The sequence below is a fragment of the Streptomyces sp. NPDC002754 genome (assembly GCF_053592315.1).
In genome coordinates, this window is sequence record NZ_JBSFVM010000005.1 from 225675 (window position 1) to 282170 (window position 56496).

A 56496-nucleotide genomic window follows, 5' to 3' on the forward strand; every position below is an offset into this window, starting at 1 on the left:
CAGGGCCCAGGGCAGAGCCCCGACCCTTCCACCCCCGCCGGCGATTGAGGCGCGGGGTCCGGGGCGGAGCCCCGTGGCGTGAGGGCGGGGCCGCCCCACGCCCCGGAGGGGCTCAGCCCAGGTCGATCTGGCCGTACAGCGGGAAGCCGGACAGGAGGTCCGTGGCCCGGTGTGCGACCTCGTCCGCGGCCTTCGGGTCGAGGACGTGACTCGCCTTCGACACCGCCCCGGACTTCGTGGTCCCCGGCTCGGAGGCCGTCAGCACCCGGTCCATGAGCGCCGCGATCTCATCCATCTCACCGGTACCGAGACCCCGCGTGGTCAACGCCGGCGTCCCGATCCGAATCCCGGACGTGTACCAGGCCCCGTTCGGGTCCGCCGGAATCGCATTGCGGTTGGTCACGATGCCGGAGTCGAGCAGCGCGGACTCGGCCTGCCGCCCCGTGAGGCCATAGGAGGACGCCACGTCGATGAGGTTGAGGTGGTTGTCCGTGCCGCCGGTGACGAGCGTCGCGCCCCGCCGCATCAGGCCCTCCGCCAGCGCCCGCGCGTTGTCCACGATGCGCTGCGCATAGTCCTGGAACGCCGGCTGCCGCGCCTCCGCAAGGGCAACCGCCTTCGCCGCCATGACGTGCGGCAACGGCCCGCCGAGCACCATCGGGCAGCCCCGGTCGACCTGGTCCTTCAGCGAGTCGTCGCACAGCACCATGCCGCCGCGCGGCCCCCGCAGGGACTTGTGCGTGGTCGTCGTGACGATCTGCGCGTGCGGCACCGGGTCGAAGTCGCCAGTGAGCACCTTGCCGGCGACGAGCCCCGCGAAGTGCGCCATGTCGACCATGAGCGTGGCGCCCACCTCGTCCGCGATCTCCCGCATGATCCGGAAGTTCACGAGCCGCGGGTACGCGGAGTACCCGGCGACGATGATCATCGGCTTGAACTCGCGGGCCTGCGCGCGCAGCGCCTCGTAGTCGACGAGCCCGGTCACGGGATCCGTCCCGTACGACCGCTGGTCGAACATCTTGCCGCTGATGTTCGGCCGGAACCCGTGCGTGAGGTGGCCGCCCGCGTCCAGCGACATCCCCAGCATCCGCTGGTTGCCGAAGGCCTGCCGCAGCTCGGCCCAGTCCGCCTCGCTGAGGTCGTTGATCTGCCGGACCCCGGTCTTCGCGAGGAACGGCGCCTCGACGCGGTCGGCAAGCACGGCCCAGAAGGCCACGAGGTTCGCGTCGATCCCGGAGTGCGGCTGCACATACGCATGCCGCGCCCCGAACAGCTCCCGCGCATGCTCGGCGGCGAGCGACTCGACGGTGTCGACGTTGCGGCAGCCGGCGTAGAAGCGGCGGCCGACGGTGCCCTCGGCGTACTTGTCGCTGAACCAGTTGCCCATGGTCAGCAGCGTCGCCGGGGACGCGTAGTTCTCCGAGGCGATCAGCTTGAGCATCTCGCGCTGGTCGGTGAGTTCCTGGCCGATGGCGTCGGCTACGCGCGGCTCCACGGCGCGCACGACGTCGAGGGCGGCGCGATAGGCGGTGGATTCGGGGGACAGCGGGGATTCGGTCATGGGGCAGCCTCCGGACACGGTCGGTTCACGGGTCGGCCCAGGCGCACGGCACTCACTGCTCGGGCCGCTCCCTGATGGTCGATCCCATCCCAGCGCGCCAGTCACGGCCCTGGCCTCACAGTACCCGGCGCGGCGCGCGGCGAGGTTTCCGCGTCCGCATCGCGAGCGACGATAGGAAGGGGCCACAAGCCCGTCCCACACCTCGTGCCATGAGCCGCGACGAACGGAGATCCCGTGACTTCTGTGACTCCACCCACCACCCCCGCAGGACTCGCCACGCAGGACTTCATCACCGCCTCCGAGGAGCACGGCGCGCACAACTACCACCCGCTCCCCGTGGTCGTCGCCACCGCCGAGGGCGCGTGGATGACGGACGTCGAGGGGCGGCGCTACCTCGACATGCTCGCCGGGTACTCGGCGCTCAACTTCGGGCACGGCAACCGCCGGCTCATCGACGCGGCGAAGGCCCAGCTGGAGCGGGTGACGCTGACGTCCCGCGCCTTCCACCACGACCGGTACGCCGAGTTCTGTACGCGCCTCGCCGAGCTGTGCGGAATGGAGATGGTACTGCCGATGAACACGGGCGCGGAGGCCGTCGAGACCGCCGTGAAGACCGCCCGGAAGTGGGGCTACCGGGTCAAGGGCGTGCCGGACGGGCAGGCCAGGATCGTGGTCGCGAGCGACAACTTCCACGGCCGGACGACGACCATCGTCAGCTTCTCCACCGACCAGGAGGCCCGCGCCGACTTCGGTCCGTACACGCCGGGCTTCGACATCGTCCCGTACGGGGACCTGGACGCGCTGCGCGCCGCGGTCACGGACGACACGGTGGCGGTGCTGCTCGAACCGATCCAGGGCGAGGCGGGCGTGCTCGTCCCGCCGCCCGGATACCTGGCAGGCGTACGGGAGTTGACCCGTGACCGGAACGTCCTCTTCATCGCCGACGAGATCCAGTCCGGCCTCGGCCGTACGGGGCGTACGTTCGCGTGCGAGCACGAGGGCGTGGTGCCGGACGTGTACGTGCTGGGCAAGGCGCTCGGCGGCGGCGTCGTGCCGGTGTCGGCGGTGGTGTCGAGCAAGGACGTGCTCGGGGTGTTCCGGCCCGGCGAGCACGGGTCGACGTTCGGCGGGAACCCGCTTGCCTGCGCCGTCGCCTTGGAGGTGATCGCGATGCTGCGTACCGGGGAGTTCCAGGAGCGGGCGGCGGAGCTGGGCGAGCATCTGCACGCCGAGCTGGGCCTGTTGACCGGGACGGGGAAGGTCACCGGGGTGCGCGGGCGCGGCCTGTGGGCGGGCGTCGACATCGACCCGTCGTACGGGACGGGCCGGGAGATCTCGGAGAAGCTGATGGACCGCGGGGTCCTGGTGAAGGACACCCACGGTTCCACCATCCGGATCGCCCCGCCGCTGGTGATCGGCAAGGACGATCTGGACTGGGGCCTCGATCAGCTGCGCGCCGTCCTCGGCGCGTAACTGTCGCTCACAGGATGACGTGGGGCAGGAAGCGGGCGTACTCGTCCGTGACAAGACCCGCCGATTCCCGGATGCCCAGGCCCGCCGCCTCGTCCTCGACGACCCACGCGCCGAGGACGACGCGGTTCCCGTCGAAGTCGGGCAGCGCCGCCAACTGCTGATAGCAGCACGGCTCTTCCGACGGCGACGGGATGGTCCCCGGCTCGTGGATCGTGACGCCCGCGCCCTCGCGGCCGAGCAGCGGCTTCGACACGTAGCCGGGGCCGGTCGGATCGGTCGCGAGTTCGCGCGGTCCGTCGAGGTAGGCGGGGAGCAGGTTCGGGTGGCCCGGGTACAGCTCCCACAACACCGCGAGCAGCGCCTTGTTGCTGAGCAGCATCTTCCAGGCGGGCTCGATCCACATCGTCGTACCCGTGCCGCCGCCGTTGTCGAGGCCGCCCAGGACGTGCGGGGCGAACGCGTCGGAGGTCAGCCATTCCCACGGATACAGCTTGAAGCAGCTGCGGATGTACCGGAGTTGGTTGTCGACGAAGCGCTCGGAGATGCTGTCCCAGCCGATCTCCTCCATGGAGATCCAGTCGGTGTCCAGGCCCGCCTGTTCGGCGGTCTCCTTCAGATAGCCGACGGTCATCAGGTCCTCGCCGAGTTCGTCGGCCGAGGAGTGCGCGAAGTAGAGCGGGCTGCCGGGCGGGAGCAGGGCGGCCTGCTTCTTCCAGGCGTCGACGAGCCGTTCGTGGAGCGAGTTCCACTGGTCGGCGCCGGGGAACCGCTCCTCCATCCAGAACCACTGAGGGCTGGCGGCCTCCACCAGGGAGGTGGGGGTGTCGGCGTTGTACTCGAGGAGTTTCGCGGGCCCTGTGCCGTCGTAGCGCAGGTCGAACCGGCCGTAGACGGACGGGAGTTCGGCGCGTCGCTCCCAGGCGTCGGCGACCGCGGCGGCGACGCCCGGGTCGGTGATCCCGAGGTCGGCGAAGCGGTCGTTGCGGACGATGTGCTCGGCCGCGGCGAGGCACATCCGGTGCAGTTCCTCGACGACCTCTTCGAGCGCCTCGACCTCGGGGAGGGAGAACTCGTAGTAGGCGCTCTCGTCCCAGTAGGGGCGCAGCGAGTCGTCGGGGTAGCGGGTGAGCGGGTAGATGAGCCCCTGCTCTTCGACGGTCTGCTGCCAGCGGGGGCGTGGCGTGATGGTGTGACGCTTCATCGGAATGTGTAACGCTTCCGGGGTCAGCCGCCGGAGCTTCCGCCCTTGCCGCCGCTGCCGAAGCCGCCGCGTGTGACACCACCGCCGGACGACTTGGTGAAGGAGCCGCCGCCGACGCGCGCGCCCTTCTTGGAGCCGCCGTAGTACCAACTGCCGTTCACCGACGACTTGGTGGACGAGGACTTGCAGTACTTGTCGGAGACGACCTTGTAGCCCTTGGACGCGTTGTAGCTGCCGCGGTCGATGCAGCGCTTGTCGACGTCGGACGAGCAGGCTGTGAGCGCGGCGGCCAGCAGGCCCACGCCGCCGAGCGCGACGGTGCCGGAGCGCAGCCGTCGTTGGGTGGTGTTGTCCGTCATGAAGTTTTCCCCCGTTGCAACCTGTTGCTATGCGTGTACGTACGTCGGGCGCCTGCCTAGGGCAGGACCCGGCACAGGGTATCCAACGCGCCGGGCCACGCGTGATCGGACGGGGTGCCGTAGCCGACGACCAGGGCATCCATGGGGGCCTCCGGCTCCGGTGCGTCCTTGTGGCGGAATTCGGCCAGGCCCGTGATGCCGAGGCGCTGCCAGGCGGCGGCCTGCACGACGGATCGTTCGGTGCCGGGCGGGAGTTGGAGCACGGCGTGCAGTCCGGCCGCGATGCCGGTGGCGCGCACGGTGGGCGCCCGTTCGGCGAGGGCGGCGACGAGTTGGTCGCGGCGGCGCCGGTAGCGGAGGCGCCCGGCGCGCACATGACGGTCGTACGCCCCCGATTCGATGAACTCGGCGAGGGTGAGCTGGTCGAGGACGCCGCAGGACCAGTCGGTGTGCCCCTTGGCCGCGACGACCTCGTCGACGAGCGGCGCAGGCAGCACCATCCAGCCGAGCCGCAGTCCGGGGGCGAGGGACTTGCTGACGGTGCCGAGGTGGACGACGCGGTCCGGGTCGAGGCCCTGGAGGGCGCCGACGGGCTGGCGGTCGTAGCGGAACTCGCCGTCGTAGTCGTCCTCCAGGATCAGCCCGCCGGTGCGGCGCGCCCAGTCGACGGCGGCGGCACGGCGGCGCGCGTGCAGGGCGACGCCGAGGGGGAACTGGTGGGCGGGGGTGAGCAGGACGGCTCCCTCACCACTCAACTCACCGATATCCGCGCCCAGTTCATCGAACGGCAACGGCCGGGTCCGCAGTCCGGGCCGGGTCAGATAGCTCCAATGGAGATCGAGCCCGTACGACTCGACGGCGACGTCGCGCACACCGCGCCGGTGCAGCACCTCGCCGAGCAGGATCATGCCCTGCACGAACCCGGCGCAGACGACGATCCGCTCCGGCGAGGCCTGCACGCCGCGGGCGCGGGCGAGATAGCCGGCGAGGGCGCCGCGCAGTTCGGGGCGGCCGCGCGGGTCGCCGTAGCCGAGGGCCTCGTTCGGGGCGGCGGTCAGGGCGCGGCGGGCGGCCTTCAGCCACTCGGTGCGGGGGAAGGAGGCGAGGTCGGGGCGGCCGGGCATGAGGTCGTAGCGGTGCCCGCGGAAGGGGACGCGGTTGGTGACGGGGGCCGGCGTCGGCGCCCGCCCCGGCCGCTCGGCCACCCGGGTGCCGGAGCCCTGCCGTGCGGTGAGCCAGCCCTCGGCGACGAGGTCGGCGTAGGCGTCGGCGACCGTGTTGCGGGCGAGGCCGAGGTCGGCGGCGAGGGTACGGGTGGCGGGCAGCCGGGTGCCGGGGGCGAGCCGCCCGCCACGGACGGCGTCACGGAGCGCGTCGGTGAGCCCGCGGCGTACGCCCCCGGAGGGGCTGGGTTCGAGATGCAGGTCAACGCCGCCGAGCGCCCGCCCGGAGACCGAATTGGCCCAAGATTCTTCCACGTAAATGGACCATACTCCTGGGCTACTTCCTTCGTAGGCTCGAAGCATGACGAACACGACGAACGCGAACACGAACGCGAACCCGGAATACGCCCACGAGCACACCCCCCGCCTCGACTGGGCCCGCCAGGCCCCCGAGGTCTTCAAGGCGATGATCAAGCTGGACGCGGCGGCCCGCGCGGGCCTCGACCCCAAGGTCGCCGAGCTGGTCAAGGTGCGCGCCTCGCAGATCAACCGCTGCGCGCTCTGCCTCGACATGCACACCAAGGACGCCCTCGCGGCGGGCGAGAGCGTTGAGCGGATCATCCAGCTCAGCGCGTGGGAGGAGTCGAAGCACTTCTACACGGAGAAGGAGATCGCGGCCCTGGAGCTCACGGAGGCGATCACGGTCCTCACCGACGGTTTCGTGCCGGACGAGGTGTACGAGCGGGCGGCGAAGGTCTACGAGGAGCAGGAACTGGCCCAGCTGATCGCGGCGATCACGGTCATCAACGCCTGGAACCGGTTCGGCGTCTCGACCCGCCAGTCGCCGGGCCACTACACGCCTGGCGACCACAAGTGACGGTTCGTACACGGCAGTTGGACGCCGGGGTCCGCTCGGCGATGCAGACACTGAGCGCCGCCGCCAAGAAGGGCCTCGACGACCCGCCCCTCACCGAACTGGTGTCGATCCGGGCGTCGCAGCTGAACCAGTGCGCGTTCTGCCTGGACATGCACGTGGACATCGCGCTGGAGAAGAACGGCGAGAGCCCCAAGCGCATCGCGCTCCTTAACGCATGGCGCGAGGCGGGCACCATCTTCGATGACCGGGAAAGGGCTGCACTCGCCCTCACCGACGCGATTACGCTCCTGACGGACGGCTACGTCCCGGACGAGGCGTACGAGAGGGCATCGAAGCACTTCACGGAACAGGAACTCGCGCACCTCATCGCCTCGATCGTGGTCATCAACAACTGGAACCGGCTGATGGTGAGCCGGCGTATCGAGCCTGGAGGCACCGCATGGTGAGTCCGCGTCCTGTCGATACCCTCCGCGCCCTGCACCACGACCGCTCCCCCGGCGACCCGCTCGTCCTCCCCGGCCCGTGGGACGCGGCGAGCGCCCGCGTCTTCGAGGAGGCCGGCTTCCCGGCGCTCGCGACCCCGAGCGCGGGAGTGGCAGCCTCCCTCGGCTACGAGGACGGGGCCACGCCCTCGGACGAGATGTTCGCGGCGGTCCGCCGGATCGTGCGCGCGGTGTCGGTGCCGGTGTCGGCGGACATCGAGGGCGGGTACGGCCTCGCGCCGAAGGAACTGGTGGAACGCCTCCTGGAAACCGGCGCGGTCGGCTGCAACCTGGAGGACTCGGGCCCCGACGGTGGGCTCAAGGACCCGCAGCAGCAGGCGGATTGGCTGTCGGAGGTCCACTCGCTGGCGGGCGACCGCATCGTCCTCAACGCCCGCATCGACACGTTCATCCGCGGCGCCGCGGACCCGATCGCCGAGGCGATCGACCGCGCCCGCCTCTACGTCGCCGCGGGCGCCGACTGCGTCTACCCGATCGGCGCCCCACCGGAGGCCGTCCCGGCCCTGCGCTCCGGCATCGCGGGCCCGATCAACGTGGGCGCCCCGCCCGGCGGCCCCTCACTCCGCGAATGGGGCGAACTGGGCGCGACCCGCATCACGTTCGGCCCGGGGTTGCAGCGGAGGGCGATGGCGGCGGTGCGGGAGATCGCGGAGGGCTTGCGCTGAGCGCGTTGTACGACATACCGGGTCCCGGCCTTGAGCGACGGCCGGGACCGGCCCTGTCAGGCGGCCGTCCCGCCCGCGTTGCGGATCAGCCGCTGGAGCACCTTCACCGTGGTGACGTAGTCCGCCTCGTCGATGCCCTCGTGGAGGACGGCTCCGATCGCGGGCGCGATACTGGCCATGTCGACACGGGCCTGTTCTCCCTCTGCGGTGAGCCACAGCCGGTTCTCCGCGTCCCGGGTCAGCCAGCCGCGCTCCAGGAGCACTTCGGCCTCCGCCGCCAGATCGTCCTCGGGCCGGATGTAGGAGGTCATGGCCTGACGCAGCTCAGTCAGGATCATCCCCTCTCCGTCGGGCGAGATGTCGTTCTTGGACAGGTTGCGCAGCAGCCAGAACTGGGGCTGGGTGTAGCCCTTTTCGGCCTGCCGGGCCCGGATGTACGCGATGAGCGCCTCGTAGGCGACACCGGTCCAGTACGCGGCGGGCTGGCCGGCGAGTTCGGCGTCGGAGAGCTGCTGGGTGGTCATGGAATACCCCCTCCTGGTGCTTCAGCGTGGAGACCGCACACCGTGCAGGTCACGTGAAGAACGTAGGACCTCAAGCGCGGTTGAGGGCAAGCGAGTGAGCCGGCGCACGAACTTGACGACGCGACAGCTCGCACCGCCCACGCTCCCCTGGCGGACGCGGGCCAACCAGATCCCGTCTGTGACGTCTAACGACGGCTCCGCCGTCGTCCTACGTCACAGTCTGCGAGGACCAGCCGCTACTCGGGGAGCGTGAGGGCCAGTTCGAACCAGACCGCCTTACCCACGCCCGCCTCCCGCCGCTCCGCGCCCCAATCGTCCGCCAGCGCCGATACCAGGGTCAGACCCCTGCCCGATTCCGCTTCCAGGGATGCCGTGCGTGGCGCGGGGAGGGTGGGGCTTGCGTCCGTGACCTGGAGCCGGAGGCGAGCCGGGTTCTCGGAGAGGATCGCGCGGGCCCAGATCTCGCGGCCGGGCGGATTGCTTGCGTGGCGGTACGCGTTCGTCATCAGTTCGCTCAGGAGGAGTTCCGCCGTCTCCGTCGTCTCGGACGGCAGACCCCAGGACCGGGCCTGTTCGCGGAAGAGGTGGCGGGCACGGCCGACGCTGCGGGCGCTGCGCGGGAAGCGCCACTCGATGTCCTGGGGGATTGCCGTGGGGCGGGGAGTTGCTTGCATGGGCTCACGCTCGCGGCCCGCACGTAACCTCGGGAGTAACCACTTGGGTACAGCGGGTAGTTGTACCCACCGTGGCCCCGGTGGAGGAGTGCGTACAGATGTCGAGCGAGTCGAACGCGTGGCGGTACTGCGGCAGCCAGATCAAGATGTGGCGCGCCGAGGCGGGCATCGACCGCGAGGTTCTCGCCAAGGAGGCCGGATACGGCTGCGAGTACGTCAAGTCGATGGAGAACGGGCGCCGTAAGCCGACGCTGAGGCTGCTCCAGATCGCCGATCAACTGTGCGGCGCGGGTGGGAAGATCGTCGCCGCGCAGGAGTACCTGAAGCCGGAGCCCCATCCGCAGCGCTCCCAGGAGTTCATGGCATTGGAGCGCGATGCCATCGCCATCAGTTCGTACGAGCCGCTGCTCGTGCCGGGGCTGCTCCAGGCTCCCGAGTACGCGAAGGCGCTGATCGGCGCCAGTTCGCCGCCGCTCGACGACGAGACCGTCGAGGAACGTGTCGCCGGGCGCCTCAAGCGGCAGGAGGCGCTGACCATGCGTACGGGCGTGATGTTCAGCTTCGTCGTGTTCGAGGCGGCACTACGGACGGAGGTGGGCGGGCGTGAGGTGATGGCGGCGCAGCTCCAACGCCTGCTTGGGGCGGGCGAGTTGCGTAACGTGATGGTTCAGGTGCTGCCGTTCGGGCGGGCGTATGGCGTCGCGCTCAACGGTGCCATCGCACTTCTGGAGACGGCCGACCATGAGCACTATGCGTATATGGAGGGGCAGAAGACCAGCACCCTGTACGCCGATGCGGACAGGGTCAGTGAGCTCACACGCACCCATGACATGATCCGCATGCACGCTCTCAGCCCCGAGGATTCGGCCGAGTTCATCAGAAAGGTGGCGCAGGAAACGTGAACGCCAACCTGACGTGGTTCAAGTCCAGTTACAGCGACGACCAGGGCGGCAACTGCCTCGAAGTCGCCCTGGAATGGCGGAAGTCCAGTTACAGCGACAGCGAAGGCGGCAACTGCCTCGAAGTCGCCACTCGGCCCGACCGCATCCACGTCCGTGACTCGAAGCTCGGGCCGCAAGGGCCCACCTTCACCGCCGCCGCGCCCGCCTGGAACGCCTTCCTGGCGGGCGCTCGTACCGCCTGAGCTTCGAGCTGCGAAACCCGAGACGCGCTTATAAGGAACGGGTGGACGGGTCTCAACCCACCCCCCACCCTTCCCGCCACGGCCGACGCACGTGACTTTCCGCGATCGGGTTGCGACGCAACGTGTGCACCCCATAACGTTCGCCGCAACAAACGACCCCGGTCGGGTGCTACCAACACCCGCCGGGGTCTGACCGACTCGATCGAACGGACCGATCTCGTGGCTAGCGAAAACTCTATCTCCGCCCTGCCCTCTCCCGCGCACCCCATGGCCAACCCGGGCTACGGAAAACGCGGAACCTCCGACCAGGGCCCCCTCCGGCGCGATTCCTTCGCCCATCTCCCCCTCCGCGCCCGCTACCTCGCCGGGTTCATCGACGCGCTCCCCGAGCACTCCGCCATGGACGTCAAAACGCTCGCGAAGGCCCAGCCCCTGTACGGCCAGGCAGCCGTCGGCTCCGCACTCAACGAACTGTCCGCCGCCGGACACCTGCGCCGCGTACGCCGCCTCTCCGACACCGGAACCGAAAGCGGCACCACCCGCTGGGTGTTCCACACCTACTGGTCCCGCACCGCACGCAGCGACGAATGGTGGGCACGATTCCTCGGCGGCGACGGGGACGTACCGGAGCCACAGACCGCCGAACCGCAACCGCCCACCCGCTCCGACGCCTACCACCGACTCGCCCAACTCGGCCTCAAAGACCCCCGGTTGACCCTCTCCGCAGCCGACTGCGCCGCCCTCGAATCCGCCGCCACCGAATGGCTGGCCCGCGAACCCGACCCACAACTCTTCACGCACGCCATGACCGGCGGCCTGCCCAACGCCGTCCACTCGCCCCGCGCCTTCGTCTCCCGCCGCCTCCGCGACAAGCTCCCACCGCACCGCATCCGGATCACCCCCACCGCTCCCCAGTCCACACACCGGGCGCTCATGGAGTGCACGGACTGCGGCCGACCGGGTCGGCCGGAGGCCTTGCCGGGCGGGCTGTGCCGGGGGTGCCGACTGTGACCGGCGACGTTCTACACCTGTTGCACAGATGTAGAACGGATCGGTACTCTTGGAGTATGGCGAGCACCATAGGGTTCAGGCCCACCGCAGAAGACGAGCGCATCATCAAGGCCGCCATGCACGAGGGCGACAGCACCAGCGACGTGATCCGGCGCGGCCTGCGTCTGCTTGAGCGCGAGGTGTGGCTGGCCGAGGCGCGCGCGGCAGCGGAGCGGCTGGCGGACGAGGATCTCTCGGCGGAACCGGACGCCTGGTGATCCGGGGCGCCGTCTATCGCGTGGATCTGGGCGACGCCAAGCGGGGGCACGAGCTACGGGGGCGCAGATTCGGGCTCGTACTGAGCCCGTCGTCCCTGCCGTGGAGCGTCGCCACGGTCATCCCCACGTCCACCAGCGCGCAGCCTTCGATCTTCCGTCCGGAACTGGAGATCGGCGGCACCCTGACGCGACTCCTGGTGGACCAGATACGTACGGTCGACACCCAGTTCCTGTACGGGGACCCCGTGCACTACCTGGACCGTGACGAGATGGCCGAAGTCGAGCACGCGGTCAGCCGTTACCTGGGGCTGTGACCGGAAAACACACCAGTGCACGGAGTGCGGAGGCGCCCACATGGCATTCAAGGAGGTCCTGGATGAGCGTGACCAACGTCGACGTGCCGCCTACGACCGGCTCGCCGAGCGTGGTGCGCGTGGCGGGCTCGATCGTCTGAGCGGTGACCGGGAAGCACGCAAGGCGGCACGGCGGCGCACCACGGCCTGACGGTTCTGCACCGCGACCACGACTCAGTCGCGCCGAGGCCCCGGCCGCGGGATGCGGGCGGGGCCTCGGCGCACGGACGGGAGGAGTGGCTACTTCTTCGGGAGCCAGTTCTTCCACGTCGAGTGGTGGGTGTCGACCCACTTCTTGGCCGCCGCCTCCGGCGTGAGCTTCTTGTCGGCGATGAGGAGGGAGACCTGGTTCTGGTCCTCCGTCGTCCACTTGAAGTTCTTCAGGAGCTGCGCCGCCTCGCCGCCGTTCTTGGCGAAGCCCGTGTTGAGGTACTTCTGGAGCGGCGTCGTCGGATAGGCGCAGGTGATCTTCTTCGGGTCGGCGTCGCAGCCCTCCTTGTACTTGGGCAGCTTCACCTCCGTCATCGGCACCTGCTGCGTCAGCCACTGCGGGGTGTACCAGTACGACAAGAACGGCTTCTTCTGCTTGGCGAACTGCTTCATCTGCGTGATCTGGGCGGCTTCCGAACCGGCGAAGACGACCTGGTAGTCCAGCTTCAGGTTCTTCACCAGCGCCGTGTCGTTCGTGACGTACGACGGGGAGCCGTCGATGAGTTGGCCCTTGCCGCCACTCTCCGCCGTCTTCAACTGGTCGGCGTACTTGTTGAGGTTCTTCCAGTTGGTGACGTCGGGGTGCTTCTTCGCGAAGTACGTCGGGACGAACCAGCCGATGTGTCCTGTGACACCGAGGCCGCCGGCCGGCTGGATCGTCTTCTTGTCCTTGACGTAGCGCTGCACCTGGTCGGGGTGGCCCCAGTCCTCCAGGATCGCGTCGACGCGGCCCTGGCTGAGGGCGTCCCAGGCGGGCACCTCGTCGACCTGGACCGTGTCGACCCGGTAGCCGAGCTCGTGCTCCAGGAGGTACTGGGCGACCGCCACGTTGGCCTGTGCGCCGACCCAGGACTGGACCGAGAGGGTCACCGTCTTGGCGCCCTGCGCGTTGGCGTACGGGGAGGCCTGCTTGGTCATGTCGGCCGCGCCGCAGCCCGTGGCCGTGAGGAGGACGACCGATCCCGCAACCGCCGTGAATGCCCTGCGAGTTCGCATGTCGATTCGCATGTCACGCCTCCTTTCCGGTGCTCGTACGGCGTCCCGTCGGCTGCGTCACCCGGTCCAGCATCAGGCCCAGGCAGACGATCGCGGCGCCCGCGACGAGGCCGGTGGCCAGGTCGCCCTGCGCGAGGCCGAACACCACGTCGTAGCCGAGCGCGCCACCGCCGACCAGGCCGCCGATGATGACGACGGCGAGGACCAGGACGACGCCCTGGTTGACGGCGAGCAGCAACGCCGGGCGGGCGAGCGGGAGTTGGACCTGCCGCAGCTGCTGCCACGTGGTCGCGCCCATCGAGCGGGACGCCTCCATCGCGGCCGGGTCCACCTGTCGCAGCCCCTGTGTCGTGATGCGTACGACGGCGGGGAGCGCGTAGACCACGGCCGCCGCGACGGCCGGGGCGCGGCCGACGCCGAAGAGGGCGACGACCGGGATCAGGTACACGAACTGCGGCATCGTCTGGAACACGTCCAGGACGGGGCGGAGCAGCCGTTCGATGCGCTCGCTGCGGGCCGCGCCGATGCCGACCGCGACGCCGAGGACCAGGGTGACCAGGACCGCGGCGATGACCTGCGACAGCGTGTCGAGGGACGGCTTCCACACTCCCAGCACGCCGATCGCGGCCATCGCGAGGACCGCGGTGAGCGCGGTGCGCCAGGTGCCGATCAGCCAGGCGAGCGCGGCGACGATCAGCAGCACCGACCACCAGGGCAGCCAGGTGAGGCCGTCGCGCACCGGGTTGAGGACCCCCGTGGTGAAGTGCGCGGCCCAGTCGGCGGTGCCGCCGATGTACGGGACGCCGGTGTAGAGGTGGTCGGTCATCCAGTCGACCGCTTCGTTGACCGACGTGGAGATGTTCACGACCCAGGAGTCGGGCCAGTCGAGGCGGTCCACGAAGCGGGCCACCAGGGCGACCACCACGGTGCCGAGCGCGACCACGCCCCACTTCCACGGGGCCGGCGCCGTGTCGTGCGAGCCCATCCGCGCCCCGGCCGCGGCCGTGACCCGGTCGAGGACGACGGCGAGCAGCACGATCGGGATGCCGGCCGCGAGCGCGGCGCCGACATCGACGGAGGCGAGCGCCTGGTAGACGCGGTCGCCGAGGCCGCCGGCTCCGATCACGGAGGCGATGACGGCCATGGACAGCGCCATCATGATGGTCTGGTTGAGGCCGAGGAGGAGCTCGTTGCGGGCCAGCGGGAGGCGGGCGGAGAGCAGCCGCTGGCGGGCCGTGGCGCCGAGCGAGGTGACCGCCTCCATCACGCCCGCGTCCGCGGAGCGCAGGCCGAGCGCGGTGAGGCGGGCCATCGGCGGGGCGGCGTAGACGACCGTGGCGAGTACGGCCGCCGGGACGCCCATGCCGAAGACGAGGACGACCGGGAGCAGGTACGCGTACGCCGGGAGCGCCTGCATGGTGTCGAGGACCGGACGCAGTCCCCGGTACATGGTGTCGCTCAGGCCCGCGGCGAGGCCCAGCAGGGCGCCGACGATCACCGAGGCGAGCACGGCGATCACCATGAGCGCGAGCGTCTGCATGGTGGGCACCCACATACCGAGGGCGCCGCATGCGAGGAACGCAATCACGGTGGACGCGGCGAGGCGCCAGCCGGCGACGCGCCAGGCGATGAGCCCGGCGCCCGCCGTCACTCCGGCCCAGCCCGCGGCCAGCAGCACCAGGTAGACGGCGCGTACGGAGATGACCACGGCGTTGCTGATGTAGCCGAAGAAGTACAGGAACAGCGGGTGGCTGTCCCGGTTGTCGATGATCCAGTCCGTGGCGTCGCCGAGGGGTTCGGCGAGGTCCACGGTCAGGGCGTGCGGCCAGGTCCCGTTGTGCCACTTGGCGATGGCCAGCGGAACGAGGATCGCCGCGGCGACAACAAGCAACACGATCTTGCCCAGGGGACGGTTACGCCAGAGGGCCCGCGGCCGCTCCCCCGCACCCTTGGCCGAAACGGCCGTTACGGCGGTAGCCATCAGTCGGTCTCCGTGCCCTCGGTCTTCCGGTCACCCGGGGCGGGGGCCTCCTCATCGGCACCCTCGTCCTTTTCAAGCCCCTGCGGCGATTGAGCAGGCCTTTCAAGCCCCGCCGGCGAATCGGGCTTTTCAAGCCCCTGCGGCGATTGAGCAGCGGGGTCCGGGGCGGAGCCCCGAGGCGTAGGACCGGTGCCGGGCTCAGGACTCACACCCGCCACCACCCCCAGCAGGCGCTCATGGTCGACGACGCCGACACACTCCCCGCCCTCCACCACCCGCACCGCAAACCCGCTGGAAGCCACCGCCTCGATCGCCTCCGAAACCGTCGCCCCCGCCCCGATCGACGGCCCCCGATCCGCCTCGTCCGCATCCGCGGGCCGCATGACCCTGCGTACGGTCATGACCTGCTCGCGCGGCACGTCACGGACGAACTCGCGGACGTAGTCGTCGGCGGGCGCGCCCACGATCTCCTCGGGCGTACCGAGCTGCACCACGCGACCGTCGCGCATCAACGCGATCCGGTCGCCGAGCCGCAGCGCCTCCTGGAGGTCGTGCGTGATGAAGACCATCGTGCGGCCCTCCTCGCGGTGCAGGCGCACGACCTCCTCCTGCATGTCCCGCCGGATCAACGGGTCGAGCGCGCTGAACGGTTCGTCGAAAAGAAGAACCTCCGGGTCGACGGCCAACGCCCTCGCCAGCCCGACACGCTGCTGCTGACCACCGGACAACTGCCCCGGACGCCGCGCCTCCAGCCCCTCCAGGCCCACCTTCGCGACGACCTCCATCGCCTTCGCGCGGCGCTCCGCACGCCCCATGCCCTGGATCTCCAGGCCGTACGCGACGTTGTCGAGGACCGTGCGGTGCGGGAGGAGCCCGAAGTGCTGGAAGACCATCGCCGCCGCGCGGTGCCGACGCAGTTCGCGCAGGCGGGACTTGTCCATGCCGCGGACGTCCTCGCCGTCGATCTCCAGCTGTCCCGACGTCGGCTCGATGAGCCGGGTCAGGCAGCGTACGAGGGTCGACTTGCCGGAGCCGGACAGGCCCATGACAACGAAGACCTCGCCCCGCTTCACGTCGAACGACACATCGCGCACGGCGGCCGTGCAGCCGGTCTTCGCCCGCAGCTCGGCGGCGCTCAGGTCCGCAAGCTCGGTCTGCTCCGGCACGCGGTCGGCCTTCGGTCCGAAGACCTTCCACAGATTACGTACGGCGAACACGGTCTCGGACCCGGAATCGGTCCGCTCACCGGCATCCACAGGAGACACAGTCGTACTCATCACGCATCACCACCCAGGAGTTCGGCGCATTTCTCCCCGACCATGAGCACCCCGATCATCGGGTTCACCGCGGGCATCGTCGGGAAGACGGACGCGTCGGCGATACGAATGGATTGCAGCCCGCGGACCTTCAACTGGGGGTCTACCACGGCGAGTTCATCGCCCGCAGCACCGATGCGGCAAGTTCCCGCGGGGTGGTAGACGGTGTGCGCGACCTTGCGCGCGTACTCGCTGAGCGCCTCGTCGTCCGTGACGTCGGGACCGGGGCAGACCTCGCGCTTGAGCCAGCCGGCCAGCGGCTCGGTCCTGGCGACCTCGCGGGCGATCTTGATGCCGTCGACGAGGGTCCTGCCGTCGTAGTCGTCCTCGTCCGTGAAGTAACGGAAGTCGAGGGCGGGCTTGACCTCGGGGTCCGCACTGGTCAGGTAGACGCGGCCGCGGCTCTTCGGCTTGGGGATGTTCGGCGTCATGGACACCCCGTGCTCCGGCTGCTCGTAGCCGAGGCGCTCCGGGTTGTCCGTGAACGGGATTTGGTAGAAGTGGAACATCAGGTCAGGACCGGAAGCGGCCGGGTCGCGCTGGATGAACAGGCCCGCGTCGGAGTCCATCGCGCTGTTCTCGGGGATCGGCCCGTTCGTCTCCCAGACGATGACCGACTCCGGGTGGTCGAGCAGGTTCTCGCCCACGCCCGGCAGATCGTGCAGGACCGGGATGCCGAGGGCCTCCAGGTCCGCCTTCGGGCCGATACCGGAGTGCATCAGCAGGCGCGGTGTGTCGACGGCGCCTGCGCACACGAGGACCTCGGTGCGCGCGGAGATGAGCTTCTCCACACCATCCTTGCCTCGCACGCGCACGCCGCGCGCCCGCAGCCCCTCGTCCGAGGCGTCGAACTCCAGCTTGTACGCCCAAGTCTCAAGGAGGAGCGTCAGGTTGGGGCGGTCGCCCGCCTCCATGTGCGGGTGCAGGTACGCCACGGACGCGCTGGAGCGCTTGTTGTTCTCGGGGTGGTACGAGAGGTCGAAGAAGCCGACGCCGTCCTTGAACGGGCCCTTGTTGAAGCCCTCGACGCGCGGCACACCGGTCGCCGCCTGAGCGGCCTCGACGAAGTCGCTCGCGATCGCGTTCCGGTCCTTCGCGTCGACCGGGACGATGTTGTTGCGCAGCTTGGCGAAGTACGGGTCCATCGCCTTGTGGTCCCAACCCTCGGCGCCCGCCGCCGCCCACTCGTCCCAGTCGCCGGGCAGCGGCTTGAACGAGATGAGCGTGTTGTGCGACGAGCAGCCGCCCAGCACCTTGGCGCGGCTGTGCAGGATGTGCGAGTTGCCGCGCGGCTGCTCGGTGGTGGTGTAGCCGTAGTCCAGGTCGCCGCCGAGCAGGCCGAGCCAGCGGCGCAGCGTCAGCACGTCGTCGCGGTCGATGTCGCTGGGGCCACCCTCGATGACGGCGACGGTGACATCCAGGTTCTCGGTGAGCCGTGAGGCAATCACCGACCCCGCGGTGCCACCACCGACGATGACGTAGTCGTAGGTGCTTTCAGACATTGCTCTGCTCAACTCCAAGTAATCCGGCTGCCTTTGCAGCCCGCTGGCAATTCCGGCCCAGCGGAAATTCCAGCCCCGCCGGCGTTTGAGGCGCGGGGTCCGGGGCAGAGCCCCGAGTCGTTCAGGAACGGGTGGGCGAGGTCAGCCCGCGAACCACCGGACGGGCTTGGGCGCCAGGTTCTGGTACACGTGCTTGCTCTCCCGGTACTCGGCGAGCCCGGCGGGGCCCAACTCGCGCCCCACACCGCTCTTCCCGAACCCGCCCCACTCGGCCTGCGGCAGGTAGGGGTGGAAGTCGTTGATCCAGACGGTGCCGTGGCGCAGGAGGCGGGCCATCCGGCGGGCCCGGCCCGCGTCGGTGGTCCACACGCCGCCCGCGAGGCCGTACTCGGTGTCGTTGGCGAGCGCCACGGCCTCGTCCTCGGTGCGGAACGTCTCGACGGTGAGGATCGGACCGAAGGTCTCCTCACGGATGACGCGCATCTCGCGGTGGCACTGGTCGAGGACGGTCGGCTCGTAGAAGTAGCCGGTGGCGGGCCGCGCCTCGGACGCCTCGGGGCGCTTGCCGCCGCAGCGCAGCACGGCACCCTCGGCGAGCGCGGAGGCGACGTAGTCCTCGGTCTTGGCGCGCTGCGGCTCGCTGACGAGCGGGCCGCACTCGACACCTTCCTCGGTGCCGCGGCCGAGGCGGATCTTCTCGGCGCGGCGGGTGAGTTCGGCGACGAAGCGCTCGCGTACGGACTCCTCGATGATGAGCCGGGAGCCGGCGGAGCAGACCTGGCCGCTGTGGATGAACGCGGCGTTGAGCGCCTGGTCGACGGCGGTGTCGAAGTCCTCGTCCGCCTCGCACGCGTCGGCGAAGACGACGTTCGGGTTCTTGCCGCCGAGTTCGAGGGCGACCTTCTTGACGGAGACGGCCGCGGCCTGCGCGACCTTGGTGCCGCTGATCAGGCCGCCGGTGAAGGAGACGAGGTCGACGTCGGGGTGGTCGGCGAACCGGGCGCCGACGGTGGCGCCGGGTCCCGTCACGATGTTGGCGACGCCCTGCGGCAACCCGGCCTCGACCAGCAGCTCGACAAGGACGACCGTCGTCAGCGGCGTGATCTCGCTCGGCTTGATGACGAAGGTGTTGCCCGCGGCGAGCGCCGGGGCGATCTTCCAACTCGCTTGCAGGAGCGGGTAGTTCCACGGCGTGATCATGGAGCAGACGCCGACGGGCTCGTGCACGACGACGCTGTGGATGTCGTCGGACCCGGCGTCGACGACGCGGCCCGCGCCCTCGCCGATGACGAGGTCGGCGAAGTAGCGGAAGGCGTCGGCGACGCAGTCGACGTCGACGCGGCCCTCCTCGACGGTCTTGCCCGCGTCCCGGCTCTCCAGGAGGCCGATCTTCTCGCGGTCCCGGACGAGCAGGTCGGCGACGCGACGCAGCAGGGCCGCGCGCTCGGCGACGGGCGTCGTCGGCCACGGGCCCTCGTCGAAGGCCTTGCGGGCGGCGGCGATCGCGGCGTCCGCGTCCTCGGTACCGCCCTCGGCGATCACGGCGAACGGCTTGGCATCCGCAGGGTCGAGGATCTCGCGCGTGGCCCCTGCTGCGGCCCCGCGCCACTCTCCGTCGACATGGATGGTGTTCTGTACTGACACGACCTGCTTCGCCTTCCGTTCCGGGAATGTCCCCCGAGCACCGCAAACGCCCTTTCGGCGCTCTCTCCGGTGACGTCGGAAGCCCCTGCCCCGGCGCATGGCAAGCATGCCCCCACAGCGACGAAAGTGCGCTGTGTCACGACACCGCGCGGGAGCGGGCGGCGACGCTGCGTGAGAGCGGGCGGCGGCGCCGTGTGAGAGGGGTGCCTGCCGCCCGCGTCCGCTCACTCCTGTGCGAACCGCGACAGCGCGGTGGCGAGCCGGTCCCGCTGCCCGGGCCACTCGGACTCCGGGGCCGCGACGAGCACCGCGTACTGCGTGCCGTCCTGCGCGGTGAACGAGAAGTCGACCACCTTTCTGCGCGCGCCCAGCTTCTCGCTGTCGTACGCGTAGACGAGTTCGGCCGCGTCGTCGGTGACCTCTTCCGAGGCTCCTTCGGGAGCCGATGTCTCCTCCAGTGAGACCTCCTCGTACCCGTCCTTCGCCAGTCTGGCCTCGAGATCCCCGGCCGCGACCCGGAGCGATTCGAGCGGTGTGGTGTCGGGCTCCGTGATGGTGAAGACCTGGATGAGCGAGGACTCGTCGGGGGACGTGTAGAACACGCCCTGCTTGCTCTCGCTGCGGTCCCAGCCCTCGGGCACGGCGAGCGCGAAGCCCGCCGCGTCCGCCACCTGCCGGTAGCCGGCGGGGAGCTCGTCGTCCGACGAACCGGTGGGTGTGGGTGTGGGAGTCGGAGTGGGCTCCGGGCCGGAGCTGGTGGGCGCCGCGGACGTCCCGGTCGGCTTCGGATCCGGTCCGGGCTCCTCCCCGCGGCCGAGCAGCACCACCGTCGTCGCGACGGCGGCGCCGAGCACGGCCGCGCCCACCAGCACGAGGGCGAAGCGCCGGGTGCGGCCGGGCGCCGGCGCGGGCGGGCCCGGCATCTCGGGTCCCGGCCAGGGCTCCGGGGGTGCGTACTCCGGCCGGGGCGGGGGCGGCGACGACACCGCGCCGGGGCCCGAGCCCGCCTCCTCCCAGCGCTGGGTCTCCTCGTTCCAGTGGCGTCCGCTCATCTCAGGTTCCCCAGCATCGCGGCCACCGTGCCGGCCGACGAGAGCAGCGAGACGACCGCCTGCGAGTCGCCGAGCAGCGCGCGCAGCCGCTCGATCCGGCTCGCCGGGGCGCGCCCGGTGCGGGTGATCTCACCCTCCGTCTCGGCGAGCTCGGCGTCGAGGGTGCGCAGCTGTCCGTCCTCGTCCCGGAGCCGCGGCAGGTCCGCGCGGAGCGCACGCACCGCCTCGAGCAGCTCCCGCATCACCTCGTCGTCCTGCGGTGCGCTGTTCGTGTGGCTCTCCGCGTGGGCGTGGCTGCCGATGGCGAAGGTGCTGCCGTGGACGTCACCGATGGAGACCGAGGGCTCGTCATTCGCCGCCATGGTCGTCGGTTCCCTTCTCTTTCTGGGTGGCGCCGTCAGCCGCTCCCGACGTCGCGCGGGCGTGCGAACCGACGGCGAAGGTGGAGTCCTCGACCCGGTCGATGTTCACGCCGCCACTGCTGATGTTCACGATCTTCTGGACGAACTCGCCCGTCTGGTAGCCGGATTCGGCGAGCGCGTGGAGCACTCCGTTGGCGATGCGGTCCTGGATCGACTTGAGGTAGCGCTCGACGTCCATCTGCTGGAACTGCGAGCCGGGGCCCTCCGAGCCGAGCTCACGCACCGACACGGCGGGGCCGTCCGGCAGCGCGCTCCCGTGCCCGCCGGTGAGCACCTGCCAGCCGTACCCGACCCAGCGGCCGATGGTGACGAGGGAGCGCACCGGAGAGCCGGCCACCCGCGCGAAGGCCCAGGCGGCCTTGCCGAGCGGGTTGTTGTGGCGGAACTGGTGGGCGGTGCGGTCCGCGTTCTGGAACGGCTCCCGCACCGGGGCGAGGACGTGCGGCGCGATCTCCAGCATCAGCATCCGGCCCTGGGTGTGGACGCGGACGAAGACCGTGACGACCAGCTCCTCCTCCCAGCCGCCGACCCGGATCCGCAGGAAGTGCCGGCGCTTCTCCGCGCCTTCCTCGACGGACCGCGCCCGGTGCTCCTCGTAGGCCTCCGGCTGGTAGGGGGCGTCCTCCCGGTGCGTGAGGCCCTCGGCGGGCAGGAAGACGCACTCGTCGATCTCCAGCCGGCGCAGCCGGTCGCGCACGGTGGTGCCCGCGAACTCGGCGGGCAGCCGCAGCTGTTCGAGCAGCGGGCGGATCTGCTCCAGGATCTTCCGGTTGTTGAGCGGCTGCTGCTTCTTCATCCCGTCGGGCCGCAGCTCTACGGCGAGGGTCCAGGTGTCGACCGGTGCGCCCGCCCCGCAGAACGGCCGGACCGCGTGGTACATGATCAGCGGTGCGTGCTGCTCGACCCTGATCCGCCGCTTCACCCGCTGGAAGCGGGTCCCCTCGGCGCTCTCCGCCGGGTCGGCCGTCGCGTCCCCGAACCGCGCCTCGGACAGCTCGGCGCCGAGTGCGCGGGCGAACTGGCTGCGCTGGGCGCCCACGCACGCGGCGATCAGAGCGAGCAGGAGCAGCGTGAGCCAGCCGTTCAGGGTGTCGTCGGAGCCGGCGCCCTGGGGAATCATCCAGCTCAGGAAGTCGGGCAGGATGTCGTACAGGGCCGAGCGGGTCTCGTAGGAGGCGCTGTCGTACTGGTCCTCGCCACCGCCCAGGACCATGGACACGGTGGTGAGCAGCAGCATCGCCAGCAGGAGCCGCCCCCACCAGCGCACGTACCAGGCGACCACCCGGCGGTAGACCGGCGGCCGCTCGCCGGGCCCGCGGATCCAGACGCCGAGCGCGAGCAGCGCGGAGGGCAGCAGGAACACGAGGATCCAGTAGCCGGTCAGCGGCAGGCCCACCACCCACAGGCCGAGCACGGCCCAGGACCAGGCCACTTCGATGCGTCGGGCGCGTAACGCGTGCGCGAGGACGCGGGCCGCGTCGAAGCCGAGCGAGGGGGCCACGATGCGCTGCTCGTACAGATGCAGCTGTTCGATGACCCGGTCCCGGTAGCCCTGGTCGAGATAGGCGCCGGCGCAGAGCAGCCGGGTGGCCTCGCTGGCGTGCGGCGGTTTCGCGGGCGGGGGCGGCCCCACCGCCCCGACGTCGGCCTCGGACGGCGACTGCTGCGGTACATAGGCGGTGCTCACACGACTCCCCCGATGCCATCGATGATGACTGTTCGAACTGCCCGTTCTCGTGCGGCAGTTGATGAAGGAGAAGCATAGGACGTCACAGTGACAAGCAGAACTGGATACTCCGCGTGATGTGCGTCGGGTGTGTGAGGGTGCCACGGAAAAGCGGCCGCCCCTCGGACATCAGGATGTCCGAGGGGCGGCCGCCGTGAGCGTACGGATCAGATGAGGCCCAGGCCGCGCACGGCCTCGCGCTCGTCCACCAGCTCCTGCACGGACGCGTCGATGCGCGTACGCGAGAACTCGTTGATCTCCAGGCCCTGGACGATCTCGTACTTGCCGTCCTTCGTGGTGACGGGGAAGGACGAGATGATGCCCTCCGGCACACCGTACGAGCCGTCCGACGGGATGCCCATGGAGGTCCAGTTGCCCTCGGCCGTGCCGTTGACCCACGTGTGGACGTGGTCGATCGCGGCGTTGGCGGCGGAGGCGGCGGAGGACGCGCCACGGGCCTCGATGATCGCGGCACCGCGCTTGGCGACGGTCGGAATGAAGTCCTCGGCCAGCCACTTCTCGTCGTTGCCGATGGCCTCGATGGCGGGCTTGCCCGCGACCGTGGCCTGGAAGATGTCCGGGTACTGGGTCGCCGAGTGGTTGCCCCAGATCGTCAGGCGCTGGATGTCGGCGACCGTGGCGCCCGACTTCTTCGCGAGCTGGGTCAGCGCGCGGTTGTGGTCGAGGCGGGTCATCGCGGTGAAGCGCTCGGCCGGTACGTCCGGGGCGGCGGCCTGGGCGATCAGCGCATTGGTGTTCGCCGGGTTGCCGACGACGAGGATCTTGACGTCGTCCGCGGCGTTGTCGTTGATGGCCTTGCCCTGCGGCTTGAAGATGCCGCCGTTGGCCTCGAGGAGGTCGCCGCGCTCCATGCCCTTCGTACGCGGGCGGGCGCCGACGAGGAGACCGACGTTGGTGCCGTCGAAGGCGACGTTCGGGTCGTCGGTGATCTCGATGCCCTGAAGCAGCGGGAAGGCGCAGTCGTCGAGCTCCATGGCGGTACCCTCGGCGGCCTTGAGCGCCGGGGTGATCTCCAGGAGACGCAGCTTGACCGGCACGTCCGCGCCGAGCAGCTGGCCGGAGGCGATGCGGAAGAGCAGTGCGTAGCCGATCTGGCCGGCGGCGCCGGTGACGGTGACGTTCACGGGAGTGCGGGTCATGGCGTTCTCCGTAGGACAGCAGGTCATTTGATCGATCTCTTGGTATCAAGAGATCCGTTCGTCAGGCTACCGCGCCCCGCCCGCACGGGAACCACAGGTCCCTGTGGATCGCCCCACAGCCCCTCCCGTGCCCTGGTACGAACACGCGAACGGCCGCCGAGCCCGGGAGAGAAAGGCTCAGGCGGCCGCCGTGGGGGTGCTACTGCGCGATCCCGTGGGGTACTGGTCCGCCTTCCCCGAAGCGGCTCACCCATGCACGGCTACTTGGTGCAGCCCTTCTGCCCATTCGCGAGCGTCGCGCACGCCTTGACGTCGGAGGCCGCGTCCACGGCCATCATCGGCGTGTACGCGTCCGTGTCCGCGGCGCTGACCGTGCCCTTCTTCGAGGACGCGGCGCCCTTCTGCAACTGGACGGCGTCACCGGGGGCCGCGCCCTGGATCCGGGCCCAGGCCGCCTTGCACGTCTTGCTGTAGCGGACCTGGACGGTGACGGTGCCGACCACGGCGTCGGTGGAGTTCAGCGCGTGTTCGCCGCCGCAGTTCATGGCTTCCGGGTCCTTGCCGCCGCAGCCCGCGCCCACGCACTTGACGCCGTCGGGCAGCTGGGGCGCGCTCGCGCTCGGCGAGGGCGACTTGCCTGCCTCGGCTCCGTCGTCCCCGGTCCCCCTGACCACGAAGAAGCCGACGGCGATGATCAGGGCGGCGCCCAGCGCCCCGGCCCCGAACATCACCAGCCGGCGCCGGCCGCCCCCGCCGCCACCCGGCACCGCGCCCCGCGGCGGCTCCTGCGGCGGTTCCTGCGGCGACAGCACGGGGGCCGGTCCGAACTGGTCCACGCTCGGCGCCGACGCCTGGGGCGGCACGGTCGGGCGCTGCGCCCCGCCGGGCCCCGCCGGCTTGGCGGGCTTGGCCTGTCTGGTCTGCTTGGCCGGTTTGGTCTGCGTGGCCTGCCCCGGCCCCCCGAACTCGCCCAGCGCGGCCCGCGCCTGGGATATCCGGATGGCCTCCATGGTCATGTCGTGGCGCATCTCGGAACGGCTCCACGCGCGCTCCGCGAGCTCCCACATCGTCGTCAGGTGAACGGGGTTGGTGCCGGTCACCTCGGCGAGCGCGACGATGGCGCCCTTGGGCGCGAGCAGCCGCCCGTTCAGGTACCGCTCCCACGACGTCTTGCTGTACCCGGTACGGTCCGCGAGCGCGGCGATCCCCAGGCCGCTGCGGTCCACAAGTCGGCGCAGCTGCCCGGCGAACTCCCTGACCTGTGGATCGAGTTCATCCGGAAGCGCCTTCCAACGAGGCATATCGCCCTTCCCCCTTATTCCCCCCGCGAGCCCTGTTCCCCCGCGCCGCGCGTCGCGCTTCGGCCCCCAGTGGCTACCCATTGGGATGCGGGAAACCAGGATGTCAGTTCCCGGTCCGGGGGCGTATGGGGTCATTCGACAGCGTGCACCGGGCCCTGCGTGCGGAAAACCCCGAGAACGTGCCGGAGATCACCACAAAAGGAGGCGGGGCCTCCAATGTGGAGGCCCCGCCTGTCACTTGGGGTCGTCAGCGGCTCACGGACGGCTCATCGACGGCCCGTTCGACGGTTCAGCGCACCGTGAAGTGCAGCGTGTCCTGAAGGAACGGAAGCTTCAGCCACGGTTCGGGCTGCGCCATCAGCGCCAGCAGCACGATGACGATGCCGAGGCCCGCGCACGTGACCATGTCGGTGAAGCGCGAGCGCACGGCCAGCATCCCGACGTCCGGCAGCAGCCGGCGCAGCACGGCGCCGCCGAGCAGCGCGACACCCACCAGGATCGTGCCGACGCGGAACAGACCGAAGGCGGTCAGCAGCAGCCCGAGCGCGGTCACCGAGAGAACGGCGATGATCGGCCACTGGCGGGCGGGCGCGGGCGCGTCCCCGCCGGCGGCCCGGCCGCCGCCCTCCGGGCGCGCGGTGTCACGCGTGAAGAGCGGGAAGCGCCGGCTGCCGGACTTCTTCGGGTCCTGGGAGGCGCCTTCGGACGCGGCACCTTCGCCGACACCCATGGCCGCGCTCCCGGCCGCTTCAGCCGACACCGTTCGCGTCCCGTTCGGCGGCCTCGACCACGTTCACGAGGAGCTGGGCACGGGTCATCGGGCCGACCCCGCCCGGGTTCGGCGAGATCCAGCCCGCGATCTCGGTGACGCCGGGGTGCACATCGCCGACGATCTTGCCGTTCTCGTCGCGCGAGACGCCGACGTCGAGCACGGCGGCTCCGGGCTTCACGTCCTCCGGCTTCACCAGGTGCGGCACGCCCGCGGCGGCCACGATGATGTCGGCCCGCTTGAGGTGCGCGGACAGGTCACGGGTGCCGGTGTGGCACTGCGTCACCGTGGCGTTCTCGGACTTGCGGGTGAGCAGCAGTGGCATCGGCCGGCCGATGGTCACGCCACGGCCGACGACGACGACCTCCGCGCCCTTGATCTCCACACCGTGCTTGCGGAGCAGCGTGATGATGCCGTACGGGGTGCAGGGCAGCGGCGCCGGCTCGTTGAGGACGAGGCGGCCGAGGTTCATCGGGTGCAGGCCGTCGGCGTCCTTGTCCGGGTCCATCAGTTCGAGGACGCGGTTCTCGTCGATGCCCTTGGGCAGCGGCAGCTGGACGATGTAGCCGGTGCAGGCCGGGTCCTCGTTGAGCTCGCGGACGACGGCCTCGATCTCCTCCTGCGTGGCCGTCGCGGGCAGCGTGCGCTGGATCGACGCGATGCCGACCTGCGCGCAGTCCCGGTGCTTTCCGGCGACGTACTTCTGGCTTCCGGGGTCCTCCCCTACGAGGATCGTGCCGAGCCCCGGCGTGACCCCCCTCTCCTTCAGCGCCGCCACGCGGGCGGTCAGATCGGACTTGATCGCGGCTGCGGTGGCCTTGCCATCGAGAATCTGGGCGGTCATGCCGCCATTGTTCCAGGGCGGCCGCGGTTCACCCAAGTTGCACTTGCACAACAGCCTGCGGACCGACTGGACAGGCGTCACGTCATTGAGAACGATGAGACCCGCAGTACCGCGGGAAGCGTCGGGGGAGCAGACCGCACCAAAGGCACCTTCGCCCGTCTTCCTCCGTACAAGACCCGTCGTCCCCGACGTTCAACGGAGGAAGCGAGAACCATGAGTTACGGCGAGCCGAACAACCCCTACGGCCAGCAGCAGGGCAACCCGTACGGCCAGCAGGCCCCCCAGGGCGTGCCCCCGCAGCAGGGTTACGGATATCCCCAGCAGCCGGGCCAGGGCGGGTATCCCGCCTATCCGCCGCAGCCCGGCCAGCCGTACGGCGGCGGCCCTGTCATGACCACCATGCCGGGCACGGTGAGCACCGCCCGCGTGCTGTTGTGGGTCATCGTCGGCCTGCAGATCATCGGTGTGGCGCTGTTCGCCATCGCCGCCGCGAGCGTCAGCGCCGCCAAGAACGACGCGCAGCTCAAGGAGGACGCCGCCTTCCAGCAGCTCGCCGACTACTCGTCCGGCATGTTGTGGGGCCTGACCGTGTTCGCCGTGCTCTGGGCGGCCTTCGCCGTCGTCCTCGCGGTGAAGTTCAACACGGGCGGCAATGGCCTGCGCGTCGCGGCGATGATCTTCGGCATCATCACGGCGATCATGGGCCTCTACCCGTTCCTCGTCGTGGGCCTGGTCCACACGGTGCTCGCCGTCCTCATCGCCGTCTTCGTCGGCAACGCGAACGGTTCGGCCTGGTTCAACCGCGCCCGGCACTGACCGTTCCGAGTAGCCCTTCGGCCCTGACCCGGCTCGCACGCCTGGTCAGGGCCGACTCGTACACCCGCACATCCGCCTTCAGAGGAACACAGCCATGAGCCACGGCGAGCCCAACTCCCCTTACGGACCCCCGCCGCCCCAGGCCGGCCCCTACTACGGCGGGCAGAACCCGTACGGCGTGCCGCCGCAGGGCTACGGCCACCCGTACCCGCCGGCGCCGACGGGGGTGCCGCCGATCGCCTCGATGGGGCGACGCCTCGCGGCGCGGGTCATCGACGGGGTGCCCCTCACCATCCTCAACATGGTGCTGATGGCGCCCTCCATGTCGGACTACTTTCACGCGCTGGGGGCCTGCGATTCGTCCGACACCGCCGCCTTCAGCAGTTGCGTCCAGGAGGCCGCGGGCGACTTCTACTCCGGGATCGTCCCGGTGGCGCTGGCCATGACGGCCGTCGTCTTCCTCTACGAGTGGCTGATGATCTCCCTCGTCGGCGCCACTCTGGGCAAACTCGCGGTGGGCCTGCGCGTACTGAAGGCGGAGAACGGCGCCAAGCCGGGGCTCACCAGTGGCTTCCTGCGCTGGGTCATCCCGATGGTCGGCGCCTTCGCCTGCGGGATCGGGATGCTGGTCGTCTACCTGTCGCCCTTCTGGGACAAGTCCGGCCGCAAGCAGGGCTGGCACGACAAGGTGGCGGGCACGGTCGTGGTGCACACGAAGGGCTGACCGACACACGCGAGGGCCCGCCGGTCGTCGACCGGCGGGCCCTCGCGCATGCATCGACTGTTGCGTCGACCGTCAGTGGTCGACCGTCAGTGGAAGAAGTGGCGCGTGCCCGTGAAGTACATCGTCACGCCCGCCTTCTTCGCGGCCTCGACGACCAGCTCGTCGCGGACCGAACCGCCGGGCTGGACCACGGCCTTGACGCCCGCGGCCGTCAGGATCTCCAGGCCGTCGGGGAACGGGAAGAACGCGTCGGAGGCGGCGTACGAGCCGCGCGCCCGCTCCTCGCCCGCCCGCTCGACGGCGAGCTTCGCGGAGTCCACGCGGTTGACCTGACCCATGCCGACGCCGACGGAGGCGCCGTCCTTGGCGAGCAGGATGGCGTTGGACTTCACCGCGCGGCTCGCCTTCCAGGCGAACGCCAGCTCGTCCAACTCGCCCTGGGAGAGCGCGTCTCCGGTCGCGAGCGTCCAGGAGGCCGGGTTGTCGCCGTCGGCCTGGAGGCGGTCGGTGACCTGGAGGAGCGCGCCGCCGTCGATCTGCTTCGTCTCGACCTTGGCGGCCGGGCCGTTCGGGGCGCGCAGCACGCGGATGTTCTTCTTCTTGGTGAGGGCCTCGAGGGCGCCGTCCTCGTAGTCGGGCGCGACGATGACCTCGGTGAAGATCTCGGCGACCTGCTCGGCCATCTCCTTGGTGACCGGCCGGTTCACGGCGATGACGCCGCCGAACGCGGACAGCGGGTCACAGGCGTGGGCCTTGCGGTGCGCCTCGGCGACGTTCGCGGCGATCGCGATGCCGCACGGGTTCGCGTGCTTGATGATCGCGACGCAGGGGTCCTCGTGGTCGTACGCGGCACGGCGCGCGGCGTCCGTGTCCGTGAAGTTGTTGTACGACATCTCCTTGCCGTGCAGCTGCTCGGCCTCGGCGAGGCCGCCGCCCGCGGCGGAGCCGCTGATTGACACAGTGTCGACGTAGAGGGCCGCGCCCTGGTGCGGGTTCTCGCCGTAGCGGAGCACGTTCTTGCGCTCGTACGTGGCGCCGATGAAGTCCGGGAAGCCGCTGTCGTCGGCGGCCGCGTAGTCGTCGGCGAACCAGGAGGCGACGGCCACGTCGTACGACGCCGTGTGCTGGAACGCTTCGGCGGCGAGGCGCTTGCGGGTGGCGAGGTCGAAGCCGCCGTCCTTGACGGCCGCGAGGACACCCGCGTACCGCTCGGGGCTCGTGACGATGGCGACCGACGGGTGGTTCTTGGCGGCGGCGCGGACCATCGAGGGGCCGCCGATGTCGATCTGCTCGACGCACTCGTCGGGGGTGGCGCCGGAGGCGACGGTCTCCCGGAACGGGTACAGGTTCACGATCACCAGGTCGAACGGCTTCACACCGAGGTCGGCGAGCTGCTTCTGGTGGTCCTCCAGGCGCAGGTCGGCGAGGATGCCGGCGTGCACCTTCGGGTGCAGGGTCTTCACGCGGCCGTCGAGGCACTCGGGGAACCCGGTGAGCTCCTCGACCTTGGTGACCGGCACCCCGGCGCCGGCGATCTTCCCTGCGGTGGAGCCGGTGGAGACCAGCTCGACGCCCGCCTCGTGGAGCCCGCGCGCGAGCTCTTCCAGACCGGTCTTGTCATAGACGCTGACGAGCGCCCGGCGGATGGGTCGCTTGTTGCTTCCGGCGGTTCCGGCGGTGTTTTCCGCGGTCACGGGGTGACTACCTTTCGTCCCTCAATGCTGAAGCCGTTACGGGCGAGCCGCCCCACGACATCGACGAGCAGCGTGCGCTCGACTTCCTTGATGCGCTCGTGCAGAGCGCTTTCACCGTCGGCGGTGTCCTCTTCCACGATCTCGACCACGCCCTGGGCGATGATCGGTCCTGTGTCGACGCCGTCGTCGACGAAGTGGACGGTGCAACCGGTGACCTTGGCGCCGTACGCGAGCGCGTCCCGCACGCCGTGCGCACCGGGAAAACTGGGCAGCAGGGCGGGGTGCGTGTTCACGAACCGCCCGCCGAAGCGGGCGAGGAACTCCTTGCCCACGATCTTCATGAACCCCGCGGACACCACCAGGTCCGGCTCGTACGCGGCCGTGGCCTCAGCGAGCGCCCGGTCCCACTCCTCGCGGGTCGCGTGGTCCTTCACGCGGCACACGAACGTCGGCAGACCCGCGCGCTCGGCGCGCTCCAGGCCGACGATGCCCGTCCGGTCGGCGCCGACGGCCACGATCTCGGCGCCGTACGTGTCGGCCCCCTGCGCCGCGATCGCGTCGAGGAGTGCCTGCAGATTCGTTCCTGATCCGGAGACCAGCACGACGAGGCGCTTGGCCTTGGCCACGACGGGGCCCTTTCTAGGGGAGCTACGGTGCGCGGCCGGCGCGTACGGCCGCACCTTTGGTGCGTTCGCACGAACGCTTCGCCTTCCCCGATCGGGGAACCCTACGAAGCGGCCGACCGGCAGCAACGATACCGGCACGGCCGACGGGCCCCATGGGACGGGGGCCGGGCCGACAGGTAGCGTCGGCCGGGACGGAACGCTGAGCGGCCATCGGACGTTGACGTGAAGAACGCCACGCCGGGCCGCCGCCGGCGGTCCCGTGACCGACGACCTAGGGGAAGACGCACATCTGATGCCGGACCGAAGCCTTCGCCTCACGCTGCCCACCGGCGCCGTCCTGCCGCGCGAAGGCCGACCCACACCGCCGTCGCCGCCGTCCAAGGAATCGCCCAAGGAATCGCCCAAGAAAACGGACGACTCCAAGGACAGCAATCCGTTCGCGCCGCCGGCCGAGGACGCGCCCGACCGGCCGTGGCAGCCACGCCGCCCGGAGGGCTCGGACTCCGACTCGGGATCCGGTTCGGGACAGGGCGGGGGCAGCGCGCCCTGGGGCGGCCAGTGGAGCGACCGTCAGCCGGGCCCGGCCCAGGGCGGCCGCTTCGGCGACCGTCCTGGCAGCGGCGGGGGCGGTGGCCCCGAGGGGCAGAACAGCGGGCAGGGCCCGGGCCCCGGCGGCATGCGCTGGGATCCGACGGACCCGATCCAGCGCCGCGCGCGCTACGCGCTGCTCTCCGGGATGTGGGGCTTCTTCTTCGCCCTGTTCAGCTGGCCGTACGTGGCGCTGCTGCTGGGCGTCCTCGCCCTGTACTGGGGCGTCAGCGCGCTGCGCATGAAGCCCCGCCCGGCCGACCCGGACACCCCGCCGCGCCCCGCGGAGGCCGAGGCCGCGCGTCCGCAGACGACGGCGGCGATCAGTGGCCTGGTCACGGGGGCGCTCGCGCTGGCGATGGTGGCGTCGTTGTTCACGGCGAAGATGGTCTACAGCGACTATTACGAGTGCCGTACGGACGCATTGACCAACGCGGCCAAGAAGTCCTGCGAAGACCTCCTCCCGAAGGAACTCCGGCCACTACTGGGCGAACGCTGACCCACGGTTACGGCCACGGGGCTCCGCCCCGGACCCCGCGCCTCAAACGCCGGCGGGGCTTGATTTTGCCGCAGGGGCTTGATCTATCAATCCCCTGCGGCGATTGAGCAGGCCCACCCGGCAGGACTGCTTATAGCCCCTGCGGCGATTGAGCAGGCCCACCCGGCAGGACTGCTTATAGCCCCTGCGGCGATTGAGCAGGCCCGTCCGGCAGGACTTTCGGGAAGGGGTGGGGTGGGGGGATGTCACGGCTCCGGGCGGAACGCCTCGTCGAGGAAGTCGTAGGGCTCCCGCGGCGCCTCCGGCGAGGTGACCACTTCCAGGCCGGCCTCGGGCACCGGGGCCTGCTCCGGCTCCGGGTCGACCTCGGTGGGCCGGTTACGGCGCTCCCGGCACCACCACACCCCCGAAGCCACCGGCACCCCCACCACGCAGACCCACCCCGCCGCCACCACCCCGGTCACCCACCCCACCGGCCCGAACTCCGCAAGCGCCGACCGGCCGAGGGCCCCACCGGCGGCCCCCGCCAGGCACCCCATCACCACCCCGCACAGCCCCCCGGCCACAGCCACCGCGCCCGCGGTCCGCCGCCACGACCACCCATCCCCCGCCGCCACGACGAACCCCGCGACGACCACTCCCGCCACCACCGGAACCGCCCCCACGGCCCACGTCAGCGGCGACCCGTCCCCCGCCTTCGGCACCGCCACCAGCAGCGGAAACGCCGGCAGCATCGCCGCCCCCGAGCTCCCCAACGGCCCCACGGTGTGCCCGACACCGAGCACGACCCCGGGACCGAGCCCGTACGCGACCCCCCAGATCGCGGCGTTCGGCACGAGCCCCGCGCACAGCAGCAGCACCGCGAGCCGCCCCGACCAGGCCCCCGTGAGGTGCAGGAACGACTCCCGCACCGCCTCCCCGTGCCACACCAGCATCCCGGCCACCAGCAGCGCCCCGCCCGCGACCAGCGCGAGCACCCCGGCCAGCGCCGCCCGCACGGCGACCGGCGCCACCTCCCGTACGAACCCCTCCGGGATCAGTCGCGCCAGTCGACCCGGCAGCGGTCCGTACGGCCGCCCGTGCGCCGTCCACACCCCGAAGCCCGCCGCGGCCACCGGGAGCACGACCAGATGCGCCACACAGCTCACCCACGAGGGGCGCAGCTCTCCGCCAGCGCAGTAGTACGTCGCGGCGGCCGCCACCGACAGATAGCCGACCGCCACACCGGCCCAGACGCCCGCCACGGCCTCGGACTCCTCCGCCGCGTCCCGCGCCGCCCGGTGCACCAGCCACACGGGCAGCGCGAGCAGCAGCAGAGGGCTGACTCCCAGCGGTACGGGGATCCCTGACAGGGTGTCCGTTCTGATCACCTCGGCGCCGTGCGCCAGGATCCACAGCGCGGCAGCGGTGTGCAGCGCACCGCCGGGCCCACTGTCGGGGAACGGCGAGCTGATCCACAGCACCATCACGAGCACGGCGCACGCCCCGAGCCCGAGCCCCGCCGCGAGGGCCCCGCGCAGCGCGCCGCGGACGGGGCCCGGGGCCCTTTCCCGCAGCCGGGTCAGGAGCAGGGGCAACGAGAGTCCAAGGCCGGTCATTTGGGTCACCGGACCATGCTCCCAACGACACGCCCTTACCTCGCGCAACAGGCGAAGCCCGGATGTGTCGCACAAGATACGTTTATGTTCTTTTTAGCACGAAAGGGTGTGTGGAGTTCACGATGACGCAGGGCGCTGCCTCCCCACTGCCGCCGCCCAAGGAGCGCCGTAGGCTCCGCGAGGCCGGCTCGCTCTCCCGTGACCAGGTCGCCGAACGGGTCGGCGTGACGAGCGAGACCGTCCGCCGCTGGGAAGCCGGCCGCACCACTCCAAAGGGTCAGAAGCGGGAGACGTACGCACGCCTCCTCGCGGAACTGACCACCACGGAGGAGCCGACCCCGGCGACGACGGCCCCGACGACAGCGAAGCCGGCCCCGAAGGCCGCCGCGGCGATACAAGAACCCGCGCCGCCGACAGCCGGGGCGACCGCCACCGCCACGGCCGTGGCGGAGCCGGAACCCGTCACGGCACCGCCCCGTGCCCGTACCGCCGCCGAGGCCTTCGACGCGCTCTACACGCACGCCGCGCCGTTCCTCGTCCGGCAGACCTATCTGCTCACCGGCCGCAGGATCCTCGCCCGCGAGGCCGTCGAGCGCGCCTTCCAGCAGGCCTGGCAGCAGTGGCCCGAGGTGGCGGTCGACCCGGACCCGGCGGGCTGGGTGCGCGCGGCGGCGTACGAGTACGCGATGTCGCCGTGGCACGGCCTGCGCCCCGGCCGCCGTGAGCCGGAGGCCCCGCCGGCCACCCCGGAGGACCGCGAGCTGCTCGGCGCGCTCCTCGACCTGCCGCCCGTCTACCGGCGCACGCTGCTGCTGTACGACGGGGTGGGCCTGGACCTGCCGGAGACCGCGGCGGAGACGGAGGCCAGCACCCCGGCCGCCGCCAACCGCATCCTGCACGCCCGTGAGGCGGTCGCCGGGCGGCTGCCCGACCTCGCGGTCCCCGAGCAGCTGCACCGGCGGCTCACGGAGCTGGCGGGCTCGGAGAAGCTGGACGCGCCCGTGTCCACGGTCGTGCGCAGCGGCGGCGAGCGGCGGACCCGGTTCTGGACGCGGGCCGCGGTCGCCTTCACGGTCTTCATCATCGGGGCGACGGCGCTGACCCTGCGGGTGGCGCCCACGCACTACGAGCCGGTCCCTGCACCGGGTTCGCCGGTCGCCGGCGTGCCACCGCTGACCGGTCCCGAACCGCTGACACCGGCGGACCTGGAACTCCGCAAGGAGCTGCGGGACCGGCTGACCGGCGGACCCGAGCGGCTCGCGCCGAGGACCGAATAGCGCGCACGTGGCGCAACGCCAGTGGGCCCGCACCGTCACCGGTGCGGGCCCACTGAGCTGCGTAAGGCAGCTGGTTACGAGAGGATCTCGCGCGCCAGCTTCGCCGTCTCGGTCGGCGTCTTGCCGACCTTGACGCCGGCGGCCTCGAGGGCCTCCTTCTTCGCCTGCGCGGTGCCGGAGGAGCCGGAGACGATGGCGCCGGCGTGGCCCATGGTCTTGCCCTCGGGCGCCGTGAAGCCCGCGACGTAGCCGACGACCGGCTTCGTCACGTTGGCCTTGATGTAGTCGGCCGCGCGCTCCTCGGCGTCGCCGCCGATCTCACCGATCATGACGATCAGGTCGGTCTCGGGGTCGGCCTCGAACGCGGCGAGCGCGTCGATGTGCGTCGTGCCGATGACCGGGTCGCCACCGATGCCGACGGCGGACGAGAAGCCGATGTCACGGAGCTCGTACATCATCTGGTACGTCAGCGTGCCGGACTTCGAGACCAGGCCGATGCGGCCCGGCTTCGTGATGTCGCCCGGGATGATGCCGGCGTTCGACTGGCCCGGCGTGATGAGGCCGGGGCAGTTCGGGCCGATGATGCGGGTCTTGTCGCCCTTGGACTTGGCGTACGCGTAGAACGCGGCCGAGTCGTGGACGGCGATGCCCTCGGTGATGACGACGGCGAGGGGGATCTCGGCGTCGATCGCCTCGACCACGGCGGCCTTGGAGAAGGCCGGCGGGACGAAGAGGACGGACACGTTGGCGCCCGTCTTCTCGATCGCCTCGGCGACCGTGCCGAAGACCGGGATGTCGTTGCCGTCGATGTCGACGGACGTACCGGCCTTGCGCGGGTTCACACCGCCGACGATGTTCGTGCCGTCGGCGAGCATGAGCTTGGTGTGCTTCATGCCCGTGGCACCGGTCATGCCCTGGACGATGACCTTGCTGTCCTTGTTGAGGAAGATAGCCATGGCTGTTTAGTCCCTCGTCCTTACTTCGCGGCCGCGAGCTCGGCGGCCTTGTCGGCCGCGCCGTCCATGGTGTCCACGCGCTGCACCAGCGGGTGGTTGGCGTCGGAGAGGATCTTGCGACCCAGCTCGGCGTTGTTGCCGTCGAGGCGGACGACGAGCGGCTTCTCGACCTTCTCGCCCTTCTCCTCGAGGAGCGCCAGCGCCTGGACGATGCCGTTGGCGACCTCGTCGCAGGCGGTGATGCCGCCGAAGACGTTGACGAAGACCGACTTGACGTCGGAGTCGCCGAGGATGATCTCCAGGCCGTTCGCCATCACCTGGGCGGACGCGCCGCCGCCGATGTCGAGGAAGTTGGCCGGCTTCACGTTGCCGTGGTTCTCACCGGCGTACGCGACGACGTCCAGCGTCGACATGACCAGACCGGCACCGTTACCGATGATGCCGACCTCGCCGTCGAGCTTGACGTAGTTGAGGCCCTTCTCCTTGGCAGCGGCCTCGAGCGGGTCGGCCGCGTCCTTGTCCTGGAGAGCCTCGTGGTCGGCGTGCCGGAACTCGGCGTTCTCGTCCAGCGACACCTTGCCGTCGAGGGCGATGACCTTGCCGGAGGCGACCTTCGCGAGCGGGTTGACCTCGACGAGGAGGGCGTCCTCCTCGACGAACGTCTTCCACAGGGTCTGGAGGATCTCGGCGATCTGGTCGGCGACCTCGGCCGGGAACTTGGCGTCCGTGACGATCTTGCGGGCGACCTCGGGGGTCACGCCCTCATTGGCGTCGATCGGCGTCTTGGCGACGGCCTCGGGGCGCTCGACCGCCACCTCCTCGATCTCCATGCCGCCCTCGACGGAGGCGATGGAGAGGAAGGTGCGGTTGGTGCGGTCCAGGAGGAAGGAGACGTAGTACTCCTCCACGATCTCCGGAGCCGTCTCGGCCATCATCACCTTGTGGACCGTGTGGCCCTTGATGTCCATGCCGAGGATGTTGGTCGCGTGCTGCACGGCCTCGTCGGGGGTGGCGGCCAGCTTCACGCCGCCGGCCTTGCCGCGGCCGCCGACCTTCACCTGCGCCTTGACGACGGACTTGCCGCCGAGACGCTCGGTCGCCTCGCGGGCCGCCTCAGGCGTGTCGATGACTTCACCGGCCAGCACCGGTACACCGTGCTTGGCGAAGAGGTCCCTCGCCTGGTACTCGAACAGGTCCACGCGCGTCCGTCCCTATCAGTGATCTCGCCGCTCTGCGCTCTGCGGTCTGCCTATCTGAGTGGGCGTGCCGCGAGGGGCAACGTGACTCCGCTGTCACACGTGACGAGTGCTGTCGCTGCTGTGCACTGCTGCCACTGAGGAGGCGTACACGGTGGCCGGGTACGCGGCATGTCCGTCTCGCAGGTTATCGCCGCTCGGCGACCGCTTCTAAATCGCAGATCACACCTGAGCGGTGATACCCATCACAGAGCGTCCCGTTTGTGGCGTTATTTACATTGCTGCCGAGGGCCCCGGGGAATGGAAACGGCCTCACCGAGCGGGGGTGCGCTCGGTGAGGCCGCAGGTCAGCGGGTGGTCACGTCCCCAAGCGGACCACCCGCCGTCATGCACGTAAAGCGACCCGATCGGACCGATGGCTTTCGGCCGTCCGGGCACCGTCGCGTCGGTCAGACGCCGGGCAGGTAGCTGGGCGCGACGGAACCGGCGACACCCTGCACACCGGTGACGGCGTTGCCCGCGAGCGGCTGGGCGTCGGCGGTCACGGTGCCGGTCAGGCCCTGCGCGAACGGGGCGACCTCGTGGGTCACGCCGCCGGCCAGCGGGGCGACGTTGTCGCCGACCACGGTCTGCGCGAACGGGGCGACGTTGTCGCCGACCAGGCCCTGCGCGAGCGGCTGGACGTCGCCGGTGACGCCCTGCGCCAGGCCCTGCGCGCTGGTGCCGACGCCGCCGACGACCGGCTGCACGTGGTCCACGACCGTCTGGACGAGCGGCTGTACCGCGCCCACGACGCCGCCCGCGAACGGGGTGACGTCATTGCCGACCACGCTCTGCGCGAACGGCGCCACGTTGTCACCCGCCACGCCCTGGGCCAGCGGCTGGACCTGGCCGGTGACACCGGTGGCGAAGGGCGCGACGTTGTCGCCGACGACGGTCTGCGCGAACGGCGTCACGTCGCCGACCGCGCCGCCCGCCAGCGTGGTCACGTCGCCGACGGCCTGGCCTGCGACCGGGAGCACGCCCTGCACGGCGGTGTTCGCGAGGGGCGGGAGCACGGCGTCGGCGGTCTCGCCGACGGCCGGGGCGGTGTTCGTGCGGACGTTGTCGACGGCGCCCTGGACCGTGCCCTGGGCGTTGTCCTGTACGTAGGCGGGGGCCTGGGCCGCCGCCTGCGTCAGCTGCTGCTGGAGCTGCGGGGCGAAGGCGTCGAGCGGGCCGAACAGGTAGTCGACACCCTCCTGGGCGTCGGCGACGTGGCCGGCGGCCTGGTCCTTGACGCCCGTGACGTCGGCGGTGTTCGGGGCCTGCACGTCCGGGGCCTGCACCTGGTGAGCGTGCGACTGGACCTGGGCCTTGGCGTGCTGGGCGGTGGCCTTGGCCTTGTTGGCGACCTGGGTGTGGTCGACCTTGTCGGTCACCTGGGTGGCGGCCTTGGCCTTGTCGGTCACCTTCGAGGTGGTGTCCTGCACGTCCGACGTCGTGTTCTGCAGGTCGGAGACCGTGTCACCGGCGACGTCCGGGACGGACAGCGAGTGGGCGGGCAGCTCGTCGGCGCTCGCGACGGCGGAGCCGAGCGCCCAGGCGCCGGAGACGCCGGCGGCTATGACGATGGAGCGGCGAATGTTCTTGTTCATGGGTACGTCAGTTCCTTCGAATTCACTTCACGACTGGGCAGACCTGTTCCACCCCCGCGTGGCAGGTCACGAGCGGGGAACTGGCTGCCCTAGCCGGGGAATTCGGGAATGTCGCGAAGCCGGTCGACCACCGGCGCGGTGCCCGCGGACGCCGTGGCGCCGGACGCGAGCAGTACGGGGGCGCGGTCGCCGAACGCGGCCGCGTGCAGATCACCGTGGCGCGAGGAACCGCCGTCGCCCGCGCTCGCACCGGCCGACGGCACACCGTCGGGACGCTGCGGCACGACGGGCGACGCGGGACGCGCCTCGGCCCGCGCGCCCGCTTCCGCCTTCTGTACGTCGCCGAATCGCGCGACGTCGTACGCCTGCGGGGCGCTCGCCGCGGCGTGGGTCCGGTCGGCGTACTCGGCGTACTCGGCGTACTCGGCCGTGCCGGACCGGTCGCCGTGCGCCGCCGGGGTGTCCGACTGCTGCGGCGTGGTCGCGGCGGGCGGTCCGGGCCGGTCCCACGCCCCGACGAGGTCCGCGACGACTCGCGTCGCCAACTCCTCGACGGGCCCCGCCACCTGGCGCACGGTGGCCCCGACCGGCGCGGTCAGATACCGCAACGCGTCGGCGACGGAACGCAGCCGCACCTGATCGCCCCCCAGCGCCTCCACCTGCTGACGCAGGGGGCCGGTGAGGTACGTCCGCACGGTGGCGGTGGCGGCGGTGGCGGTGGTTTTGGCGACGTTGGTGGCGGGAGCGGTGGGGTCGCTGGGAGCCGCGGGCCCGTCGTGCAGGTGCCGCGCCAGGCGCTTCACACCGGAGGCGGGCTTCGCCTCGGGCGAGGACTTTGCGTCGGGCGAGGTCTGAACGCCGGGGGCGTGCTCCGGTGCGGCCGGGTTCGGTGTCGGCTCGGCGGGCCGAACCGGTGCGGATGCCTGCGCGGCGGGCCGAACCGGTGCGGGTGCCTGCGCGGCAGGCCGCGCCTTCGCCCGTTCCGGCGCCGATGTCGCGGTCGACGCCGCGGTCGAGGGCCCGGGTGCGTCGGACGCCTCGGTGCTCCCGGTGGCCTCGGAGAGTGCCGGGTTCTCGCGGGGACCCGCACCGCGCAACTTCTGCACGGAATCGGCGACATGCTCCCGCACCGCCACATGCCCCGCGCCGAGCGAACCCGCGTCGGACGACAACCCGTCCGCCTGCGCCCGGCCACCACACACGATCCCGAGGACCAACAACCCACCGAACAGCAGCGCCAGTTGCAGCGCACGCCGTCCAGCCGTCGCGCGAACCGGGCGCGCGACGACGGGGGCGGGAAGTGCCATCGGGGAAGTCACGGTGGCCGAATCCTCGCATGGGGCGAGGGAGGCGGCGCAAGCCCCGTGTACCTCCGTGTTACCGATGGGTACTCATATCCGGTTCGCCGTGGGTGCACGCTTTTCCGATGCTGCGTCCGGTATCGGCAAGGGGCGTTTCTCGATGGCCGCGGCCATGACGTCGGGGAACAGATCCGGGGTGCAGGCGAAGGCCGGCGCACCGAGCCCCGCGAGCGCCGCCGCGTGCTCCCGGTCGTAGGCGGGCGCCCCCTCGTCGGAGAGCGCGAGCAGCGTCACGAACTGCACGCCGGACGCCTTCATCGCGGCGACCCGCTTCAGCATCTCGTTGCGAATGCCCCCTTCGTACAGGTCCGAGATCAGCACGACGACGGTCTCGCCGGGCCGGGTGATCTGCGACTGGCAGTACGCCAGCGCCCGGTTGATGTCCGTGCCGCCGCCGAGCTGGGTGCCGAACAGGACGTCGACCGGGTCGTCGAGCTGGTCCGTCAGGTCCACGACGGCCGTGTCGAAGACGACGAGCCGGGTCGCTATCGAACGCATGGAGGCGAGCACCGCCCCGAAGACGGAGGCGTAGACGACGGATGCCGCCATCGAGCCCGACTGGTCGATACAGAGGACGACCTCCTTCTTCACGGACTGCGCCGCGCGCCCGTAGCCGATCAGCCGCTCGGGCACGATCGTGCGGTACTCGGGCAGGTAGTGCTTGAGGTTGGCCGCGATCGTGCGGTGCCAGTCGATGTCGCGGTGGCGCGGCCGCTGGATGCGGGCGCTGCGGTCGAGGGCGCCGGTGAGCGTGGCGCGGGTGCGCGTGGCGAGCTTCTTCTCCAGGTCCTCGACGACCTTGCGCACGACGGCGCGCGCCGTCTCCTTCGTCGTCTCGGGCATCGCCTTGTTGAGCGAGAGCAGCGTGCCGACGAGGTGCACGTCCGCGTCGACGGCCTCCAGCATCTCCGGTTCCAGCAGCATCGCGGACAGCCCGAGCCGGTCGATGGCGTCCCTCTGCATGACCTGGACGACGGAGGACGGGAAGTAGGTCCGGATGTCGCCGAGCCAGCGGGCCACGGCCGGAGCGGACGCCCCGAGCCCCGCGCTGCGGCTGCCGCCGGTGGCCTGCTGCTTACCTCGGCCGGAGCCGTAGAGGGCATCGAGGGCGCCGTCCATCGCGGCGTCCCGCCCGGCGAGTTGACACCCCGTACCCTCCGCGGCATCACCACCGAGCACCAGCCGCCACCGCCGCATGCGCTCGTCCTCGGCCGTCGTGGTGGCCGGGGCGGCCGGGGCGGTCGTCGTGTCCGGGGCGGCCGGGGCGGTCGTCGTGTCCGGGGCGGCCGGGGCGGTCGTCGTGTCCGGGGCGGCCGGGGTGGGTGTCGTGGTCGGGTGGTTCGTCATCTGGCCGCCTCCGTGGGGTCGTTGGTACGCCGTCCGGGCCGCGGGTGCCGAGCGGCCGGTGCGCCGGCGCGGGTGAGCCGCTCCTGGCGGACGACGCTCGAACGGTGGGGCCGCGCACGGTGGGGCCGCTGGCCGACGCAACCGTCTCCGCCGCGCCGCCCGCGCGGTCGGCCGTCCGCTCCGGCTGCCCGGCCGCTCATCCGCCCACCCCCACCGCGTCGCCGAGGAGCAGGCGCAGCACCGGCAGCACCGCGTCCGCCCGTTCCGCGTCCAGTTCCTCCGCGAAGCCGCGCGGTCCGCCGGCGATCGGGGCCCGCCCGCCCCCGGCAGGCCCGCGTCGGACCAGCTCGCCCAAGGTCCGCCGCACGCCGGGCTCGTACGCCGAGAACGTGCGCCGCAGCAGCGGCAGTACGTCCGTGAACGCGTCGCCCGACACCCGCGTCAGCCACGCGTCGACCAGGCCCAGGAGCCGCTCGTCGTGCACCAGGAGCAGCCCGCCGCCCGAACCGCCGCCGACGAAGCCCTCGATCCACGCCGCCGCCTCGGCCGGCGCGGTGCCGGGCGAGAGCACGAGGCTCATCAGCCGGGCCGCGTCGTCCTCGTCGAGCACGCCCTCGTCGAGCAGCACCCGCGCACACCGCCCCCGGATCACCCCGGCCACACCGTCCCGCTCCGCGAGCACGCGCAGTACGGTCCGCCAGCGCCCACGCACCCCGGTGTCCTCCAGGAGCGCGACGGCCGAGTGCACCGCGTCGACGTGGCCGCGCATCTCTTCGGCCGCCTCCGCGTCGAGGCTCGCGCACGCCGGGGGCAGACCGACGAAGACGCGCTCGGCGAGGCCCGCCGCCACGTCGGCGAGCGCACCGGTGTCGGTGTCGCGCACATCGCCGTAGCGCAGAGCCCGAACCAGGGCGGGCAGGGCGCCGGCGAGGTGGCCGACGTCCGCGTCGAGGGCGGCGCGGTCGGCGAGGATCCGCATCACCGTCGGCAGCGCGTCCGCGAGCCCCGCGAGCAGGCAGACCTCGGCGAGCGCCGTGACGTCGCCGAGCGCCCTGGCCGCGACCGCGTCCGTCTCCGCCTTGACGGTCGCGGCGGAGACCACGGTCGTCCCCCACACCCCCGCCTCCGCGACCCGCACGGAAAGCTCCGGCTCCCAGCGCAGCCGCCACGACTCGCGGAAAGTCCCCGTGGAGCCGCGCGCCGATCCCGCCGGCTCGCCCCAGGCGACGCCGAGGAGCCGCAGCCGGTGCAGCAGGCGGCTGCGCGCGGCGTCGGTTTCACCCCGCAGGTCGAGGTCCAACTCCTTCTCCGCCGCGGCCGGTTTGAGCCGCAGGGAGCGCTGCTGCCGCGTGAGGTCGCGCTGCAGCGGCACCGCGGGCGCCGCCTCGGGCACCTCCCCCAGCACGTCACCGACGACCAGCTTGTCGTGGATGAGCGCCAGCGGTACGTCCGAGCCCTCGCACAGCACGGCCCGCACCGCGTCGGTGGTCTCGGTGAGCCCCGCGAGCGGCCGCCCACGCAGCACTGCGAGCGTCTCCGCGAGGCGTACGGCCTCGATGACATGGGCAGAGGACACGATGCGGTCCTCCTCGCGCAGCAGCCCGGCGACCTTGGTCAGCCAGCGTTCCACCGGCCGGTCGGGCGCGCTGAACAGATGCCCGTACCAGCCCGGCGAATCGATCCCCGCCCCGTATCCGCTGGCGCGGGCCAGGCGCCGGTGCGTCCACGGCACCCACGTCATGTCGACCTTCGCCTTCGGCAGCCCCTTGAGCAGGGCGCGGTCGGCCGCGACGGTCGCCTTCTGCCGCAGCGCGGGCACGTGCCACGCCCCACACACGACGGCCACGTCGTCCCCGAACTCGCGCTGTGCCGACCGCACTTGGAGCCGCATGTACGCCTCGCGCTGCGGATCGCGGTCGTGTCCCCCGTCCCCGCACGTCTCCCGCAGCGCGCCCATCGCCTCGCCGAGCGCGGCGAAGGCGTCGCCGTCCCGGTGCTCGACGACGTCCTCCCACCAGCGCTCCGCATCGTCGTATCCGGCGGTCTCGGCGAGCACCCCGAGGGGGTCGACGCGCAGGGAGTCCCCCTCGCCCCTGTCGTCACCGGCCTCGTCGTCCTCCGCCCGCATCGCCAGGCTGTGCGCGGCCGGCAGGTCGATGAAGCGCACCGGCACGTCGCGTCCCAACGCCCAGCGGATCGCGACCCATTCGGGCGAGAACTCGGCGAACGGCCAGAACGCCGACCTCCCCGGCTCGTCCACGACATGCGCGAGCAGTGCGACCGGCGGCCGCATGCCGGCCTCTGCGGCGAGCGACACCAGGCCGTCGGCCTCCGGCGGCCCTTCGATCAGTACGATCCGCGGCTGCGCGGCATCGAGCGCCGTGCGCACTGCGCGCGCGGAGCCGGGCCCGTGGTGTCGCACGCCGAGCAGCGCGGGCCCCGTGGCCGGTGTCGTCATGCGCTCACCTCTCGGCAGGCCCGGTAGAAGTCCTTCCAGCCGTCGCGCTCGCGCACCACGGCCTCCAGGTACTCCTGCCAGACGACCCGGTCCGCCGCCGGATCACGCACCACGGCACCGAGGATTCCGGCGGCCACGTCGGAGGGGCGCAGCACACCGTCCCCGAAGTGGGCGGACAGCGCCAGGCCGTTGGTGACGACGGAGATCGCCTCTGCGGTCGACAGCGTGCCGCTGGGCGACTTCACCTTCGTCCGCCCGTCGGCCGTCACACCGTCGCGCAGCTCGCGGAAGACGGTGACGACGCGGCGGATCTCGTCCATCCCGTCGGGAGCACTGGGCAACTCCAGAGCGCGGCCGACCTGGTCGACCCGCCGCGAGACGATGTCGACCTCGTCCTCCACGCTCGCCGGCAGCGGCAGCACGACCGTGTTGAACCGGCGCCGCAGCGCGCTCGACAGATCGTTGACCCCGCGGTCCCGGTCATTGGCCGTGGCGATGAGGTTGAAGCCGCGCACGGCCTGCACCTCCTGCCCCAACTCCGGTATCGGCAGGGTCTTCTCGGACAGGATCGTGATCAGCGAGTCCTGCACATCGGCCGGGATGCGCGTCAACTCCTCGACGCGCGCGGTCATCCCCTCCGCCATCGCCCGCATGACCGGGCTCGGCACGAGGGCGTCCCTGCTCGGCCCGTTGGCCAGCAACTGCGCGTAGTTCCAGCCGTATCGGATGGCCTCCTCCGGCGTCCCCGCCGTGCCCTGCACCAGCAGCGTCGAATCCCCGCTCACGGCGGCCGCGAGATGCTCGGACACCCAGGTCTTGGCGGTGCCGGGCACGCCGAGCAGGAGCAGCGCCCGATCGGTCGCCAGCGTCGTCACGGCGACCTCGACGAGGCGTCGCGGACCCACGTATTTCGGCGAGATCACCGTGCCGTCGGGCAGCGTGCCGCCGAGCAGATACGTCGCGACGGCCCACGGTGACAGGCGCCAGCGGGCCGGCCGCGGCCGGTCGTCCTGCGCGGCGAGCGCCGCGAGTTCCTGCGCGAACGCGTCCTCGGCGTGGGCCCGCAGCACCTCGTCCGCGGCTTGAGCCCCGCCCTGACTCCCGGTCTGGCTCTCGACGGAAATGGTCATGGCTGTCCCCCTCCAACTCGCCCAACTCACCCAGCTCGAACCCGCACGACGAGCCCTCGACCGCTCTCATCGCGTGGTGGATCCCACGGTGCACCACGCCACTGACAATCGACGTCGGCCGCGCCATCACCGCAGGTCAGACAGATGTCCGGACGGATTGTCAGTGGCGGGATCTACCGTCGAGGACATGAATCAGCTGGGGGTGCGCTGGACGACGGATCAGGTGCTCGCACTGGCGCCTGACGCCGCGTCACGCAAGGCGGGAAGCAAGCTCGGGGACCCGGGCCCGTGGTCGGGGGCCGGGAGTTCCGCGGGCGCGGAGGGTTCGGACGAGGGGGCGGTATGGGGACTGTGCAAGGGGAGCGGCAGCAAGCCGTACCAGACGATCGTGGACATCGGCGGGGGCGGCCCGGGCGCGACCGGGCCGGGGTATTCATGCAGTTGCCCGAGCCGCAAGTTCCCGTGCAAGCACGCGCTCGGGCTCTTGCTGCTCTGGGCGGGCGGCGAAGAGCAGGTGCCGGCGGGGCAGTCGCCGCCGGAGTGGGCCGAGCCATGGCTGGCGGGGCGGCAGAAGCGGGCGGAGTCCCGGCAGTCCGCGGCGTCGGCGACCGGTTCGGGCAGCGCCCCGGCGGATCCGGAGGCGGCCCGGCGCAGAGCCGAGCGCCGCGCCCAGCGGATCACGGCGGGTGCGACGGAGCTGGAGCAGCGCCTCGCCGACCTGCTGCGCGGCGGCCTCGCGCAGGCGGAGCAGTCGGGTTACGGGCTGTGGGAGGAGACGGCCGCGCGCATGGTCGACGCGCAGGCGCCCGGACTCGCCGCGCGTGCCCGGGAGTTGGGGGCGATCCCGGCGTCCGGCCCCGGCTGGCCGGTGCGGCTGCTCGAGGCGTGCGCACTGCTGCACCTCCTCGACCAGGGCTGGTTGCGCCGCGACGCCCTGCCCGCCGACCTGGCGGCGACGGTCCGCTCACGCGTGGGCCTGCCGGCTCCGGACAGAGAACCACCGCTGCGCGACCGCTGGCTGGTCCTCTCCCAGTACGACACGGCGGACGGCCACCTCACCACGCGCCGGACATGGCTGCACGGCACGCGGAGCGCGCGCACCGTACTCCTCCTCTCCTACGGGGCGGCCGGCCGCGCCCCTGCGCTCGCGCTGCCGACGGGGCGCACGCTCGACGCGGCGGTGTCGGCATACCCGGGAGCGGGGTCCCTGCGGGCCGAGCTGGGCGAACAGTTCGCCTCGCCGGAGTCGGACGGCCCACGCCCCAAGGGAGTCGACGTCACCACCGGTCTCGCCACTTACGGAACGGCGCTCGCGGCCGACCCCTGGCTGGAGTCCTGGCCGGTGACGCTCGCGGAGGTGATCCCGACGCGGGACACGGACGGCCACTGGCAACTGGCGGACGCCGAAGGCAAGTCGGCACTCCCCCTCACCGCACACGCGGCGGCGTCCCCCGCCCTGTGGCGCCTGGTCTCCGTCTCGGGAGGCGCGCCGGTGACGGTCTTCGGCGAATCCGGCCCAACCGGCTTCCACCCACTGGCCACATGGACGGAGAAAACACCGGAGGTCATCCCCCTGCGCTGACACCCCGGTGCGGCACATCCAGCGGTGCCGCAAATCAAGCGATGCGGCACATCCAGCGGTGCCGCAAATCAAGCCCCTGCGGCTATTGAGCAGCGGGGTCCGGGGCGGAGCCCCGTGACCGTAACGCCGCTGCCGCCGCCCACGCCCCTGCGACCCACCGAGACCCACGGGAGGACCCATGCCACCCACCGCCACCTGGGACGACCTGGTCAGCACCGCGCTCCTCGGCACCAACCGCCGCCCCGACCACACCCCCCTCACCCTCCTCGACGAGGCCGCCGCGCAGACGGTACGACGCCGAGCCGGCCTACGCCCGGCCACAGCCGCCACCCCGCCGGACCGCACCGAGGACGACCCACGTCTCCCCCTGCCGCCCGCCGCGCGCCAGCGCCTCGCACTGCTGCTCACCGACCGCTCCAGCGGCACCGGTTCACGCCGCGGCACCGCCCCCGACCTCCTCGAACTGCTCCCGCAGTGGCTGGCCACGGCCAACTCGTACGGGTACGCGCCGCCACCCGAGCTGCTGCCCGCACTGCTCGACGCGGCGCGCGGCCGCACCGACCTGCGCCCACCGGCCCTCGCGTTCGCGGGCCCGCGTGCCCGGTGGCTGGCCCGGCTCAACCCGGACTGGAAGTTCGCGCTGCGCGCGACGCCGGGCGTCGGCGCCGTGCTGCCGGCGCCGGAGGAGAGTGAGCAGGTTCAACTACGGTGGGAGGAAGGCCTGTTCGCGGAGCGGGTGGCACTGCTCGCCTCGGTTCGGGCGCACGACCCGGCCGCGGCGCGGACGCTCCTGGCGGGGACGTGGGGAACGGAGCGCGCCGAGGACCGCCTGATATTCCTCGACTCGCTGCGCACGGGACTCGGAGACGCGGACGAGCCGTTCCTGGAGCAAGCGCTGACCGACCGCAGCAAGAACGTGCGGGCGACGGCGGCCGAGCTGCTCTCCGCGCTCCCCCGCTCGGCGCTCGCCGCGCGGATGGCGGACCGGGCGCTGACCTGGGTGGCGCTCGACCGTGCGGAAGGGGCGATCCTCGTGGAGGCGCCGCACGAGTGTGACGCGGGGATGGAGCGGGACGGCGTCGTGGCGAAGCCGCCCGCGGGGCGCGGAGAGCGTGCGTGGTGGCTCGGGCAGCTGGTGGAGGCGGCGCCGCTCGGCCGGTGGCCGGGCAGGTTCGGCGGCCGGGGCCCTGAGGCGATAGTGGCGCTGCCGGTCGCCGACGACTGGCGCGGGGAGCTGCACGCCGCGTGGTGCCGGGCGGCGGTCCGGCAGCGGGACATCGCCTGGTCGCGGGCGCTGCTCGGGGCGCCGACGGCGTCGGACGCGGCGGGGCCCGGGGCGGTGTCGCTCGCCGAGCGGGCGAAGCTGCTCGCGGCGCTGCCGGGGGCCGAACGGGCGGACTGGGTGGCGGAGTTCATCGCGGCGCACGGGCTGTCCGAGGCGTTCCAGCTGCTGGGGGTGTGCGGCACGCCGTGGACGCGGACGCTCGGGCGGTCCGTGGTCGACGCGCTGAACATCGCGCGGGACGCGGGGAGTTACCCGTGGAGCTTCAGCGGGGTGATGGGGCTCGCGGAGCGGTGCCTGGATCCCGAGGAGGTGGTGCGGCTCGACGGGCTCACGGCGGCGGTGGAGGAACCAGAGGGCTCGGCGCCCGGCGCCGGGGGGTACTGGACGGAGGCATTCCAACGCCTCGCCCGCACGCTCCGGCTCCGCCGTTCCATGCGCGACGAGCTGACCCCACCGTGTCCAGGCCCATGACCGCTGCACCGTGGCGGGGCCCGTCGTCCTCGTTGCGCCGCACCGGGGTGCCGCCTTGCCCACCCTGCCGCCCAAGGCGGCAGATTGCCCAAGGCGACGGGGCAGACGAAGCCGTGCATATCAAGCCCCTGCGGCGATTGAGCAGCGGGGTCCGGGGCAGAGCCCCGTGGCGTCAACTCCGGTGCCGACGCCGGTGCCGACGCACGAACCCCGCGGCGCGGAACCGCTCCCGTCAGCCCCCGGACGCCGCCGGCTGCCGGACGTTGGCCCGGACCCACTCCACGATGGACGCCGTCGTCGCCCCCGGCGTGAAGATCTCCGCGACACCCTTCTCCTTCAGCGGCGCAATGTCCCCCTCAGGAATGATCCCGCCCCCAAAGACCTTGATATCCGCGGCGTCCCGCTCCACGAGGAGCTCGATGACACGAGCGAAGAGCGTGTTGTGCGCGCCGGACAGGATGGAAAGACCGATCGCGTCGGCGTCCTCCTGGATGGCGGTGCCCACGACCTGCTCGGGCGTCTGATGCAGGCCCGTGTAGATGACCTCCATCCCGGCGTCGCGCAACGCACGCGCGATCACTTTGGCCCCTCGATCGTGGCCGTCGAGTCCCGGCTTCGCGACGACCACGCGGATCGGCCCGGCTGCCACACCCATCACTGCCTCCCTGAAACGACTGCTCAAGCAAAAGTTGAAGCGATTGTTCAAAAGACTGATGCCCGAAGTGAACGAACGTTATCGACAGCATCCCGCAAGCCGCCGTTTCACGGTGCGGACCGAGGGGGAAATCACACGGTGGGACACATTCGCTGCGCCCCGCGACTGCCACGGGCGGGACACACCGCCGGATCCAGGACAGGCGCGAAGGAGCCGCTTCGAGGTCGCCGCGCCACCGCGCCGACAGCCGCACGGCACGGTGGCACGGTGCTTCCGGCTGCCGTTCGGACCGATGAGTCGGCACATCGGGCACGACCGGCGCCGCGGGACCGCTTCGGTCGGCTCTCATGAGTGCACACGGGGGACAGAGGTGTCCTCCCGTGTGCCGACGGGAGGTTGACCGATGAAGGTCACGAGGACCCTGCCCTTTCGCCCCCTCTGCCACTTGCTGCCCACGAGACTGGCCGGTCTCTCGATCGCGCTCCTGAAGGCGACCGCCCTCGAACTGGCGATCCTCGCGGGCCATCTTCTCCTCTACCCCTCGGGCATCCTCCCCGAGCGGCGGCAGCCCCTGGCGCTGCCCCGCCACCCCTCGGCGTACGTCCCAGTGGCCATGGAAACGGTCACAGCGGACGAGAACTCCCCAGGAGAACCAGCAGACCCAGGAGAACTAGGAGAAGTAGGAGAACCAGCAGCAGCGGACGCACCTCGCCTGCCCGCACCGGACCAGAAGCCCCCGGTCCTCCTCCTGCACGGCTTCATCGACAACCGCTCCGTCTTCGTCCTCCTGCGCCGCTCCCTCGCGCAGCACGGCAGGCAGCACGTCGAATCGCTCAACTACTCCCCTCTCACCTGCGACATCCGGGCCGCGGCCACACTGCTCGCCCGGCACGTGGAGGAGGTGTGCGAGCGGTCGGGCCGAGACAAGGTCGACATCGTGGGGCACAGCCTGGGCGGCCTGATAGCCCGCTACTACGTGCAGTGCCTCGGCGGTGACACGCGGGTGCGCACGCTCGTCACGCTCGGCACGCCGCACGGCGGCACGCGTGTGGCGCCGCTCGCGGACGCGCACCCGATCGTCCGGCAGATGCGGCCGGGCTCGTCCGTCGTCGAGGAGTTGAAGCGGCCGGCGCCCGGCTGTCGTACGCGCTTCGTGAGCTTCTGGAGCGATCTCGACCAGTTGATGCTGCCCCTCGAGACGGCGTGCGTGGACCACCCGGACCTGCTCGCGCAGAACGTGCGGGTCACGGGCATCGGCCATCTCGCGCTGCCGGTACACCCGGCCGTCGCGATCGGCATCCGGCAGGCCCTCGACGCGGAACACGCGGAGCACGCGGGAGGAGCTCGCGCCGCCGCCAATTCCGGCGGCGGCCTGACAGTGGCCTGACCGCCGATCCGCGCCCCTGCGCAGCCATTTCGTCGAACGGGTCTCGAACCCAGGGCCAAGGAACTGTCCACAGTCCACCCAAAGGCGGCTGATTGCCCGTTTCCCCGGGTCGGGAAACCCGACGAAGATTGTCGTGCCCTCATACCGACGGGTACAGTCACCGCACTGCTCTGGCAGCCCTGTTGTCGAGGCGAAAGAGAAGTTGGTGAACGACCGCAATCCGTCGGGGACCGTGCCTAACGCGGCGTACGACGGTCACTCCGCGACCAGCTTCGCAAGCGATCCACTCTTCGGCGACATGGCAGAGGACCCGTACGAACCGGGTTCCCACGCGACCGGCCAGTGGCACACAGCCCCCCAGCAGCAGTACGCCGACCCCTACGCCTCCGCGTACTACGGCACCGGCACGTACGACACCGGTACCTACGACACGACCGGCGCCTGGGCGACCGGCGGGTACGAGCAGGTCGCCGACATCCCGGCGCAGCACCCCCGGACGATGGCCGAGCAGCACGCCACGGGTCAGTGGGACACGTCGGCGTACGAGACGCAGATGTACGCGGCTCAACACCCCGACACGCAGAGCTTCGACACGCATTCCTTTGAACCCCAGAGCTTCGAACCCCAAAGCTTCGAGACTCAGAGTTTCCAGACCCCGGGCTTCGAGACCCAGAGCTTCGAGTTCCAGGGGTTCGAGGCGCAGCACTTCGAAGCGCAGGGCTTCGAGACCCAGAGCTTCGAGACGCCGAGCTTCAACACGCACGACATGCTCGGCGCGCCCGATCCGCACGACACTCAGGGTTCCACCCACACCTTCCAGGCGCCGGTCTTCGGTACGACCGCCTACGACACGGGCGCGTACGACGCCACGCAGTGGAACGCGGCCGACGCCGTCGCCCCCGCGGAGCCCGAGGCCGAGGACGAGCCCGTCATGGACCCGGCCCCCGAAGCGGAACACCCGCACGGACCCGCCCTCGACGCCGACCCCGCGCCCCCGCAGCCCACATCACGCAGGGCCGGGAAGAACGCGAAGAACGTCTCCCGTGGTCGCGCCGGTCGCCGACGTCCGCCGGCCAAGCGGTCCGCGCTGGTCACCATCGTCGTGCCCTCGGTCTGCGTGGTCGGCGTCGCCGGGATCGCCGCGGCGAGCGTCGGCGGGAGCAGCGGGGACGACGGCAAGGAGGCGCAGGCCGAGGCGGCCCCGGACGCGCAGGCCGTGAAGCCGGCCGTCGCCAACAACAAGCTGGACTCGCAGTTGAAGGACCTGTCCGCCGACGCGGGCGACTTTGCCGACCGGGCGAGCCGCACGCAGGAGCGGATCGACCTCAAGGCGAAGCAGGAGGCGGCGCGCAAGCATGCCGCCGAGGAGGCCGCGCGCAAGGAAGCGGCGCGGCCCAAGTTCGTACTGCCGGTGAAGCAGCACGGGCTGAGCGCCTTCTTCGGGCAGGCCGGCGTCAACTGGATGTCCCAGCACTCCGGCATCGACTTCCCCGTCTCGTACGGGACTCCGGTGATGGCCGCGACGGACGGCACCGTGAAGACGCAGTGGAACAGCGCGTACGGGAACATGGCCATCGTCACCGCCAAGGACGGCACGGAGACCTGGTACTGCCACCTGTCCTCGCACACCGTGATGAGCGGTCCGGTGAAGGCCGGTGACGTGATCGCGCGGTCCGGGAACTCCGGCAACTCCACAGGACCGCACCTGCACTTCGAGGTACGGCCCGGCGGCAGCGCGGCGATCGACCCGCTGCCGTGGCTGCGCAGCCACGGCCTCAACCCGAACTGAGCCGCTCCCCCCGCTACAGCTTCTCGACCGGCGCGTACCGCAGCAGCAGCCGCTTCGGCTTGGGGTCGCCGAAGTCGATCGACGCCTCCGACTTGTCGCCGGTGCCCGACACGCCCACCACCGTGCCCAGCCCGAACTGGTCGTGCGTGACGCGGTCGCCGATGGCGAGGGCGACCACCGGCTTGGAGTTCGCCCGGCTCGTGGCGAAGGCCGGCGTCGTACCCGTGCGGGAGCGCGAGGACGACAGCGTGGCCGCGATGCCGCCGCCGATGCTCTTGGTCGAGGCCGCGGGCGTGGACGGGCCGGTGCGCTTCCAGTCGAGGTGGCCGACGGGGATCTCCTCCAGGAACCGGGAGGGCGGGTTGTACGAGGGCTGACCCCAGGCGCTGCGCATGGAGGCGCGCGTCAGGTAGAGGCGCTGTCGCGCGCGCGTGATGCCCACGTACGCGAGGCGGCGCTCCTCCTCCAGCTCCTTGGCCTGGCCGAGGGAGCGCATGTGCGGGAAGACGCCGTCCTCCAGGCCGGTCAGGAAGACGACCGGGAACTCCAGGCCCTTGGCGGTGTGCAGCGTCATCAGCGTGATGACGCCGCTCCCGTCGTCGTCCTCGTCGGGGATCTGGTCGGAGTCGGCGACGAGCGCGACGCGCTCCAGGAAGGCGGAGAGCCCCCCGCCCATCGTCGTGGCCTCGCCCTCGGTCGTGCCGCCGTCCGCCTCGGCCCCGCCCTCTGCCGTGTCCTCCGTCGCGTCCTCGCCTGCGGCGGACTCCTGCTCGAACTCCAGGGCCACGGCCGCGAGTTCCTGGAGGTTCTCGATCCGGGTCTCGTCCTGCGGGTCGGTGGAGGCCTGGAGTTCGGCGAGGTAGCCGGTGCGCTCGAGGATGGCCTCGAGGACCGTGGCCGGGCCCGCGCCCGACTCCACGATCGTGCGGAGGTCCTCCATCAGCGTGTTGAACCGCTTCACGGCGTTCGCCGAGCGGGCCGCCATCCCGTACGCCTCGTCGACGCGGCGCAGCGCCTGCGGGAAGGAGATCTTCTCGCGCTGGGAGAGCGCGTCGATCATCGCTTCGGCGCGGTCGCCGATGCCGCGCTTGGGCACGTTGAGGATGCGGCGCAGCGGGACCGAGTCCTCGGGGTTGGAGAGCACGCGCAGGTAGGCCAGGACGTCCCTGACCTCCTTGCGCTCGTAGAAGCGGACGCCGCCGACGACCTTGTAGGGCAGGCCGGTGCGGATGAAGATCTCTTCGAAGACACGGGACTGCGCGTTCGTCCGGTAGAAGACCGCGACGTCGCCCGCCAGCGCGTCGCCCGCGTCCGTGAGCCGGTCGATCTCGTCGGCGATGAACTGCGCCTCGTCGTGCTCGGTGTCCGCGACGTAGCCGGTGATCTGGGCGCCGGGCCCCTCGTTCGTCCAGAGGTTCTTGGGGCGGCGCGACTCGTTGCGCTCGATCACCGCGTTCGCCGCGCTGAGGATCGTCTGCGTGGAGCGGTAGTTCTGCTCCAGCATGATCGTCGTCGCGTTCGTGTAGTCCTCTTCGAACTGCAGGATGTTACGGATCGTGGCGCCACGGAACGCGTAGATCGACTGGTCCGCGTCACCCACGACGCACAGCTCCGCCGGGTCCGCCTCCTCCCCCTCGGTGGGGCCGACCAGCTCGCGGACCAGCGCGTACTGCGCGTGGTTCGTGTCCTGGTACTCGTCGACGAGGACGTGGCGGAAGCGGCGGTGGTAGTGCTCCGCGACGTCGGGGAACGCGCGCAGCAGGTTCACCGTCGTCATGATCAGGTCGTCGAAGTCCAGGGCGTTGGCCTCGCGGAGCCGTCCCTGGTACATCCGGTAGGCCTGGGCGAGGGTCTTCTCGAAGCCGTCGGCCGCCGTGCCCGCGAAGTCCTCCTCGTCGATCAGCTCGTTCTTGAGATTGCTGATCTTGGCGCTGAAGGACTTCGGCGGGAACTTCTTCGGGTCCAGGTCCAGGTCGCGGCAGACGAGCGCCATGAGCCGCTTGCTGTCGGCGGCGTCGTAGATCGAGAAGGAGGACGTGAAGCCCAGCTTCTTGCTCTCGCGGCGCAGGATGCGGACGCAGGCGCTGTGGAACGTGGAGACCCACATGGCGTTCGCGCGCGGGCCCACCAGGGCCTCGACGCGCTCCTTCATCTCGCCCGCGGCCTTGTTCGTGAACGTGATCGCGAGGATCTGGCCGGGGTGTGCTCCGCGCTCGGCGAGCAGGTACGCGATGCGGTGCGTGAGGACGCGGGTCTTGCCGGAACCGGCGCCCGCGACGATGAGCAGCGGGGAGCCGCCGTGCACGACGGCCGCCTGCTGGTTCTCGTTCAGCCCCTCGAGGAGGGAGGCCGAGTCGAGGACCGGGCGGGGGGCGCCGTCCCGGTAGTGCGCGTCCCGCTCCGGGGGCACGCCGAACAGCCCCTCCGGCATCGGCTCCGGGGCCCCGTCGTCGTACTCGGGGTCCGGGGGCGGGGGCGGGGGCTCCGCCGCACTGTTCTGGAGGCCGGTCAGGAAGCTGTCGTCAAAGAGGCTGCTCATCGCTCCACGAGTCTAGGCGGCCCCACTGACAACCCGCGGCCCCCTTCAAAATCCGAGGGAGCCCGGAGGGAAATCCGAGCGGGCCCGGAGGGAAATCCGAGGGGGCCCGGAGCAAGAGATCACGAAAATGTATCGGGCATATCGAACATCAACCTTCACAGCAGCCACACGAGTTGGCTACGGTTCAGCCGGGCAGCCCGTCCCCCCGCCCGCGGATGTCGCGGCGAACGGGCAGCCCCCGCTGAGTTCCGTACGCCGCAAGGCAGGGAACCGGGGACCCAACCGACCTTGGGGTGAATCGGTCAGCCGACCGTAGGGCAGCCTTCCACGTACGACGCCCGAACCCGACAGCTAACCCGGTAGGCGGACGACGGAAGGAGTCGCCTGCCTTGGCGTCGCACCGTAAGCCCCGCAGCCGTTCCCGGATCACCGGCGGCCTTCGCACGACCCCGGCCGTCGGCATCACGACCGCCGCCCTCACCTCCGTGGCCCTGCTCTCGCAGACGGCACAGGCCGCGCCCGCGCAGCCGTCGTCGAAGCCGCGCCTCGAAGAGGTCCAGCAGAAGGTCGACACCCTGTACCGGCAGGCCGAGGTCGCCACCCAGAAGTACAACGGCGCGAAGGAGCGGACCGACTCCAAGAAGACCCAGGTCGACAAGCTCCTCGACGATGTCGCGCAGCGCACCGATGACATGAACACGGCCCGCCAGAAGCTCGGCAGATACGCCGCCGAGCAGTACCGCTCGGGCAGTGTCAGCGACACCGCGACCATGTTCCTCGCGGACGACCCGGAGGACTACTTCTCGCAGCGCCAGCTGATGAACCGGCTCACCAGTGAGCAGAAGAAGTCGATCGACGACTATCAGGGGCAGGCGCGCGAGATCGCCGAGAAGCGCGACGAGGCGCAGTCGAGCCTCCAGGACCTCACCGACTCGCAGGCCGAGCTGAGGTCGACGAAGGAGACCGTCCAGACGAAGCTCTCCGACGCGCGCAAGCTGCTGGCCGAGCTGACCGCCGAGGAGAAGGCGCGGCTCGCCGCGATCGAGAAGGCCAAGGAGGCGGCGGCCCGCAAGAAGGCCGCCGAGTTGGCCGCCAAGCAGAAGGCCGCGGAGGCGGCGAAGCGGAAGGCGGCCGAGGAGGCGAAGGAGCAGGAGCAGTCTTCCGGCTCGTCCTCCGGCTCCTCGGGGTCCTCTTCCGGTTCGTCGGGCTCATCGGACGCCTCCTACGCCACGAAGGCCGCGCAGGCGCTGGCGTTCGCCAAGTCACAGGAGGGCAAGCCGTACGTGTGGGGCGCCACGGGCCCGGACTCGTACGACTGCTCGGGCCTTACGCAGGCGGCGTGGAAGTCCGCGGGGATCTCGCTGCCGCGGACGACCTGGGACCAGGTCGAGATCGGCAAGACGGTGCCGCTCTCCGACATCCAACCCGGTGACCTGGTGTTCTTCTACGACGACATCAGCCACGTGGGCCTCTACATGGGCGACGGCATGATGGTGCACGCGCCGAAGCCGGGTGCGGTCGTGCGCGAGGAGTCGATCTACTACGACGGCACGTCGTCGATCCACAGCGTGGTGCGCCCGGCCTGAGCCCACCACGCCTGTGACTCTGACGATGCCGGTGATCAGGTCCAGAGCACCGCGATGAAGATGTTCGCGACGGTGAGCGCGCCGACCGTCGCGAACAGACCCTTCTCGGCCTTCTCCTCGTCCCGCTTCACGTAGACGATGCCGAGGATCACGATCAGGACCGCGAGCTTCACGCCGATCTTGATGTTGTTGACGGTGGAGCCGTCGGCCTGGTTGAGGCCGACCAGGGCGACGCCGGTCACCAGCATGGTCAGCGCGCCGTGCAGCATCGCCTTGTTGAAGCGGGCCGCGCCCTCCTTCATCGCCGACATCTGCGTGAGGAAGCCGCCGAGCAGCGAGGCGATGCCGATGATGTGCAGACCGACGAAGATGTTGATGAGTACGTCCATGGGGCCGGAGCCTACTTGGGCCCGTTTCGGGCCACTTCGGAGCCCCGACGGTCACCCTCTGTCACCGCCCGTAACAAATGGGCCAGTTGCGAACAATCGGCCACCAACCCGTTACGCCGAGGTTTAGCGTCCTTGCTCAGGTGACCGGCTCCCCACCGCCGCCCGGGCCAGGGGCGGCAGTCGGACACCACCGCCGAGAAAGGTCCGGCGGCGACCCG

Annotated in this window: 50 protein-coding genes and 2 riboswitches; of the genes, 19 read left to right on the plus strand and 31 right to left on the minus strand. The window is 71.2% G+C overall.

The genetic code is table 11. The annotated features are described in order from the left end of the window. Nucleotides 1–112 precede the first annotated feature (112 nt). Nucleotides 113–1561, minus strand: a complete 1449-nt coding sequence (locus ACWD2L_RS15055; protein ID WP_351344799.1) for a glycine hydroxymethyltransferase — start codon at nucleotides 1559–1561, stop codon at nucleotides 113–115. Between the two features lie 28 nt (nucleotides 1562–1589). Next, a riboswitch (ZMP/ZTP riboswitch) is annotated at nucleotides 1590–1676 on the minus strand. 128 nt (nucleotides 1677–1804) lie between these two features. Between ACWD2L_RS15055 and rocD the strand changes: the two genes are divergently transcribed. Beyond that, nucleotides 1805–3034, plus strand: a complete 1230-nt coding sequence (rocD, locus tag ACWD2L_RS15060) for an ornithine--oxo-acid transaminase (RefSeq protein WP_451189818.1) — start codon at nucleotides 1805–1807, stop codon at nucleotides 3032–3034. A gap of 7 nt (nucleotides 3035–3041) precedes the next feature. On the opposite strand, the gene ACWD2L_RS15065 is transcribed toward rocD, so the two are convergent. Genes ACWD2L_RS15065 through pdxR form a run of 3 tightly spaced genes read right to left on the minus strand, consistent with a single transcriptional unit; the run spans nucleotide 3042 to nucleotide 6072 of the window. Then, nucleotides 3042–4235 (minus strand): glutathionylspermidine synthase family protein, encoded by a 1194-nt coding sequence (locus ACWD2L_RS15065; RefSeq protein ID WP_351344793.1) that lies wholly within the window; start codon nucleotides 4233–4235, stop codon nucleotides 3042–3044. Nucleotides 4236–4258: 23 nt separating this feature from the next. Beyond that, a complete protein-coding gene (locus ACWD2L_RS15070) occupies nucleotides 4259–4594 on the minus strand; it encodes a hypothetical protein (protein ID WP_351344790.1) in 336 nt (111 codons plus the stop codon). Nucleotides 4595–4650: 56 nt separating this feature from the next. After that, on the minus strand, nucleotides 4651–6072 hold the full coding sequence (gene pdxR, locus ACWD2L_RS15075) for a MocR-like pyridoxine biosynthesis transcription factor PdxR (protein ID WP_351344787.1): 1422 nt from the start codon (nucleotides 6070–6072) through the stop codon (nucleotides 4651–4653). A gap of 46 nt (nucleotides 6073–6118) precedes the next feature. On the opposite strand from pdxR, the gene ACWD2L_RS15080 reads away from it, so the two are divergent. From ACWD2L_RS15080 to ACWD2L_RS15090, 3 genes are read left to right on the plus strand one after another with little or no spacing between them, the layout of a single operon-like run. Then, the gene (locus tag ACWD2L_RS15080; protein WP_351344784.1) at nucleotides 6119–6634 is read left to right on the plus strand and encodes a carboxymuconolactone decarboxylase family protein; all 516 of its coding nucleotides are present in this window, start codon (nucleotides 6119–6121) and stop codon (nucleotides 6632–6634) included. Next, nucleotides 6631–7080 carry a carboxymuconolactone decarboxylase family protein gene (locus ACWD2L_RS15085; protein ID WP_351344781.1) on the plus strand — a complete coding sequence of 150 codons (450 nt, stop codon included), beginning with the start codon at nucleotides 6631–6633 and terminating at the stop codon, nucleotides 7078–7080. The genes ACWD2L_RS15080 and ACWD2L_RS15085 overlap by 4 nt, the downstream gene beginning before the upstream one ends. Beyond that, the gene (locus ACWD2L_RS15090; RefSeq protein WP_351344778.1) at nucleotides 7074–7802 is read left to right on the plus strand and encodes an isocitrate lyase/PEP mutase family protein; all 729 of its coding nucleotides are present in this window, start codon (nucleotides 7074–7076) and stop codon (nucleotides 7800–7802) included. Before ACWD2L_RS15085 ends, ACWD2L_RS15090 begins: the two co-directional genes overlap by 7 nt. A gap of 56 nt (nucleotides 7803–7858) precedes the next feature. Here ACWD2L_RS15090 and ACWD2L_RS15095 read toward each other — a convergent pair whose 3' ends face one another. Together ACWD2L_RS15095 and ACWD2L_RS15100 are read right to left on the minus strand one after the other, a co-directional pair. Continuing rightward, a complete protein-coding gene (locus tag ACWD2L_RS15095; RefSeq protein ID WP_351344775.1) occupies nucleotides 7859–8326 on the minus strand; it encodes a MarR family winged helix-turn-helix transcriptional regulator in 468 nt (155 codons plus the stop codon). A 236-nt stretch (nucleotides 8327–8562) separates the two neighbouring features. Further along, nucleotides 8563–9000: an ATP-binding protein gene (locus ACWD2L_RS15100; RefSeq protein WP_351344772.1), complete on the minus strand. Its 438-nt coding sequence runs from the start codon at nucleotides 8998–9000 to the stop codon at nucleotides 8563–8565. A gap of 98 nt (nucleotides 9001–9098) precedes the next feature. Here ACWD2L_RS15100 and ACWD2L_RS15105 point away from each other — a divergent pair, with 98 nt between their 5' ends. The 6 genes from ACWD2L_RS15105 to ACWD2L_RS15130 all read left to right on the plus strand — a co-directional run bounded on the left by ACWD2L_RS15105 (nucleotide 9099) and on the right by ACWD2L_RS15130 (nucleotide 11916). Next, on the plus strand, nucleotides 9099–9902 hold the full coding sequence (locus ACWD2L_RS15105; protein ID WP_351344769.1) for a helix-turn-helix domain-containing protein: 804 nt from the start codon (nucleotides 9099–9101) through the stop codon (nucleotides 9900–9902). Further along, the gene (locus ACWD2L_RS15110) at nucleotides 9899–10144 is read left to right on the plus strand and encodes a DUF397 domain-containing protein (RefSeq protein WP_351344766.1); all 246 of its coding nucleotides are present in this window, start codon (nucleotides 9899–9901) and stop codon (nucleotides 10142–10144) included. The genes ACWD2L_RS15105 and ACWD2L_RS15110 overlap by 4 nt, the downstream gene beginning before the upstream one ends. A gap of 219 nt (nucleotides 10145–10363) precedes the next feature. Continuing rightward, nucleotides 10364–11155: a hypothetical protein gene (locus ACWD2L_RS15115; protein ID WP_351344763.1), complete on the plus strand. Its 792-nt coding sequence runs from the start codon at nucleotides 10364–10366 to the stop codon at nucleotides 11153–11155. A gap of 56 nt (nucleotides 11156–11211) precedes the next feature. Further along, nucleotides 11212–11412, plus strand: a complete 201-nt coding sequence (locus tag ACWD2L_RS15120; RefSeq protein WP_351344760.1) for a hypothetical protein — start codon at nucleotides 11212–11214, stop codon at nucleotides 11410–11412. Then, nucleotides 11409–11726 carry a type II toxin-antitoxin system PemK/MazF family toxin gene (locus ACWD2L_RS15125; protein WP_351344757.1) on the plus strand — a complete coding sequence of 106 codons (318 nt, stop codon included), beginning with the start codon at nucleotides 11409–11411 and terminating at the stop codon, nucleotides 11724–11726. Before ACWD2L_RS15120 ends, ACWD2L_RS15125 begins: the two co-directional genes overlap by 4 nt. Nucleotides 11727–11766: 40 nt before the next feature. Further along, complete coding sequence (locus ACWD2L_RS15130; RefSeq protein WP_351344755.1) at nucleotides 11767–11916, plus strand: hypothetical protein; 150 nt, start codon at nucleotides 11767–11769, stop codon at nucleotides 11914–11916. A gap of 89 nt (nucleotides 11917–12005) precedes the next feature. Here ACWD2L_RS15130 and ACWD2L_RS15135 read toward each other — a convergent pair whose 3' ends face one another. The 12 genes from ACWD2L_RS15135 to ACWD2L_RS15190 form a co-directional block, all read right to left on the minus strand. Further along, nucleotides 12006–12971, minus strand: a complete 966-nt coding sequence (locus ACWD2L_RS15135) for an ABC transporter substrate-binding protein (RefSeq protein WP_451189821.1) — start codon at nucleotides 12969–12971, stop codon at nucleotides 12006–12008. A gap of 13 nt (nucleotides 12972–12984) precedes the next feature. Further along, the gene (locus ACWD2L_RS15140) at nucleotides 12985–14952 is read right to left on the minus strand and encodes an ABC transporter permease (RefSeq protein ID WP_351344977.1); all 1968 of its coding nucleotides are present in this window, start codon (nucleotides 14950–14952) and stop codon (nucleotides 12985–12987) included. Then, nucleotides 14952–16229 (minus strand): quaternary amine ABC transporter ATP-binding protein, encoded by a 1278-nt coding sequence (locus ACWD2L_RS15145; RefSeq protein ID WP_451189757.1) that lies wholly within the window; start codon nucleotides 16227–16229, stop codon nucleotides 14952–14954. The genes ACWD2L_RS15140 and ACWD2L_RS15145 overlap by 1 nt, the downstream gene beginning before the upstream one ends. Next, nucleotides 16229–17770: a GMC family oxidoreductase gene (locus tag ACWD2L_RS15150; protein ID WP_351344972.1), complete on the minus strand. Its 1542-nt coding sequence runs from the start codon at nucleotides 17768–17770 to the stop codon at nucleotides 16229–16231. The genes ACWD2L_RS15145 and ACWD2L_RS15150 overlap by 1 nt, the downstream gene beginning before the upstream one ends. Before the next feature lie 141 nt (nucleotides 17771–17911). Next, on the minus strand, nucleotides 17912–19414 hold the full coding sequence (locus ACWD2L_RS15155; protein WP_351344969.1) for an aldehyde dehydrogenase family protein: 1503 nt from the start codon (nucleotides 19412–19414) through the stop codon (nucleotides 17912–17914). A gap of 224 nt (nucleotides 19415–19638) precedes the next feature. Then, nucleotides 19639–20466: a hypothetical protein gene (locus ACWD2L_RS15160; protein ID WP_351344966.1), complete on the minus strand. Its 828-nt coding sequence runs from the start codon at nucleotides 20464–20466 to the stop codon at nucleotides 19639–19641. Beyond that, nucleotides 20463–20828, minus strand: a complete 366-nt coding sequence (locus ACWD2L_RS15165; RefSeq protein WP_351344963.1) for a hypothetical protein — start codon at nucleotides 20826–20828, stop codon at nucleotides 20463–20465. Before ACWD2L_RS15165 ends, ACWD2L_RS15160 begins: the two co-directional genes overlap by 4 nt. Next, nucleotides 20815–22575, minus strand: coding sequence for a hypothetical protein (locus ACWD2L_RS15170; RefSeq protein WP_351344960.1), 1761 nt, complete (start codon nucleotides 22573–22575; stop codon nucleotides 20815–20817). Before ACWD2L_RS15170 ends, ACWD2L_RS15165 begins: the two co-directional genes overlap by 14 nt. Nucleotides 22576–22781: 206 nt before the next feature. Then, the gene (locus tag ACWD2L_RS15175) at nucleotides 22782–23774 is read right to left on the minus strand and encodes a malate dehydrogenase (protein WP_267069475.1); all 993 of its coding nucleotides are present in this window, start codon (nucleotides 23772–23774) and stop codon (nucleotides 22782–22784) included. Between the two features lie 260 nt (nucleotides 23775–24034). Then, on the minus strand, nucleotides 24035–25075 hold the full coding sequence (locus ACWD2L_RS15180) for a helix-turn-helix domain-containing protein (RefSeq protein WP_351345393.1): 1041 nt from the start codon (nucleotides 25073–25075) through the stop codon (nucleotides 24035–24037). A gap of 289 nt (nucleotides 25076–25364) precedes the next feature. Beyond that, nucleotides 25365–25805, minus strand: coding sequence for a DUF3017 domain-containing protein (locus ACWD2L_RS15185; RefSeq protein ID WP_351345396.1), 441 nt, complete (start codon nucleotides 25803–25805; stop codon nucleotides 25365–25367). Nucleotides 25806–25824: 19 nt separating this feature from the next. After that, nucleotides 25825–26688 carry a bifunctional methylenetetrahydrofolate dehydrogenase/methenyltetrahydrofolate cyclohydrolase gene (locus ACWD2L_RS15190; RefSeq protein WP_351345399.1) on the minus strand — a complete coding sequence of 288 codons (864 nt, stop codon included), beginning with the start codon at nucleotides 26686–26688 and terminating at the stop codon, nucleotides 25825–25827. A gap of 213 nt (nucleotides 26689–26901) precedes the next feature. Here ACWD2L_RS15190 and ACWD2L_RS15195 point away from each other — a divergent pair, with 213 nt between their 5' ends. Both ACWD2L_RS15195 and ACWD2L_RS15200 read left to right on the plus strand, forming a co-directional pair. Continuing rightward, a complete protein-coding gene (locus ACWD2L_RS15195; RefSeq protein ID WP_351345402.1) occupies nucleotides 26902–27504 on the plus strand; it encodes a DUF3824 domain-containing protein in 603 nt (200 codons plus the stop codon). Nucleotides 27505–27598: 94 nt separating this feature from the next. Further along, entirely contained in the window at nucleotides 27599–28228 is a 630-nt protein-coding gene (locus tag ACWD2L_RS15200; protein ID WP_351345405.1) for an RDD family protein, read from the plus strand. 86 nt (nucleotides 28229–28314) lie between these two features. Here ACWD2L_RS15200 and purH read toward each other — a convergent pair whose 3' ends face one another. Both purH and purN read right to left on the minus strand, forming a co-directional pair. After that, nucleotides 28315–29922 carry a bifunctional phosphoribosylaminoimidazolecarboxamide formyltransferase/IMP cyclohydrolase gene (gene purH, locus ACWD2L_RS15205; protein ID WP_351345408.1) on the minus strand — a complete coding sequence of 536 codons (1608 nt, stop codon included), beginning with the start codon at nucleotides 29920–29922 and terminating at the stop codon, nucleotides 28315–28317. After that, on the minus strand, nucleotides 29919–30548 hold the full coding sequence (gene purN / locus ACWD2L_RS15210) for a phosphoribosylglycinamide formyltransferase (RefSeq protein WP_351345411.1): 630 nt from the start codon (nucleotides 30546–30548) through the stop codon (nucleotides 29919–29921). Before purN ends, purH begins: the two co-directional genes overlap by 4 nt. Nucleotides 30549–30840: 292 nt before the next feature. On the opposite strand from purN, the gene ACWD2L_RS15215 reads away from it, so the two are divergent. Continuing rightward, the gene (locus ACWD2L_RS15215; protein WP_351345413.1) at nucleotides 30841–31635 is read left to right on the plus strand and encodes a hypothetical protein; all 795 of its coding nucleotides are present in this window, start codon (nucleotides 30841–30843) and stop codon (nucleotides 31633–31635) included. Between the two features lie 245 nt (nucleotides 31636–31880). On the opposite strand, the gene ACWD2L_RS15220 is transcribed toward ACWD2L_RS15215, so the two are convergent. After that, nucleotides 31881–33233, minus strand: a complete 1353-nt coding sequence (locus ACWD2L_RS15220) for a cell division protein PerM (protein WP_351334484.1) — start codon at nucleotides 33231–33233, stop codon at nucleotides 31881–31883. A 122-nt stretch (nucleotides 33234–33355) separates the two neighbouring features. Here ACWD2L_RS15220 and ACWD2L_RS15225 point away from each other — a divergent pair, with 122 nt between their 5' ends. Then, on the plus strand, nucleotides 33356–34510 hold the full coding sequence (locus ACWD2L_RS15225; protein WP_351334487.1) for a helix-turn-helix domain-containing protein: 1155 nt from the start codon (nucleotides 33356–33358) through the stop codon (nucleotides 34508–34510). A gap of 74 nt (nucleotides 34511–34584) precedes the next feature. On the opposite strand, the gene sucD is transcribed toward ACWD2L_RS15225, so the two are convergent. The 7 genes from sucD to ACWD2L_RS15260 form a co-directional block, all read right to left on the minus strand. After that, nucleotides 34585–35466, minus strand: a complete 882-nt coding sequence (gene sucD, locus ACWD2L_RS15230) for a succinate--CoA ligase subunit alpha (RefSeq protein WP_351334490.1) — start codon at nucleotides 35464–35466, stop codon at nucleotides 34585–34587. Between the two features lie 20 nt (nucleotides 35467–35486). Then, nucleotides 35487–36665 carry an ADP-forming succinate--CoA ligase subunit beta gene (sucC, locus tag ACWD2L_RS15235; RefSeq protein ID WP_351334492.1) on the minus strand — a complete coding sequence of 393 codons (1179 nt, stop codon included), beginning with the start codon at nucleotides 36663–36665 and terminating at the stop codon, nucleotides 35487–35489. Nucleotides 36666–37111: 446 nt separating this feature from the next. Further along, a complete protein-coding gene (locus ACWD2L_RS15240) occupies nucleotides 37112–38299 on the minus strand; it encodes a hypothetical protein (RefSeq protein ID WP_351334494.1) in 1188 nt (395 codons plus the stop codon). An 89-nt stretch (nucleotides 38300–38388) separates the two neighbouring features. Then, on the minus strand, nucleotides 38389–39618 hold the full coding sequence (locus tag ACWD2L_RS15245; RefSeq protein WP_451189768.1) for a hypothetical protein: 1230 nt from the start codon (nucleotides 39616–39618) through the stop codon (nucleotides 38389–38391). 72 nt (nucleotides 39619–39690) lie between these two features. Continuing rightward, nucleotides 39691–40857, minus strand: a complete 1167-nt coding sequence (locus ACWD2L_RS15250) for a VWA domain-containing protein (RefSeq protein ID WP_351334672.1) — start codon at nucleotides 40855–40857, stop codon at nucleotides 39691–39693. Between the two features lie 346 nt (nucleotides 40858–41203). Continuing rightward, the gene (locus tag ACWD2L_RS15255) at nucleotides 41204–43465 is read right to left on the minus strand and encodes a DUF5682 family protein (protein ID WP_351334500.1); all 2262 of its coding nucleotides are present in this window, start codon (nucleotides 43463–43465) and stop codon (nucleotides 41204–41206) included. Further along, on the minus strand, nucleotides 43462–44595 hold the full coding sequence (locus ACWD2L_RS15260) for an ATP-binding protein (protein ID WP_351334502.1): 1134 nt from the start codon (nucleotides 44593–44595) through the stop codon (nucleotides 43462–43464). The genes ACWD2L_RS15255 and ACWD2L_RS15260 overlap by 4 nt, the downstream gene beginning before the upstream one ends. A gap of 187 nt (nucleotides 44596–44782) precedes the next feature. Here ACWD2L_RS15260 and ACWD2L_RS15265 point away from each other — a divergent pair, with 187 nt between their 5' ends. Then, nucleotides 44783–46177, plus strand: a complete 1395-nt coding sequence (locus tag ACWD2L_RS15265) for an SWIM zinc finger family protein (RefSeq protein WP_351334505.1) — start codon at nucleotides 44783–44785, stop codon at nucleotides 46175–46177. Nucleotides 46178–46355: 178 nt separating this feature from the next. Further along, entirely contained in the window at nucleotides 46356–47933 is a 1578-nt protein-coding gene (locus ACWD2L_RS15270) for a DUF5691 domain-containing protein (protein WP_351334508.1), read from the plus strand. Nucleotides 47934–48165: 232 nt separating this feature from the next. Here ACWD2L_RS15270 and ACWD2L_RS15275 read toward each other — a convergent pair whose 3' ends face one another. After that, nucleotides 48166–48588 (minus strand): cobalamin B12-binding domain-containing protein, encoded by a 423-nt coding sequence (locus tag ACWD2L_RS15275; RefSeq protein WP_351334511.1) that lies wholly within the window; start codon nucleotides 48586–48588, stop codon nucleotides 48166–48168. A 403-nt stretch (nucleotides 48589–48991) separates the two neighbouring features. On the opposite strand from ACWD2L_RS15275, the gene ACWD2L_RS15280 reads away from it, so the two are divergent. After that, nucleotides 48992–49975 carry a lipase family alpha/beta hydrolase gene (locus ACWD2L_RS15280; protein WP_351334514.1) on the plus strand — a complete coding sequence of 328 codons (984 nt, stop codon included), beginning with the start codon at nucleotides 48992–48994 and terminating at the stop codon, nucleotides 49973–49975. A 205-nt stretch (nucleotides 49976–50180) separates the two neighbouring features. Further along, on the plus strand, nucleotides 50181–51764 hold the full coding sequence (locus ACWD2L_RS15285; RefSeq protein ID WP_451189773.1) for a M23 family metallopeptidase: 1584 nt from the start codon (nucleotides 50181–50183) through the stop codon (nucleotides 51762–51764). A 13-nt stretch (nucleotides 51765–51777) separates the two neighbouring features. Here ACWD2L_RS15285 and pcrA read toward each other — a convergent pair whose 3' ends face one another. Then, complete coding sequence (gene pcrA / locus ACWD2L_RS15290; RefSeq protein WP_351334517.1) at nucleotides 51778–54303, minus strand: DNA helicase PcrA; 2526 nt, start codon at nucleotides 54301–54303, stop codon at nucleotides 51778–51780. A 243-nt stretch (nucleotides 54304–54546) separates the two neighbouring features. Then, a riboswitch (cyclic di-AMP (ydaO/yuaA leader) is annotated at nucleotides 54547–54685 on the plus strand. Nucleotides 54686–54692: 7 nt separating this feature from the next. On the opposite strand from pcrA, the gene ACWD2L_RS15295 reads away from it, so the two are divergent. After that, nucleotides 54693–55889: a C40 family peptidase gene (locus ACWD2L_RS15295; protein ID WP_351334520.1), complete on the plus strand. Its 1197-nt coding sequence runs from the start codon at nucleotides 54693–54695 to the stop codon at nucleotides 55887–55889. 35 nt (nucleotides 55890–55924) lie between these two features. Here ACWD2L_RS15295 and ACWD2L_RS15300 read toward each other — a convergent pair whose 3' ends face one another. Continuing rightward, complete coding sequence (locus ACWD2L_RS15300) at nucleotides 55925–56278, minus strand: hypothetical protein (protein ID WP_351334522.1); 354 nt, start codon at nucleotides 56276–56278, stop codon at nucleotides 55925–55927. Nucleotides 56279–56496: the final 218 nt, after the last annotated feature.

Bases quoted from the DNA above. Each gene is read 5' to 3' on its own strand.
- ACWD2L_RS15055 (WP_351344799.1), bottom strand. From the start codon at position 1,561: ATGACCGAATCCCCGCTGTCCCCCGAATCCACCGCCTATCGCGCCGCC.
- ACWD2L_RS15065 (WP_351344793.1), bottom strand. From the start codon at position 4,235: ATGAAGCGTCACACCATCACGCCACGCCCCCGCTGGCAGCAGACCGTC.
- ACWD2L_RS15070 (WP_351344790.1), bottom strand. From the start codon at position 4,594: ATGACGGACAACACCACCCAACGACGGCTGCGCTCCGGCACCGTCGCG.
- ACWD2L_RS15080 (WP_351344784.1), top strand. From the start codon at position 6,119: ATGACGAACACGACGAACGCGAACACGAACGCGAACCCGGAATACGCC.
- ACWD2L_RS15090 (WP_351344778.1), top strand. From the start codon at position 7,074: ATGGTGAGTCCGCGTCCTGTCGATACCCTCCGCGCCCTGCACCACGAC.
- ACWD2L_RS15095 (WP_351344775.1), bottom strand. From the start codon at position 8,326: ATGACCACCCAGCAGCTCTCCGACGCCGAACTCGCCGGCCAGCCCGCC.
- ACWD2L_RS15100 (WP_351344772.1), bottom strand. From the start codon at position 9,000: ATGCAAGCAACTCCCCGCCCCACGGCAATCCCCCAGGACATCGAGTGG.
- ACWD2L_RS15105 (WP_351344769.1), top strand. From the start codon at position 9,099: ATGTCGAGCGAGTCGAACGCGTGGCGGTACTGCGGCAGCCAGATCAAG.
- ACWD2L_RS15120 (WP_351344760.1), top strand. From the start codon at position 11,212: ATGGCGAGCACCATAGGGTTCAGGCCCACCGCAGAAGACGAGCGCATC.
- ACWD2L_RS15130 (WP_351344755.1), top strand. From the start codon at position 11,767: ATGGCATTCAAGGAGGTCCTGGATGAGCGTGACCAACGTCGACGTGCC.
- ACWD2L_RS15135 (WP_451189821.1), bottom strand. From the start codon at position 12,971: ATGCGAACTCGCAGGGCATTCACGGCGGTTGCGGGATCGGTCGTCCTC.
- ACWD2L_RS15140 (WP_351344977.1), bottom strand. From the start codon at position 14,952: ATGGCTACCGCCGTAACGGCCGTTTCGGCCAAGGGTGCGGGGGAGCGG.
- ACWD2L_RS15145 (WP_451189757.1), bottom strand. From the start codon at position 16,229: ATGAGTACGACTGTGTCTCCTGTGGATGCCGGTGAGCGGACCGATTCC.
- ACWD2L_RS15150 (WP_351344972.1), bottom strand. From the start codon at position 17,770: ATGTCTGAAAGCACCTACGACTACGTCATCGTCGGTGGTGGCACCGCG.
- ACWD2L_RS15160 (WP_351344966.1), bottom strand. From the start codon at position 20,466: ATGAGCGGACGCCACTGGAACGAGGAGACCCAGCGCTGGGAGGAGGCG.
- ACWD2L_RS15165 (WP_351344963.1), bottom strand. From the start codon at position 20,828: ATGGCGGCGAATGACGAGCCCTCGGTCTCCATCGGTGACGTCCACGGC.
- ACWD2L_RS15175 (WP_267069475.1), bottom strand. From the start codon at position 23,774: ATGACCCGCACTCCCGTGAACGTCACCGTCACCGGCGCCGCCGGCCAG.
- ACWD2L_RS15180 (WP_351345393.1), bottom strand. From the start codon at position 25,075: ATGCCTCGTTGGAAGGCGCTTCCGGATGAACTCGATCCACAGGTCAGG.
- ACWD2L_RS15185 (WP_351345396.1), bottom strand. From the start codon at position 25,805: ATGGGTGTCGGCGAAGGTGCCGCGTCCGAAGGCGCCTCCCAGGACCCG.
- ACWD2L_RS15190 (WP_351345399.1), bottom strand. From the start codon at position 26,688: ATGACCGCCCAGATTCTCGATGGCAAGGCCACCGCAGCCGCGATCAAG.
- ACWD2L_RS15195 (WP_351345402.1), top strand. From the start codon at position 26,902: ATGAGTTACGGCGAGCCGAACAACCCCTACGGCCAGCAGCAGGGCAAC.
- ACWD2L_RS15200 (WP_351345405.1), top strand. From the start codon at position 27,599: ATGAGCCACGGCGAGCCCAACTCCCCTTACGGACCCCCGCCGCCCCAG.
- ACWD2L_RS15215 (WP_351345413.1), top strand. From the start codon at position 30,841: ATGCCGGACCGAAGCCTTCGCCTCACGCTGCCCACCGGCGCCGTCCTG.
- ACWD2L_RS15220 (WP_351334484.1), bottom strand. From the start codon at position 33,233: ATGACCGGCCTTGGACTCTCGTTGCCCCTGCTCCTGACCCGGCTGCGG.
- ACWD2L_RS15225 (WP_351334487.1), top strand. From the start codon at position 33,356: ATGACGCAGGGCGCTGCCTCCCCACTGCCGCCGCCCAAGGAGCGCCGT.
- sucD (WP_351334490.1), bottom strand. From the start codon at position 35,466: ATGGCTATCTTCCTCAACAAGGACAGCAAGGTCATCGTCCAGGGCATG.
- ACWD2L_RS15240 (WP_351334494.1), bottom strand. From the start codon at position 38,299: ATGAACAAGAACATTCGCCGCTCCATCGTCATAGCCGCCGGCGTCTCC.
- ACWD2L_RS15250 (WP_351334672.1), bottom strand. From the start codon at position 40,857: ATGCGGCGGTGGCGGCTGGTGCTCGGTGGTGATGCCGCGGAGGGTACG.
- ACWD2L_RS15255 (WP_351334500.1), bottom strand. From the start codon at position 43,465: ATGACGACACCGGCCACGGGGCCCGCGCTGCTCGGCGTGCGACACCAC.
- ACWD2L_RS15260 (WP_351334502.1), bottom strand. From the start codon at position 44,595: ATGACCATTTCCGTCGAGAGCCAGACCGGGAGTCAGGGCGGGGCTCAA.
- ACWD2L_RS15265 (WP_351334505.1), top strand. From the start codon at position 44,783: ATGAATCAGCTGGGGGTGCGCTGGACGACGGATCAGGTGCTCGCACTG.
- ACWD2L_RS15270 (WP_351334508.1), top strand. From the start codon at position 46,356: ATGCCACCCACCGCCACCTGGGACGACCTGGTCAGCACCGCGCTCCTC.
- ACWD2L_RS15275 (WP_351334511.1), bottom strand. From the start codon at position 48,588: ATGGGTGTGGCAGCCGGGCCGATCCGCGTGGTCGTCGCGAAGCCGGGA.
- ACWD2L_RS15280 (WP_351334514.1), top strand. From the start codon at position 48,992: ATGAAGGTCACGAGGACCCTGCCCTTTCGCCCCCTCTGCCACTTGCTG.
- pcrA (WP_351334517.1), bottom strand. From the start codon at position 54,303: ATGAGCAGCCTCTTTGACGACAGCTTCCTGACCGGCCTCCAGAACAGT.
- ACWD2L_RS15300 (WP_351334522.1), bottom strand. From the start codon at position 56,278: ATGGACGTACTCATCAACATCTTCGTCGGTCTGCACATCATCGGCATC.